This window comes from Streptomyces sp. NPDC101234, from assembly GCF_044767525.1.
GTDB lineage: Bacteria > Actinomycetota > Actinomycetes > Streptomycetales > Streptomycetaceae > Streptomyces > Streptomyces sasae.
Map to the genome: position 1 here is coordinate 1 of NZ_JBIWOA010000032.1, position 56,579 is coordinate 56,579.

At 68.4% G+C, this 56,579-nt stretch carries 51 protein-coding genes and 5 pseudogenes (1 of these 56 running past the window's edge); 25 read left to right on the forward strand and 31 right to left on the reverse strand.

The window, feature by feature from the left end; genetic code table 11:
* Together ACIRR9_RS41440 and ACIRR9_RS41445 are read right to left on the reverse strand one after the other, a co-directional pair.
* Positions 1–119, reverse strand: a 119-nt coding sequence (locus ACIRR9_RS41440; RefSeq protein WP_403763722.1) for a putative Ig domain-containing protein, incomplete at its 3' end; no start/stop codon positions are given.
* 7 nt (positions 120–126) lie between these two features.
* Positions 127–705 (reverse strand): transposase family protein, encoded by a 579-nt coding sequence (locus ACIRR9_RS41445; RefSeq protein WP_403763725.1) that lies wholly within the window; start codon positions 703–705, stop codon positions 127–129.
* A gap of 480 nt (positions 706–1,185) precedes the next feature.
* Here ACIRR9_RS41445 and ACIRR9_RS41450 point away from each other — a divergent pair, with 480 nt between their 5' ends.
* The 4 genes from ACIRR9_RS41450 (at position 1,186) to ACIRR9_RS41465 (ending at position 6,964) form a co-directional block, all read left to right on the forward strand.
* On the forward strand, positions 1,186–2,970 hold the full coding sequence (locus ACIRR9_RS41450) for a peptide ABC transporter substrate-binding protein (RefSeq protein ID WP_403763459.1): 1,785 nt from the start codon (positions 1,186–1,188) through the stop codon (positions 2,968–2,970).
* Between the two features lie 10 nt (positions 2,971–2,980).
* On the forward strand, positions 2,981–3,934 hold the full coding sequence (locus ACIRR9_RS41455) for an ABC transporter permease (RefSeq protein ID WP_403763462.1): 954 nt from the start codon (positions 2,981–2,983) through the stop codon (positions 3,932–3,934).
* 61 nt (positions 3,935–3,995) lie between these two features.
* Positions 3,996–4,862 carry an ABC transporter permease gene (locus tag ACIRR9_RS41460; protein ID WP_403763465.1) on the forward strand — a complete coding sequence of 289 codons (867 nt, stop codon included), beginning with the start codon at positions 3,996–3,998 and terminating at the stop codon, positions 4,860–4,862.
* Positions 4,863–4,894: 32 nt separating this feature from the next.
* Positions 4,895–6,964 (forward strand): dipeptide ABC transporter ATP-binding protein, encoded by a 2,070-nt coding sequence (locus tag ACIRR9_RS41465; protein WP_403763468.1) that lies wholly within the window; start codon positions 4,895–4,897, stop codon positions 6,962–6,964.
* Between the two features lie 286 nt (positions 6,965–7,250).
* Here ACIRR9_RS41465 and ACIRR9_RS41470 read toward each other — a convergent pair.
* Together ACIRR9_RS41470 and ACIRR9_RS41475 are read right to left on the reverse strand one after the other, a co-directional pair.
* Positions 7,251–7,878, reverse strand: a pseudogene (locus tag ACIRR9_RS41470) (RNA-guided endonuclease InsQ/TnpB family protein); the annotation flags it as partial.
* An 87-nt stretch (positions 7,879–7,965) separates the two neighbouring features.
* Positions 7,966–8,316, reverse strand: coding sequence for a hypothetical protein (locus ACIRR9_RS41475; protein ID WP_403763471.1), 351 nt, complete (start codon positions 8,314–8,316; stop codon positions 7,966–7,968).
* A gap of 337 nt (positions 8,317–8,653) precedes the next feature.
* On the opposite strand from ACIRR9_RS41475, the gene ACIRR9_RS41480 reads away from it, so the two are divergent.
* Complete coding sequence (locus tag ACIRR9_RS41480) at positions 8,654–9,298, forward strand: hypothetical protein (protein ID WP_403763474.1); 645 nt, start codon at positions 8,654–8,656, stop codon at positions 9,296–9,298.
* Positions 9,299–9,694: 396 nt separating this feature from the next.
* Here ACIRR9_RS41480 and ACIRR9_RS41485 read toward each other — a convergent pair whose 3' ends face one another.
* The 9 genes from ACIRR9_RS41485 to ACIRR9_RS41525 all read right to left on the reverse strand — a co-directional run bounded on the left by ACIRR9_RS41485 (position 9,695) and on the right by ACIRR9_RS41525 (position 17,728).
* Positions 9,695–9,880: a hypothetical protein gene (locus ACIRR9_RS41485; protein ID WP_403763477.1), complete on the reverse strand. Its 186-nt coding sequence runs from the start codon at positions 9,878–9,880 to the stop codon at positions 9,695–9,697.
* Between the two features lie 210 nt (positions 9,881–10,090).
* A complete protein-coding gene (locus ACIRR9_RS41490) occupies positions 10,091–10,321 on the reverse strand; it encodes a DUF397 domain-containing protein (protein WP_403763480.1) in 231 nt (76 codons plus the stop codon).
* A gap of 137 nt (positions 10,322–10,458) precedes the next feature.
* Positions 10,459–10,767 carry a hypothetical protein gene (locus ACIRR9_RS41495; protein ID WP_403763482.1) on the reverse strand — a complete coding sequence of 103 codons (309 nt, stop codon included), beginning with the start codon at positions 10,765–10,767 and terminating at the stop codon, positions 10,459–10,461.
* A gap of 43 nt (positions 10,768–10,810) precedes the next feature.
* Entirely contained in the window at positions 10,811–11,383 is a 573-nt protein-coding gene (locus ACIRR9_RS41500; protein WP_403763484.1) for a hypothetical protein, read from the reverse strand.
* A complete protein-coding gene (locus tag ACIRR9_RS41505; RefSeq protein WP_403763487.1) occupies positions 11,383–13,854 on the reverse strand; it encodes a DnaB-like helicase C-terminal domain-containing protein in 2,472 nt (823 codons plus the stop codon). The genes ACIRR9_RS41500 and ACIRR9_RS41505 overlap by 1 nt, the downstream gene beginning before the upstream one ends.
* A 576-nt stretch (positions 13,855–14,430) precedes the next feature.
* On the reverse strand, positions 14,431–14,625 hold the full coding sequence (locus tag ACIRR9_RS41510) for a hypothetical protein (protein ID WP_403763490.1): 195 nt from the start codon (positions 14,623–14,625) through the stop codon (positions 14,431–14,433).
* 652 nt (positions 14,626–15,277) lie between these two features.
* Positions 15,278–16,048, reverse strand: a complete 771-nt coding sequence (locus ACIRR9_RS41515) for a helix-turn-helix transcriptional regulator (RefSeq protein WP_403763493.1) — start codon at positions 16,046–16,048, stop codon at positions 15,278–15,280.
* Positions 16,049–16,240: 192 nt separating this feature from the next.
* Positions 16,241–16,633, reverse strand: a complete 393-nt coding sequence (locus ACIRR9_RS41520) for a hypothetical protein (protein WP_403763495.1) — start codon at positions 16,631–16,633, stop codon at positions 16,241–16,243.
* 30 nt (positions 16,634–16,663) lie between these two features.
* On the reverse strand, positions 16,664–17,728 hold the full coding sequence (locus tag ACIRR9_RS41525; RefSeq protein ID WP_403763498.1) for a hypothetical protein: 1,065 nt from the start codon (positions 17,726–17,728) through the stop codon (positions 16,664–16,666).
* Between the two features lie 137 nt (positions 17,729–17,865).
* On the opposite strand from ACIRR9_RS41525, the gene ACIRR9_RS41530 reads away from it, so the two are divergent.
* Positions 17,866–18,129: a PadR family transcriptional regulator gene (locus ACIRR9_RS41530; protein WP_403763501.1), complete on the forward strand. Its 264-nt coding sequence runs from the start codon at positions 17,866–17,868 to the stop codon at positions 18,127–18,129.
* Between the two features lie 43 nt (positions 18,130–18,172).
* Positions 18,173–18,517: a hypothetical protein gene (locus tag ACIRR9_RS41535; RefSeq protein ID WP_403763504.1), complete on the forward strand. Its 345-nt coding sequence runs from the start codon at positions 18,173–18,175 to the stop codon at positions 18,515–18,517.
* A 281-nt stretch (positions 18,518–18,798) separates the two neighbouring features.
* On the opposite strand, the gene ACIRR9_RS41540 is transcribed toward ACIRR9_RS41535, so the two are convergent.
* On the reverse strand, positions 18,799–19,365 hold the full coding sequence (locus ACIRR9_RS41540; RefSeq protein WP_403763507.1) for a hypothetical protein: 567 nt from the start codon (positions 19,363–19,365) through the stop codon (positions 18,799–18,801).
* A gap of 453 nt (positions 19,366–19,818) precedes the next feature.
* Positions 19,819–20,022 carry a hypothetical protein gene (locus ACIRR9_RS41545; protein ID WP_358997928.1) on the reverse strand — a complete coding sequence of 68 codons (204 nt, stop codon included), beginning with the start codon at positions 20,020–20,022 and terminating at the stop codon, positions 19,819–19,821.
* A 115-nt stretch (positions 20,023–20,137) separates the two neighbouring features.
* Here ACIRR9_RS41545 and cpt point away from each other — a divergent pair, with 115 nt between their 5' ends.
* Positions 20,138–20,668, forward strand: coding sequence for a chloramphenicol phosphotransferase CPT (cpt, locus tag ACIRR9_RS41550; protein ID WP_403763728.1), 531 nt, complete (start codon positions 20,138–20,140; stop codon positions 20,666–20,668).
* 46 nt (positions 20,669–20,714) lie between these two features.
* Here cpt and ACIRR9_RS41555 read toward each other — a convergent pair.
* Positions 20,715–21,026, reverse strand: a pseudogene (locus ACIRR9_RS41555) (transposase); the annotation flags it as partial.
* A 25-nt stretch (positions 21,027–21,051) separates the two neighbouring features.
* Here ACIRR9_RS41555 and ACIRR9_RS41560 point away from each other — a divergent pair.
* On the forward strand, positions 21,052–21,342 hold the full coding sequence (locus tag ACIRR9_RS41560; protein ID WP_403763510.1) for an IS3 family transposase: 291 nt from the start codon (positions 21,052–21,054) through the stop codon (positions 21,340–21,342).
* Positions 21,343–22,026: 684 nt separating this feature from the next.
* Here ACIRR9_RS41560 and ACIRR9_RS41565 read toward each other — a convergent pair.
* Positions 22,027–22,332: a hypothetical protein gene (locus tag ACIRR9_RS41565; RefSeq protein ID WP_403763513.1), complete on the reverse strand. Its 306-nt coding sequence runs from the start codon at positions 22,330–22,332 to the stop codon at positions 22,027–22,029.
* A gap of 231 nt (positions 22,333–22,563) precedes the next feature.
* Between ACIRR9_RS41565 and ACIRR9_RS41570 the strand changes: the two genes are divergently transcribed.
* On the forward strand, positions 22,564–24,180 hold the full coding sequence (locus ACIRR9_RS41570) for a hypothetical protein (protein ID WP_403763516.1): 1,617 nt from the start codon (positions 22,564–22,566) through the stop codon (positions 24,178–24,180).
* Between the two features lie 357 nt (positions 24,181–24,537).
* Here the strand turns inward: ACIRR9_RS41570 and ACIRR9_RS41575 are convergent.
* A pseudogene (locus ACIRR9_RS41575) lies at positions 24,538–24,693 on the reverse strand (helix-turn-helix domain-containing protein); the annotation flags it as partial.
* 50 nt (positions 24,694–24,743) lie between these two features.
* On the opposite strand from ACIRR9_RS41575, the gene tnpA reads away from it, so the two are divergent.
* The gene (tnpA, locus tag ACIRR9_RS41580) at positions 24,744–25,172 is read left to right on the forward strand and encodes an IS200/IS605 family transposase (RefSeq protein WP_403763519.1); all 429 of its coding nucleotides are present in this window, start codon (positions 24,744–24,746) and stop codon (positions 25,170–25,172) included.
* Positions 25,173–25,482: 310 nt separating this feature from the next.
* The gene (locus ACIRR9_RS41585; RefSeq protein WP_403763522.1) at positions 25,483–26,088 is read left to right on the forward strand and encodes a hypothetical protein; all 606 of its coding nucleotides are present in this window, start codon (positions 25,483–25,485) and stop codon (positions 26,086–26,088) included.
* A 1,308-nt stretch (positions 26,089–27,396) separates the two neighbouring features.
* Here the strand turns inward: ACIRR9_RS41585 and ACIRR9_RS41590 are convergent.
* A pseudogene (locus ACIRR9_RS41590) lies at positions 27,397–27,579 on the reverse strand (IS5/IS1182 family transposase); the annotation flags it as partial.
* On the opposite strand from ACIRR9_RS41590, the gene ACIRR9_RS41595 reads away from it, so the two are divergent.
* The 3 genes from ACIRR9_RS41595 (at position 27,502) to ACIRR9_RS41605 (ending at position 29,038) form a co-directional block, all read left to right on the forward strand.
* Positions 27,502–27,885 (forward strand): hypothetical protein, encoded by a 384-nt coding sequence (locus tag ACIRR9_RS41595; protein ID WP_403763755.1) that lies wholly within the window; start codon positions 27,502–27,504, stop codon positions 27,883–27,885. The pseudogene ACIRR9_RS41590 and the gene ACIRR9_RS41595 sit on opposite strands and share 78 nt — an antisense overlap.
* Before the next feature lie 65 nt (positions 27,886–27,950).
* On the forward strand, positions 27,951–28,427 hold the full coding sequence (locus tag ACIRR9_RS41600) for a nuclear transport factor 2 family protein (RefSeq protein WP_403763524.1): 477 nt from the start codon (positions 27,951–27,953) through the stop codon (positions 28,425–28,427).
* A 194-nt stretch (positions 28,428–28,621) separates the two neighbouring features.
* The gene (locus tag ACIRR9_RS41605) at positions 28,622–29,038 is read left to right on the forward strand and encodes a hypothetical protein (RefSeq protein ID WP_403763526.1); all 417 of its coding nucleotides are present in this window, start codon (positions 28,622–28,624) and stop codon (positions 29,036–29,038) included.
* On the opposite strand, the gene ACIRR9_RS41610 is transcribed toward ACIRR9_RS41605, so the two are convergent.
* The 4 genes from ACIRR9_RS41610 to ACIRR9_RS41625 form a co-directional block, all read right to left on the reverse strand.
* A complete protein-coding gene (locus tag ACIRR9_RS41610) occupies positions 29,002–30,420 on the reverse strand; it encodes a PLP-dependent aminotransferase family protein (protein WP_403763529.1) in 1,419 nt (472 codons plus the stop codon). The genes ACIRR9_RS41605 and ACIRR9_RS41610 overlap by 37 nt on opposite strands.
* A gap of 8 nt (positions 30,421–30,428) precedes the next feature.
* On the reverse strand, positions 30,429–30,809 hold the full coding sequence (locus ACIRR9_RS41615; protein ID WP_403763532.1) for an MmcQ/YjbR family DNA-binding protein: 381 nt from the start codon (positions 30,807–30,809) through the stop codon (positions 30,429–30,431).
* 1,184 nt (positions 30,810–31,993) lie between these two features.
* Positions 31,994–32,665 carry a TetR/AcrR family transcriptional regulator gene (locus ACIRR9_RS41620; protein ID WP_403763535.1) on the reverse strand — a complete coding sequence of 224 codons (672 nt, stop codon included), beginning with the start codon at positions 32,663–32,665 and terminating at the stop codon, positions 31,994–31,996.
* A 401-nt stretch (positions 32,666–33,066) separates the two neighbouring features.
* A complete protein-coding gene (locus ACIRR9_RS41625) occupies positions 33,067–33,684 on the reverse strand; it encodes a TetR/AcrR family transcriptional regulator (RefSeq protein WP_403763538.1) in 618 nt (205 codons plus the stop codon).
* Positions 33,685–34,609: 925 nt separating this feature from the next.
* Between ACIRR9_RS41625 and ACIRR9_RS41630 the strand changes: the two genes are divergently transcribed.
* The 5 genes from ACIRR9_RS41630 to ACIRR9_RS41650 all read left to right on the forward strand — a co-directional run bounded on the left by ACIRR9_RS41630 (position 34,610) and on the right by ACIRR9_RS41650 (position 39,677).
* Complete coding sequence (locus ACIRR9_RS41630; protein WP_403763541.1) at positions 34,610–35,164, forward strand: carboxymuconolactone decarboxylase family protein; 555 nt, start codon at positions 34,610–34,612, stop codon at positions 35,162–35,164.
* Between the two features lie 306 nt (positions 35,165–35,470).
* The gene (locus tag ACIRR9_RS41635) at positions 35,471–36,265 is read left to right on the forward strand and encodes an isocitrate lyase/phosphoenolpyruvate mutase family protein (RefSeq protein WP_403763544.1); all 795 of its coding nucleotides are present in this window, start codon (positions 35,471–35,473) and stop codon (positions 36,263–36,265) included.
* A gap of 58 nt (positions 36,266–36,323) precedes the next feature.
* A complete protein-coding gene (locus ACIRR9_RS41640; protein ID WP_403763547.1) occupies positions 36,324–36,971 on the forward strand; it encodes a nitroreductase family protein in 648 nt (215 codons plus the stop codon).
* A 394-nt stretch (positions 36,972–37,365) separates the two neighbouring features.
* On the forward strand, positions 37,366–38,265 hold the full coding sequence (locus ACIRR9_RS41645; RefSeq protein ID WP_403763550.1) for an NADP-dependent oxidoreductase: 900 nt from the start codon (positions 37,366–37,368) through the stop codon (positions 38,263–38,265).
* A 470-nt stretch (positions 38,266–38,735) separates the two neighbouring features.
* On the forward strand, positions 38,736–39,677 hold the full coding sequence (locus tag ACIRR9_RS41650; protein ID WP_403763553.1) for an NADP-dependent oxidoreductase: 942 nt from the start codon (positions 38,736–38,738) through the stop codon (positions 39,675–39,677).
* Positions 39,678–39,866: 189 nt separating this feature from the next.
* Here ACIRR9_RS41650 and ACIRR9_RS41655 read toward each other — a convergent pair whose 3' ends face one another.
* Positions 39,867–40,052, reverse strand: coding sequence for a hypothetical protein (locus tag ACIRR9_RS41655; RefSeq protein WP_403763556.1), 186 nt, complete (start codon positions 40,050–40,052; stop codon positions 39,867–39,869).
* 373 nt (positions 40,053–40,425) lie between these two features.
* On the opposite strand from ACIRR9_RS41655, the gene ACIRR9_RS41660 reads away from it, so the two are divergent.
* Positions 40,426–41,307, forward strand: a complete 882-nt coding sequence (locus tag ACIRR9_RS41660) for an SDR family oxidoreductase (protein WP_403763559.1) — start codon at positions 40,426–40,428, stop codon at positions 41,305–41,307.
* 473 nt (positions 41,308–41,780) lie between these two features.
* Positions 41,781–42,065, forward strand: a pseudogene (locus ACIRR9_RS41665) (PAS domain-containing protein); the annotation flags it as partial.
* A 1,146-nt stretch (positions 42,066–43,211) separates the two neighbouring features.
* Here the strand turns inward: ACIRR9_RS41665 and ACIRR9_RS41670 are convergent.
* On the reverse strand, positions 43,212–44,528 hold the full coding sequence (locus tag ACIRR9_RS41670; protein WP_403763562.1) for an MFS transporter: 1,317 nt from the start codon (positions 44,526–44,528) through the stop codon (positions 43,212–43,214).
* A 203-nt stretch (positions 44,529–44,731) separates the two neighbouring features.
* Between ACIRR9_RS41670 and ACIRR9_RS41675 the strand changes: the two genes are divergently transcribed.
* The gene (locus ACIRR9_RS41675; RefSeq protein WP_403763565.1) at positions 44,732–45,730 is read left to right on the forward strand and encodes a LacI family DNA-binding transcriptional regulator; all 999 of its coding nucleotides are present in this window, start codon (positions 44,732–44,734) and stop codon (positions 45,728–45,730) included.
* Between the two features lie 46 nt (positions 45,731–45,776).
* Here ACIRR9_RS41675 and ACIRR9_RS41680 read toward each other — a convergent pair whose 3' ends face one another.
* From ACIRR9_RS41680 to ACIRR9_RS41700, 5 genes are all read right to left on the reverse strand, one after another.
* Positions 45,777–46,616, reverse strand: coding sequence for an ABC transporter ATP-binding protein (locus ACIRR9_RS41680; RefSeq protein WP_403763568.1), 840 nt, complete (start codon positions 46,614–46,616; stop codon positions 45,777–45,779).
* Positions 46,613–48,397 carry a dipeptide/oligopeptide/nickel ABC transporter permease/ATP-binding protein gene (locus ACIRR9_RS41685; RefSeq protein WP_403763571.1) on the reverse strand — a complete coding sequence of 595 codons (1,785 nt, stop codon included), beginning with the start codon at positions 48,395–48,397 and terminating at the stop codon, positions 46,613–46,615. Before ACIRR9_RS41685 ends, ACIRR9_RS41680 begins: the two co-directional genes overlap by 4 nt.
* Positions 48,394–49,335, reverse strand: coding sequence for an ABC transporter permease (locus tag ACIRR9_RS41690; RefSeq protein ID WP_403763574.1), 942 nt, complete (start codon positions 49,333–49,335; stop codon positions 48,394–48,396). The genes ACIRR9_RS41685 and ACIRR9_RS41690 overlap by 4 nt, the downstream gene beginning before the upstream one ends.
* 9 nt (positions 49,336–49,344) lie before the next feature.
* On the reverse strand, positions 49,345–50,898 hold the full coding sequence (locus ACIRR9_RS41695) for an ABC transporter substrate-binding protein (RefSeq protein ID WP_403763577.1): 1,554 nt from the start codon (positions 50,896–50,898) through the stop codon (positions 49,345–49,347).
* 459 nt (positions 50,899–51,357) lie between these two features.
* Positions 51,358–52,362, reverse strand: coding sequence for a LacI family DNA-binding transcriptional regulator (locus ACIRR9_RS41700; RefSeq protein WP_403763580.1), 1,005 nt, complete (start codon positions 52,360–52,362; stop codon positions 51,358–51,360).
* A 279-nt stretch (positions 52,363–52,641) separates the two neighbouring features.
* Between ACIRR9_RS41700 and ACIRR9_RS41705 the strand changes: the two genes are divergently transcribed.
* Both ACIRR9_RS41705 and ACIRR9_RS41710 read left to right on the forward strand, forming a co-directional pair.
* The gene (locus ACIRR9_RS41705; protein ID WP_403763583.1) at positions 52,642–53,382 is read left to right on the forward strand and encodes an alpha/beta hydrolase; all 741 of its coding nucleotides are present in this window, start codon (positions 52,642–52,644) and stop codon (positions 53,380–53,382) included.
* A 127-nt stretch (positions 53,383–53,509) separates the two neighbouring features.
* A complete protein-coding gene (locus tag ACIRR9_RS41710; RefSeq protein ID WP_403763586.1) occupies positions 53,510–55,786 on the forward strand; it encodes a glycoside hydrolase family 3 C-terminal domain-containing protein in 2,277 nt (758 codons plus the stop codon).
* A 205-nt stretch (positions 55,787–55,991) separates the two neighbouring features.
* Here the strand turns inward: ACIRR9_RS41710 and ACIRR9_RS41715 are convergent, their stop codons facing one another.
* Positions 55,992–56,579: the end of a glycoside hydrolase family 43 protein gene (locus tag ACIRR9_RS41715; RefSeq protein WP_403763589.1), read on the reverse strand. The gene runs 927 nt beyond the window's last position; the window shows 588 of its 1,515 coding nt (coding positions 928–1,515); its start codon lies off the right edge, out of view — the gene reads right to left on this strand; it ends in the stop codon at positions 55,992–55,994.

Here is a 56,579-nt window from a genome sequence, read left to right on the forward strand (position 1 = left end):
GCGCCCGTGTCGTCGGTGACCGTGACGGTGACGTCGCTGGTCCCGAGCGTGGTCGGAGTGCCGGAGATCAGGCCCGTGTCACTGATCGTCAGCCCGTCCGGCAGTCCGGTCCCCCACACCCCATTTTCACGGCTGTGCCGACGTCCGGTATGCCGGATACAGAGACTCGTTGGTCTTGGAACCGACCTCGCGTTGGGCGGTGACCAGGCCGGTGCCGGTCATCGCGGCGAGCAGGTGCACTTGGGTGCCGTCGGTGCGGCGGGCACCACGGACCGTCTTGCCGTCCACGGCCAGTGAGCGGCGGGGCAGCTGGTTCGCGTCCTGGCCGACGGGCGTGGGGCCGGGGTCGCGGGCTGCGAGCCAAGCGCCGACTGCCGCATCGAGAGCGTCGCCGTCGGTGTGCTGCAGGACTCGGCGCAGGGTGGCTTCTGCCGGAGTGCTGGGGCCGGTGGGTTCGCGGTTCGGACCGCCGAGCGCGCTGAGCACGCTGGTCGGTGCGTCGGCCGCCCATTCAGCGATCGCGGTCAGCGATTTCGCGCCGGCCAGAACCGCGCACGCGGCGAGCGCAAGGATGAAGGAGAGGGGATGGCGACGGCCCTCGGCCCGGCGCGGATCAGGCACCGCCGCAAGGCAGTCCAGCAGATGCGGGTGTTCCCCGAGCCGAGGTGGGCGGGCGCCGGTGAGTTGGCTCAGGCCGGCAGGGATGCAACTGCGTGCCCGAACTCAAGGGTGGTCACCTCGGGAGACTCTCTTCGTTCCCAGGTTTCAGCAGGTTCGATCACCTCCGATCGGACACATGCTGACTCTCTGCCGACTTTTCTGATGTGTCGTCAGGTTCGTCCGAGGCGGCTCGTGAACGCCGTCAGCCCAGGGGTGCCGCCGTTCGTGTCGGTGCCCGGTGCCGTGGCGCGCTTCGCCGCGGCTGTCGCCGTTGTTGCCGAGGACGTCACCCCGCACGCGCCACCGACACCACTGGGTCGGCCGAGGTTATCGGATCGCATGTGAACAGGATGTTGCTCCGGGCATGGATCGCACCGGCCACGGGTAAGTCCCTCGCGATGTTGACATGATCATGCTGTTCATGTGGACCCGATTCGGGCGTTGCGTCACCGCAGCAGAGAGGCGAGGACACGCATGCGAGCCAAACGTCGACTGAAAGCGGCTGTGGGCGCGTTAGCCCTGGCGATGACTGCCGTCGCATGCAGCGGGGGCGGCAACGGGGCAATCGCCAACGGTGCGAGCGCCGCCCCCACGAAGGGCCCGGTGAAGCAGGGCGGGACGGTCACCGTCGCGGAGCTCGGCGCGATACCCGACTTCATCTTTCCGCTGCCTCCGGCAACGAACCAGAACGGCTACAACGCCAACCTCACCCAGGCCATGTGGCCGTACCTGGTGTACTCGGGTGACGGCGGGAAGTCGGTGGTGAACAAGAAGAAGAGCCTGTTCTCCTCCCTCGACTACGCCAACGGCAACAAGCGGCTCACCATCCACCTGAAGCACTGGAACTGGTCGGACGGCCGGCCGATCACCAGCCGGGACTTCACGTTCGTCTACAACCTGCTGAAGGCGAACTACTCCAACTGGAACGCGCATCTCGTCGGACTGTTCCCGGAGGACGTCGCGAAGGTGTCCACACCGGACGCCCACACGGTGGTGCTGGATCTCACCACGGCGTACAACGCGGACTTCTACACCGACGACGTCCTCAGCACCATTCCGCTGCTGCCTCAACACGCCTGGGACAAGACCTCCGCGACGGGCGCGGTCGGAGACCACGACACGACCACCGCGGGCGCGAAGGCGGTGTACGCCTACCTGCAGAAGGAAGGCGCGAAGACGACCGCCTTCGCCACGAACCCGCTGTGGAAGGTCGTCGACGGGCCATGGAAGCTGGCCGAGTTCCGCAGCAACGGCTACTACAGCTACGTACCCAACACCGCTTACTCCGGCTCCGCCAAGCCGATCCTCGGCAAAGTCGTCATGTCGCCCTTCACCACGGACACTCCCGAGATCAACGCCCTGCGTTCGGGCAGCTCCCTCGACGTCGCCTCGCTGCCGCTGAACGACATCAAGCAGGCCGAGGCCCTCAAGTCGAGCGGGTACTCGATCGCGAGCGTGCCCATCCCGGGTGTGGCCAGCATCATGCCCAACCTGCACAACTCCGCGGTCGGGCCGGTGCTCAGCCAGCTGTACGTGCGCCAGGCATTCGAGTACCTGATCAACCGCACGCAGATCGTCTCGAAGGTCTACAACGGCTACGCGGATCCCGGCAACGGACCGGTACCGGTCAAGGCCGCCGGGCCGTGGGTCTCGGCGCTGGAGAGATCCGGCGGGCCCTACCCCTATTCCCCCGCCAAGGCGAGGGCGCTGCTGCAGACGCACGGCTGGAAGGTGGTGCCGGGCGGGAGGACGACGTGTGAGAGGCCCGGAACCGGCGCTTCGCAGTGCGGAGCCGGCATCGCCGCGGGACAGGCACTGACGTTCAATCTCGTCTACTCCTCGGGCCGGGTCACCACGGACGAGCAGAACGCCGCCATCAAGTCCTCCGAGACCCAGGCGGGGATCACCGTCAACCTCAGGTCGGAGCCGTTCAACACGCTGATCAGCACGATCGGCACGTGCACGGCACGGTCCCATCCCTCGTCCACCTGCGGCTGGCAGCTGGCGGAGTTCGGCTACGACCCCTATCCGCTCTACCCCAACGGCACCGGGTTCTTTGACGCGGGCGGATACAACAACTACGGCGGTTACTCCGACGCCAGGATGGACCAACTGATCAAGGCAACCGAATACGGTTCCTCCTCCCAGGCGTTCACCACGTACGAGGACTACGCTGCCCGTCAACTGCCCTGGATGTGGCTGCCGTTGCGCGAAGGCCTGCTGGTCTACCGGACGAAGCTGCAAGGCGTCGTCCCGCTCAACCCCTTCTCCAGCGCCAACACCTTCGAAGACTGGGGCTACACCAAGTGACGGGCGTGTCGTGACTGGTTACCTCATCCGCCGGACCGGTCAGGCGATCGTGGTGGTGTTCGGAGTCATGGTCCTGACGTTCGTCCTGATCCATCTGGTGCCGGGCAGCGCCGCCCGGGCCACGCTCGGAACGCGGGCGACTGCCGAGCGGATCGCCGTCTTCAACGCTGCCAACGGCCTGGACCGGCCGTTGGCGGCGCAGTTCGTGACGTTCGTGAAGCAGGCCGCCCAAGGCGACTTCGGCACGTCGTACTCCCTCCACCAGCCGGTGTCCACGCTGATCGCGCAGCGGCTGCCGCGCGACGCTGTGCTGCTGGGGCTGTCCACCCTGCTCGCGCTCGCGGTCGCCCTGCCGCTGGGGATCTTCCAGGCGGTTCGGCGGGGCCGCGTCGCAGACCACGTCTTCACCGTCGTCTCCTTCGTGCTGTACTCGATGCCGGACTTCTTCTTCGCGCTGCTGCTGGTCGCGGTCTTCTCCGTACAGTTCCACCTACTGCCGCCCCAGGCCCCACAGGCCGAGTCCGTCGGCGGCATCCTGGCAGACCCGCGCGCCCTGGTCCTGCCGGTGGTCACCCTGACCCTGGTCAGCGTGGCCGGTTTCAGCCGTTACATGCGGTCCTCGGCCATCAACACCCTGGCGCAGGAGTACGTACAGGTCGCCCGCTCCAAGGGGCTGCCGGAACGGCTGGTCCTGCGCCGGCACGTCCTGCGCAACTCCCTGCTGCCGGTCATCACCGTCCTTGGGCTGGCCGCTCCGAGCATCGTCGCCGGCGCGGTGATCGCGGAGTCGGTGTTCAACTACCCGGGCATGGGACTGCTGTTCTACCAGGCCGCCACCAGCAAGGACTATCCCATCCTGCTCGGGTCGACCCTGGTGGTCGGTGTCGCCACTGTCATCGGCAGTCTGCTCGCGGACATCGCCTACAGCCTCCTCGACCCCCGGATCCGCTATGTCGACGCCTGAACCCGTGGACACGCCCGAATCGCCGGGCTCGTCCGACGCCGCACCCACGTCACTTGAACCCGTGTCTCCCCTCACCGTGCCGCGCGGCTCCGGGCGGCTGCTGGCGGCGGCGTTCGTGCGCAACCGACGGGCGCTGGTCGGACTGGGCATGGTCGCGGTGATCGCTGCGTTCTGCTTCGTCGGGCCGCTGCTGTACCGGACCGACCAGTCCACGGTCCAGCTCGGACTCACCGACCTCGCCCCCGGCGGCGGGCATCCGCTGGGCACGGACGCCTCCGGATACGACGTGCTGGGACGGCTGATGACGGGCGGGCAGTCGTCCCTCGAACTCGGCTTCGCGGTAGCCCTCGCCACGACCGTGATCGGAACGCTGTACGGTGCCGTGGCGGGCTATGCCGGCGGTATCGTCGACGCGGTCATGATGCGGGTCATCGACACGTTCCTGGCCGTCCCGGGCATCGTCCTGCTGCTGATCATGGTCAGCCTGTTCACACCCAGCCTCTGGCTGATCATCGTCCTGCTGTCGCTGCTGTCCTGGCTCGGAGCAGCGCGCCTCGTCAGGGGTGAGGTCCTCAACCTGCGGACCCGGGAATTCGTCCAGGCGGCACGGATGATGGGCGGCGCCGGCGGACGCATCGTGGTCCGCCATCTCGTGCCGAACGCCGTCGGCGTCATCATCGTCAGCGGTACCTTCACCGTCGCCGACTCGATCCTCACCCTTTCGGCATTGAGCTTCCTCGGGCTCGGGCTGCCCCCGCCGCATGCCGACTGGGGCGCCATGCTCTCCGCCGGCCTCAGCTCCCTGTACGACGGCTACTGGTGGCTGGTGTACCCGCCCGCGGCGATCCTGATCACCACCGTGGTGGCGTTCAACCTGATCGGCGACGCCGTCCATGATGCCCTGGACGTTCGCCTGCAACGCCCGTGACCGATGTAACGGCGGATGTGAGGACCAGCCGCATGCCATCCCTCCTCGAGGTCAGGAACCTCACCACGCACATCAGGACCCGTCGTGGCGTTGTGCGCGCCGTGGACGACGTGTCCTTCACCCTGGAAGCCGGTGAAACCCTCGGCCTGGTCGGCGAGTCAGGTTGCGGCAAGTCCATGACCGGCCTGTCCCTCATGGGTCTGCTGCCGCCCGGCGGTCGGCTGGTCGGCGGTTCCTCCGTCGTGCTGGACGGGCGAGAGCTGGTCGGACTGCCCGAACACGAACGGCGTCGGGTGCGCGGCAACGAGATCGCGATGGTCTTCCAGGACCCGATGACGGCCCTGGACCCCACCAAGACCATCGGCCACCAGGTCGCCGAGCCCGTTCTGCTGCACCGCGGCCGCACCCGCGCCCAGGCAGCCGAGCGGGCCGCCGAGGTCCTTGGCCTGGTCGGCCTGCCGCACCCCCGTGAGCGCCTGAAAGATTACCCCCACCAGTTGTCCGGCGGCATGCGCCAGCGGGTGCTCATCGCCATGGCCTTGGTCAACGAGCCCCGGGTGCTGATCGCCGACGAGCCCACCACCGCCCTGGACGTCACCATCCAGGCGCAGATCCTCAACCTGTTGGCCGACCTGCGCACCCGGCTCAGGATGGCGATGATCCTCATCACCCACGACATGGGCGTCACCGCAGGCCACGCCGACCGGATCAACGTCATGTACGCCGGCCGCATTGTCGAGAGCACCGGGACCGACGCGCTGTTTCGCGGCATGCGCCACCCGTACACCCAGCGCCTGCTGTCCTCCGTGCCACGGCTCGATCAGGACCCGGCCAGACGACTCCCCACCATCCCGGGCCTGCCCCCGGACCTCACGGCCCCGCCGGGCGGGTGCCGGTTCGCCGACCGCTGCTCGTACGCCACCGAGCGGTGCCGTGACGAGGAGCCGGAGCTCACCGGCCCGTACGGCCCCGAGGGCCACCGGTACGCCTGCTGGCATCCCACCGGCGGCCCCCTGCCACTGGCCGCCGGCGCTGCCGGACCCCGCCCCGCCGCGAGACCGGCGGCTGCTCCGACCCAGCCGCTGCTCGAAGCCCGCGACCTGGTCCGGCAGTTCCCGGTAGGTGGTAAACGGCTGCCCGGCCGCGGCAGGCGCGTCGTGCACGCCGTCTCCGGCGTCTCACTCGCGCTCGGTGCCGGCGAGACGTTCGGCCTGGTCGGCGAGTCGGGCTGCGGCAAGACCACACTCGGCCGTCTGCTGGTCGGCCTGGACCGACCGGACGCGGGCACGGTCACCCTGGACGGCACCGACCTCCGCCACCTGCGCGGCCGTGAGCTGCGCCGGCGCCGCCGCGACCTGCAGATGATGTTCCAGGACCCGTTCTCCTCCCTCGACCCCCGCATGCGGGTCGGCAGCATCCTGCGTGAACCCCTGCGGATCCAGGGCATCGGCACCGCCCGCCAGCAGAAGGCCCGCATCGCCGAGCTGCTCGCCGAGGTCGGCCTGCCCGAGCAGGGCCTGGAGCGGTACCCGCACGAGTTCTCCGGCGGCCAGCGCCAGCGCATCGGTCTCGCCCGCGCGCTCGCGCTCACTCCGAAGGTGATCGTCGCCGACGAGCCGGTATCAGCGCTCGACGTATCCGTACGGGCGCAGGTGCTCAACCTGATGAAGCGGCTACAGGCGTCGCACGGCCTGTCGTACCTCGTCATCTCGCACGACTTCGCGGTGGTCCGCTACCTCGCCGACCGGATCGGTGTGATGTACCTGGGCCGTATGGTCGAGGTCGGAAGCGCCGACGACATCCATCTGCGCGCTGCCCACCCCTACACCGCCGGCCTGCTCAAAGCCGTTCCGGTGCCGGACCCGGAAGTGGAACGGGCCAAGCGCGGCATCGGGATCAGCGGCGAACTGCCCAGCCCCGTCGCCCCGCCCTCGGGATGCCGCTTCCGCACCCGCTGCCCGCTGGCCCGAGAGCGGTGCGCGCGCGAAGAGCCCGCCTTGCGCCCCTTCGGCACCGGCCACACCGCGGCCTGCCACTTCCCCCTGCGCCCGGCACTCACCGACACCCCGGCAACCACGACGGACACACCGCCCAGTCGGTAGACCCCAGGCGGATCCCTCGTGGAACGGGTTCGCCGACACCAGGGGGCCCACGGTCTCGCGGGGTGTCCAACGGCACAACAGCGGTTGCAGGGAGAAGATCCTCGCCCCGGACTACACCGGCACCACGCTGCGCGAGAACCTGGGAGTCGAGCTGCCGGCCCGCGAAGCCGCACCTGTCTGCGTCTGACCCGGGCCGAGAGTCTGACTGGGTGTCGACGGCGTCCGGGACCGGCCAGGTCCCGGACGCGTATTGCAGGTTCTTGACATCCTCCCCCAGCTGAAGCAAGGGGATTCCTGGCTCAGGTGGCCTCCGGGAGCGGCGCTCCCAGAGGACTTCTGCCATCAGCACCAGCCGGGTTGAGACCAACCCGGACGAGCATCACGCGGGCGGAGTTCTTGTCCCTGGGGGACACGGCTCCGCACGCGGTGCACGCGTAGGTTCGTTCAGAGAGGGGAAGCGCGTGCTTGGTTCTCGCTCCGCACTCGGAACAGTCCATTGTGGTGTGGGCCGGGTGCACGAGGTGCACGATGCGGCCGTGTTTGCGGGCCGTCTCGGTCAGCGCGGTCCTGGTCGCCCCGATCGCGGCGTCGGCGGCCTTGCGGGCCATCGTCGACTTCGCGAGGAACTTCGGCTTGAAGTCCTCGACGGCGAGCTGGTCGAAGTCGCGCACGACCGTCTTGGCCCACTTGCGGGCGGTGTCCTGGCGCTGCCGGGCGACCTTCTTGTGGACCTTGGCCGCCGCGCGGGATGCTGTCCGGTAGCCCTTCGACGCGGCCGTGCCGCGCGCAGGTTTCCGCCTCGCCATCTGCTTCTGGTACCGGGCGAGTTTCTGTGCGGCCGTCTTCCCGTGCCGGGCATGCGGCAGGTCGTGGGCGTCGGAGGTGGTGGTGGCGGTCTCCTTGACACCCCAGGAGTAGGCGGCGGCGTCAAGCTGTGCGTTCGGCATGGCGTGAGTATCCAGGGCCGCACTGACACCGGATACCCAGGACCAACGCGAGGATCACTCCACCAACTTGGCAATTGCTGTGGTGCGGCGGTTGGAGCCGCAGGCCGCCAGACAGGTGTGGGCGCGCGGGGTGAGCCGGTGAAGATCAGATCCGCGAGGTCGCCAGCGCTGCCGAAACTGACAGCGGCACACGGTGATGACGGCGTCGTAGCCGACGATCAGCGTGGTCAGGGCCAGCGCGACGAGAGTGTCGCTGTGGTGCAGGTGGTGGGAGTCGAGGATGCGCAGCCACGCCTCCGTGCTGGTGATGCTGGCGCGGTACACGGTCACGTCCCACGGCCCGGTGGTGAACCCGCAGGTATCGGCGCGCGCGATCACGGTGTCCGAGGCGTCGGCCGTGGACATGTGCGGGACGGTGCCGTCGTAGACGAGCCGGATCCCATCCCGGGTGAGGTCTCGTTGCCGTGGGGCCTGAGACAGGAGGTCCTGCAGGTCCCGGATCTTCAGCTGAGCTTGACTCTGAAGCTTCCCGACTCTCCGCTGCCAACCACGTGCGCATCCAAGGACGTGAGGGGGCCGGAGAAAGGACGGTTGCCGTGCGGAACAATCTTCCCGTCCGTCCGTACTATTTCTACGCCAAGCCCTGCGCCATGGCACAGTCCGTGTCGTTGCACCGCGCACGGGGCCAGGCCCCGGCCGTCACAGACCCCCTGCGGCTGTGACACAAGGAAAGGCCAGCATCATGTCCAAGAACACGACCGCCTCCACGGAATTGACCTCGCAATACGCCGCCCAGGTAACCAGCGACCTCGAGCACAACCTCAAGGAACAGGATCGGGTCAGCGGGGAAATCACTGCACTGCAGCAGCAGTTGGCCACCTTGCAGCACGACCACACCGTGTTGGTGACCATGCAGAAGGCACTCGGCATCACTCCCCTACCTGTCGAGCCCGCGGCACCTGAGCAGGCCACCGTGCCGGCCCCCCGTAAGAAGGCCGCCTCGCGCACGAGCACCACCGCGCGGGACAAGAAGACCACCACTGCGCCCAGCCGCGAACGAGCCCGCAAGCCGGCCAAGAAGACCGGGGACGCGCCCTCAACAGCGGCAGAGCCCTCGCTGATCGAACTGGTCCGCCAACATCTCGCTGACCAGAGCGAACCACGCTCCACCGTCGAGATCACCGCCGCTCTCGACCAGGCCCACCCCGAACGTGGCGTCAAGAACACCGTCGTACGCACCACCGTCGAAAACCTCGTCGCCAAGGGCCAGGCCCAGCGCACCAAGCAGGGGCGCTCCGTGTACTACACCTCCCCCGACGCACCCCAGCCCACGCCATCCGCCCCCGCCGAGTCACAGCAGGAGGCACAACCCGCGCAAGTCCAGTAGCCTTTCAGGCCCCTCACCACGGCGCAACAGCACCCGCGCCCGAACCGCGCTCGGCTCGTGCTCCCGACCTGCTCTTGCTCCCCACCCTGTGACGTGGCTGCTGTCAGCAAGGCTGGTTGGCGTTATCGGTGCCGCTGGCCCCATCGAAATCGGTCCGGCACGCACCCGCGCACGTGTTCAGTTCCGGCTTGAAGCGGCCCCACACGAAGCCGTTGATCCTGTTCAGCGGTGGGTCCATCCCTGACTGGAAGCAGCTGCACCCGGTTTGCCCCTGGAGCCGGGGCAGGCCGGAAGGGGCCATCTGCATCGATAAGGCCAGCGGTCCTCGCAAGATCGAGGAGCCCCGGTTGCGGTTGGTGAAGGGGAGCGCTCCGTGAATCGAGGTGAACTCCGCGATCAGCTCCGCCTCGGCCTGGCCGGCGGGGGCTCGGCCACGGTGCGCCAGGCGACCAGGAGCGTGTCGGAGTCGGCAAGCTGCCAGATGTACACGCCGCCGCTGTGCCCGGCAATGCGCCCGTGGCCCTGGCGGCGGTAGGCGTTCAGCCGTTTGCTCAGCCCTTGACGGCCAGCGGCCTTGCCCACGTACACCACTGTGATGCCGGGCGCCCAGACGCTGTTCAGCGTGGTGGGGCCGTGAGCGTGCCGGATGGCGGCGGGATCCGGCCTGAAACGTGGGCTTCACCTGCACTGTTGCCCAGATCTACGACGATGACGAAGGCGGCCGACCCCACTAACGCTGGGGTCGGCCGCCGTCTTTCGGCTGCGGCCCTCTCGGGTACGGCCGCTGTCGGCTCAGGCCAGGTGGTCGAAGGCGCCGGCCTTCGCTCCAGCGAGGAGAGCCCCGATCTCCTCCCGCCTGTAGACGAGCGGCGTCTGCTCGGGCCGCTTCGAGTCCCGCATGGCGACCAGGCCGCCGATCACGCCGAACTCCACGCAGTTGTCGTTGCCCCCGCTGAACGGGCTCTTCTCCCAGGTGACGCCAGAGAAGTCCAGTTCGGCGGGATCGGGCTTGGTGGTGCTCACTCACAACTCCTTGAGCATTTTCTTGATACGGCTGCGGGTCTCGGGCGGGCTGAGGGCCCCCACTCTGTCGACGGGCGTGGGCACGGAACGCGGAGTCTCGCTCGGCGCGGGCGACGGTGTCTCAAGGGCGGCGGCTCTCACTCGGGCCTGGCGGACGGTGCGGTCGGCAATGCGGGGAGCCTGCCGCCGATCGCCTCGACCGCGCGAAGCCAGCCTTGGCGGACCTGGTCGCTGCTGCCGGGCGGGGCCTGCGTGTCCAGCTCGATAACTTCGCCATGAGCGCCTTGCACGGCGCCGGCCTGGATGGCCGCGATGAGGGTGTGTGCCTCAGCCGGGCTCGCGCCCGCAGCATCGAGAAGCTCGGTCACCCGCTGCTCGGCGTTCGCGGCCGTCTCTCCGTGCACGGCGATCAGCGGTAACTTCCGCTGTTCCGGGTGGTGGCCCATGATGTGAATTCCTCTGCTGCGGCGTGCTGTTCGACTGGTGCTACTACCTGAGTTCGACGGAGTACAAGGCGCCGGGGAATTCCCATCCGTCGGTGCCTTCGCCGATGTCCTCGACGATGACGTCGTCGATGAAGTGGTCCTCGAACTCGTCGTCGGTGAGTTCGCCGGCCACCCACGACCGTTCGATATCGTCCCAGCGGCCGTAGCGGCCGTCGATCCGCAGCGGCGCGGCGTCGCGGGTGCCGCGGTCGCGTTCGTCGTCGCCGGTCCTGACGGTGCCACTGATCTCGTACTGGCCCTGCTTGATGTGGTCGGGGAGCGGGTCGGCGGGGACGATCGCGGCGTTCTCGTACGCGGTGTGGATGATGTCGCGGTAGCTGCGGCGGATGTTGTACTCGGGGTCCGACAGCCAGTTGATCAGGGTCTGTGTCGTCACGCCGAGGCCGGCGTCCTCCAGTGCCTGATGGCCGCGGCGGGTGCCGGTCAGCTGGGAGAGCTGGGCGTGCCAGTGCCGGGCGGTGTAGGTGGACAGCCGGTGGCGTGGGGTGACCTGGGAGCGCAGGAGGTCGCCCAGTGCGGCGCCCAGGGAGTTGCCGCAGCCCGTGGGCCCTGCCATCAGTCGTCGCCTTCGAGGATGATCTCGCCGGAGTTGATGAACTTGCGCTTGACTTCACCGAAGCCGGTGCCGATCCGGTAGGTGGACGGCGGCTCCTCGGGCGGAGTCCAAAAGATGGCCTGGTCGACGTTGCGCAGCGCGACGAGCGTGTGGCCTTCGAGGACGGCCTTGAAGGCGACCGCCCAGTGCCGAACGGAGGCCTCGGCGACCATGCTCATGCGCCAGTCCGGGCGCCAGAACGGCGACTTCTGCTCGGGGCGCTTGGGCCATAGCAGGCGCAGCGCGATGGACAGCCGCGTCTTGTACGCCTTGTACGGGGCGCCGCCTGCGTCGACGAGCTCGGTGCGTACCTTCTGGGTCGCCTGGTAGAAGGGCTTGAAGAGGCTCTCGTTGGCCTTGCCGGTCCAGGAGTCGCGGATGGGTGGTGCGGCGCCGAGGTGGCCGTCCCGTACGAGCTTCTCGAGCTGCTTGATGTGCGGGGTGGTCACCCATACGCGGCCCTGCGCATCGGCGTCGTCGACGAGCCGCCCGAGCGGGTGCGGCATGTCGGTGCGCGTCCACGCGGGGATGTCGATGAGGTAGATGCCGGCCTGGCTCTTGTCGAACGCGTCCAGCGGGCCCGTGTGCAGCAGCTTGTTCGGGGCGAGCGGGACGGCCGAACACGCGGAGGGATAGGACCCGTTGCGGTCGATCAGGCACAGCACGCCCTCGCCGAAGGAGTCGGGTACGTCGATCTGGTCGCGGCGGACCCGCTTGCCGTTCTCTCTGATGTACGGGACGCGGGTGATGGTGATGTCCGGGTGGGCCCAGCGGGGCTCGCCGTCCATGTGCTCGCTGAACAGGGGCCACGGATCGTTGTCGCGGTCCTCGGTGCGGATGACGGGGATCGGGTGCATCTTCGAGCGGCCGACCGCGTCCTTGAGGATCCGCAGGGCGGGGAAGACGGCGTCCTTGGGCTCGTCGTCCTCGTCTCCGGGCTTCAGGATGTCCCGCTCGTCCTCCTCGTCGTCGGATTCGTCGGCCGGGCCGGGCCCATCCTGTCGGCCGGCGCCGCCTTCAGTGGTGATCTCCGCGTTCTGGTCGCTGGTTTCAGGCCGGAGTTCTCCGTCCTTCGTGAAGACCGCGCCGTCTGTCACCTCATTGGCCGGCTGGCAGAAGGCGCGAAGGGCTTCGGCCAGGCGGCGGCCCGGGCCGGTGTCCGGCAGGGAAACGGGCGCGGCTTCGTCGGTCAGGGCCGTCCTGAGTTCGGCCAACGTCTCATGGTCGTAGGCCAGCACGGCAGTGCGCAGCGCGTCCAGGGTGTGCGTGAGGGAGGCGGGCAGCCCCCGCTCGGCGCCCGAGGTGTAGGCAAGCGCGGCGTCCGCGAGTTCCACAGCCGCGCGATCGGGCCCTTGGTTACCGGGGATGTCAGTGAACCGGGCATGGAGAAGGTCGGGTTGAAGGTAGACGACACCGAGGGTCCCGAAGTCCCGCTCGGCGATGGTGACCTGGACCCGGGAAGGGTCATCGGTCGGTGTGAGTGTCATCAGGACATCGGCGTCCAGCAGGCCGAGCAGGCTGGGATCGCTGCTGTCCACGACGGCCAGGACCGGGACGTGGAGCGTGCGGGCCAGTGTCGCCAGGACCTGGGAGGCATCCGGCAGGCGGTCTCCGGACAGCGGCAGCCGGGGGCTGTGGGCGGCCTGGAGGCGGTCCACGACCACGAGGGCCAGGCCGTCGACGTACGGGGCGGTCTCCGCGATCGCCTCGGCCGTCAAGTTACTGCCTTCGTCGATCATCAGTGGCGCCTGCCGCAGCTGCTGGGCGACCTCCTGCTCGTGCGGAGTCAGCCGGCCCTGCTTCAGACGCGGGTACTCCCCACCGGTCTCGGCGGACAGGATCCGGCGGAAGATGTCGTCGGCGCTCGGTCCCGACGCGGCGTACAGCACACGGTGCCGGTCGACCAGGGCCGTGTGCCGTGTGGCAGCAAGTCCCAGCAGACTTCCTCCGACACTGGGGTCGGCGGCCACCAGGGTCAGCCGGCCGGCCTGGAGCCGTCCGGCCACGCTGTCCAGTGCGGGCAGCCCGAACGCCGGGCCGCTCGCTGGGGCGGAGTTCAGGGCGGTGCCGATGGCGTCGCCGAGCGTGGCGAGCCGGCGGGGCATGCTGTCGCGACTCGAAGGGCTCACGGCGCCTCCTGCGGTCACCGCACCGGCGGCCGCGGCCGGATCGGATGACGGAGCACGGGGAATCGGGCCGTCGGGCAGCAGGACCGCGACCGGCGTGGAGCCGCGCAGGAGCACCTGCGGCTGTCCCAGGGCCGCCCGGTTGACGAGGTCGCCGAATTCCTTCTGGGCGGCGCTGAGGGTGCAGGACGGGAAGTCCTCGGAGTTCCGGGCGGCGGGAAACCGGTTCAGCGGTGCCAGCACCACGCTCACTACGGTGCCCTTGTCGCGTTTCTGGATCCGCGTGGTCTGCCCGCTGGCGGCCAAGGCGTACAGATTGTTCCGGGCTGCCGTCGCACTCAGGGGTGCCTGTTCCGGTGTACTCACCCTCCCTGGACCTGCAACTCACTCAATTCTATCAGCCATTCACTCATGTACTCGATGGCAGTCACACGAATGATGTGCACTTTTCACTCTCTCTGATGGGAGGGCATTCTGTGTGGTGGCCCGCCGGTCTGCGCGGCCTATTCCGCAATGTCCAGGTCGTCGGGCTCGGCCCGGTCCATACAGGCCTCCGTATCGGCGTTTTCACTCGCTTCCGGGAGGACGTGTGCGCACAGGCAGAGCCGAAGCCACCGCGCGGAGTGCCAAAGCCTTGCCCTACTCTTTGCACACCGGCCACCTGGCCAGCAGAGGCCGCACACACCGGCAGCGCCCTTGGGGGGCAATCACCCTGCCTATCTGCACACTTCGGGCTGCCGTCGCGACGGCAGCCTTCTTCAGCTCCGTGATACTCACCGCTGGCCCTGCGGCCGCCGACACCAGCATGCCGATCGGCGCCGACAGCGTGCTCGACACCGTCGTCGAGGGGCGCCCACCAGACCTCTGCATCAGCAGCGGCAGCTACCGCCAGCCGACTCCGGTCAGGATGAGCAGCCACAGGCCGTAGCCATTGCGATCCTCGGTCGTCCCGAAGGGCGACCGCCAGCCGCGAGGGTGGCCGATGTTGGCCCGGTACTGGTTGATGTTGCGATCCTCGATTGCCCAGGAGGGCGACCGCCAGGAACCGGGGCTTCCGCCGGTTCCCTGCATCACCATGTCGCGATCCTCGGTCGTCCCGGAGGGTGACCGCTCAGTGCCGATCCCGGACAACGTCCTGCGGACGTAGACGCGTTGCGATCCTCGGTCGCTCCGAAGGGCAACCGCTGACCGCGATGACGTAGCCGCGCTCGCCGACGGTGATGGAGCTGCGATCCTCGGCCGCCCCGGCGGCTGCAACACGATGGGGCACGCCGCGCACATCTTCCGCATGAGGTTGTGATCCTCGGTCGCTTCGGAGGCAGCTGTCACGGTCTGAAGCTGTTTGAGCGCGTCCACTTCAATGTGGTTGTGATCCTCGGCCGCCCTGAGGGCGACCGTCACGCCAGGCAGCTCGACGCTGGCTCCCTCGGGCAGCCAGTAGTCGCGATCCTCGATCGCCTCAGAGGGCGCCGCCAGCGGGCCTCGGCCACGTGGGATCCTCGGTTGCCCCGGAAAGCGACCGCCGGCCGACGACGGCCCTCGTCGACTCGCCGACGTCGCGTTGTTGGGGCTGGCACGCGGCATAGCCCGACTTCACTGGATTTCTGCCTCGCCAACCGCAGCCTGCCGACGGCGGTGCGGGTACGAGTGGGCCCGTCGCGGCGGCGTACAGTTCCGGGCGTCCGGAGCCATCGCGAGTGGCTCCGGACGCCCAGCCTCTGGTGCTTCGTCAGGATGCGTTTTCGGGGGGCAGGACGAGCTGGAGGTAGGCCTCCAGCGTCTTGCCGTCCAGGCCGCTGTCCATCGTCAGCGCGTTGCTCAGGGAGCGGATGGTGACCTGCCGGGGCAGGTCGAGGCGCCGCTCGGCCTCACCGATGATGTCGTTGATCACGGTCTGTGCGGAGTACGGGAAGTGACGGACGTGCCAGCCGAGCATCCTGGACACCGGCCGTGTGATCCCGACGAACTGCCAGTCCTGGTTGTCCACGAGGTCCTCGTGCGAGTCGCCGCCGTTGGCGAGCTCGTCGAGCACGGCGTGGCGGATCGTGCTGCCCAGTTCCTCGGTCGGGATGATGCGGTCCAAGCTCGCGGCGACCTCCCAGGCCAGTTCGTCAGCCAGTTCACGGACTGCTTCCTCGTTGCGGTGGCGCAGGGTCCAGCGTTTACGGACGGCGGGCCGCTCCCACAGGGTGCGGGTGAAGTTCTCCGTGAAGCGCTGGCGTACGTCGGCGGCGCCGCGGGAGAGGGAGTCGTTGTCTCCGGAGGACATGGCGGCCTCCACGCCCTCGGAGGACTTGCTGCGGGCCTCGGCCCAGTCCTCCGCCACGGGGCGGGCCCACATGCTGCGCCCGCCGATCGTGGCCTGCGGCAGCGGGATGCTGTTCTCGCCCCGGGAGATATAGGCGCGCAGCGTGGAGGACGTGATGCCGGCCAGCTCGGCCATCTCCGGGATGCCGACCAGCTGGTCGCCGGTGAACTCCGGGGCCGTGAGGCGGACCACGCACTCCTGCAGAGGAAGGCCTTCGCCGCGTTCGGCGCGCGCCGCGGCCCACTTCGTCAGATGATCGGGCCACCCCTGCACGGCGGGGGCCGCCTTGTCGAAGTTGGCGACCTTCAGGATCTGTCCGCGGGCCGGGTCGGCGTGGTCGTCGATGAGGTCGGCGGCGTGGATGGTGGTGGCAGCGCGGACCGGTCAGCGTTCGTAGCGCTCGCTCGCGCCGTCCCAGACCTGCTGGGGCCGGTACCAGGTGGTGCCGTCCCACCAGTAGCCGCCGGAGCGGAACAGCAGCGGCAGCCCCCACCAGTATTCGTGCAGGGCGGCGGTGTCACGGTCGTCCAGGAGCAGGACGGTCATGCCGTGCTCGGGGTGGTAGCGCACGGACCAGCCCAGGTCCGTGCGCAGGGGGTCGGTGGTGAAGGCCAGCCAGCCGCCGTTGCGGTCGCGGTCGCAGCGGCCCCACATGCCTTCGGCGACGCCGGCAGCCGTCCCAGCAGAAGTAGTCGGGCACGATGATGCGTCGTCGGAGCTCACTTCGGTGCGGATACGGATGCGGATGCCGGGGCAGGAGGAGTCAGCGTTTCGCACCGAGGCTGAGGATTCGATGAGGAGCGGGCGTCAGTCGGAGCCGAGTGCGACGGCGACCACGAAGGTGAGCACGCCCGCGACAGCGGCGCCGGTGAGGACCAGTTCGGCGAGAGCCGGAACGGTGTTCGTCCGGCCGATCAGCGGACGAAGCGGTGCCCGCAGCGCTCCGGTGAGCGGGACGGCGAGAGCCGCCGCCGTGACCGCGTGGCGCGCGGCCCGCGCGGACCCTCGACGGCGGCCGTTCGCGCGTGGCACGGCGATCGACAGCGTCGCGTTGCAAAGCATCGCGAAGGCGAAGAACCCGCCCGCGTGGACCAACGCGGCGGTGAGCCAGAGCAGCGGGTCGGTCCAGCCCTCGCCGACGGCCTCCGCGGCGGCCAGCAGCGCGCCGCAGAGCCCGGCCGCCGCCCCGGCGAGGCCCACGACGTGCCGACGGGTGAACCGCACGGCGGAGGCGAAGCGCCGGTGTGTCACAGCCTGGTCCACTGCGCGCGTCAACGGCGCCGGGAGGTGCACGGCCAAGCCTCGGACTACGGGCGCCAGATCGTCGAGCCAGTCACCCGCCGCCGCACTCTCCCCTCGCCCGCGCGGGCCCGGTGGGAGGAGCCGGTGAGCTCGCAGGACGCGCGTGCCCGCCAGGGCGGCCGCGGCCGTGGGGAGCGCCAGGGATGCGACGAGCCAGGGTGTCATGCCGTTCCATTGACCTCGGTCGGCGCGCAGCGCCACGGCCGTCCAATCGGTGAGCGCGGTGGTGGCGATCAGCGCGGCGCACAGGCCCCAGGCGCGCAGGAGTTGACCGATCCGGAAGCGCGGCTGCGGCTCGTCCCGTCGCAGCAGGACGGCCCTGGCGGCGGCGAGCGCCGCCAGGGCCGGGACCAGGAACAGGGTGAACGAGACCACAGCGTCGTACGGGTCGTCCTGCCATGGGCTGCCCGCGCGCACCGCTCGGACGTGGGAGGTGACCTCGGCGAAGGCGGTGAAGAGCACGGCCGTGGCGAGGCCGTCCCGCGCGGCCCGGCGGACCGCGGTCCGGGCGGGGTGGTCGGCGGGGAGCGTCGCGTCGGCGGCCGCCGGCACGTCGGGACGGTTTGGCATGACAGAATGGTACACGCCGCGTACTACGCCGTGCGTAGTAATCTGGGTCCAGGCGAACGGAGAGAGGCGGTCGGCATGCAGTCCAACGACGCCCAGACGCTGGTGCCCTGGCCGACGGGCCGCTGCACGGGTATGCCGTGAACGCAGCCATCGAGCGGCTAGTCGGGGAGCGCCTCGGGCCCGGCAGCCTCTACGGTGCGCTCACCCAGCTGGAGGCCAAGGGGCTCGTCGAGCCGGTCGAGGAGTCGGGGCGGCAGCGCCCCGTGCAGCTGACCGCCGAGGGGCGGGCGGTGCTCGAACGGGAGCTGCGGTCCATGGCCAAGGTGGCCGCCGCCGGGCTGCGCAGCCTGGGGGTGAGCCCGGCATGGGACCCTCACCCCCAGGCGTGTCCTCGACGCTGACGGCCTCAACGACATGCACCGCCTCACGGGCGGGGACAAGTGCATGTACCCCCAGAGCAACTGGTTGAAGGACACGCTGCGTGAGCCCTTCCAACTCGTCGAGCCCAGCGACATCGCCCACCAGGACGCATGCTCCCGGTTCGAATTCCTCACCTCCATGATCGCCGTGGACAACGACGAGGACTTCCGCGCCGTCCCCTGGTCCGGAGAGTTCTTCCTCGACTCCATCTGGGGCTACGACGGCAACGGCCTCGCCGCCACCATCGAAGCTGAACTCACCGACACGTGGCCACTGCTCGGCGCTGGCGCGTTCGGCGGCGAACTCTCCCGCGCCCAGAAGTCCCTTGCCACGCTCACCGAGTGGAAGGCCAAGCGCCGAGGATGGTGATCCTCCGTGCCAGGCCGGGCAGCCCACGAAGGGCGACAGCCGCGTCCTGCCAGACTCGGCACCCACCACTCCGCTCGGTGACGAGGGGACGGCACTCCCCTCAGGGATCGCCACGCCCGGCTGCCCGACAGCGTCTTCCGCTCCCTGGATCCTGGCGGCCCTGATCCTTCGCCTGGGGTACCGGCCACCGTCGGTGAACCCGATCAAGATGAAGCCCCGGGTTACTCGGGCTTCATTTTGTGCTGGCTCCGGATCAGTTGCTCGTCTTGGAACACCGCTGGCTACAGGTGTGGGTAGGTGCAGACGCATCCGGCCTTCCAGTCGGCCAGCGACTGGGGGTGCCACTTGAAGGTCAGAGTCTCCCCGGCGAGCGGGAAGCGCGGGCAGAAGATGCCGTCCCACTGGTTCGTGAAGTGCCTCATGCCGACTTCCCTGTCGTAGAAGGCGGGTTGGCCACAGTGGGTGCACACGGAGACAGGGCCGGTGAACGTCTGGAACGCGCCCGGGTGGCTCAGGATCGGGTGCCTCCAGAAGCTGTCGAGCGTGCTCGGGTACCGCTCCCGGACCATGCGCAGAGAGTGGTCGTCCCAGTCCATGCGCAGCAGGCCGGCCGCGGCGGGGAATGCGGGGCAGAACACGGCGTCTTCCTGCTCGGTGAAGTGGCTGGCACCGTTGGTGCTGTCGTAGGCCGGCTGACCGCAGGCGGTGCAGATGCCGATCTCGCCCTCGTAGGTGCGGATGCTGGCGCCGGGCGCTTCCAGGGCTCGACGGCGAGCCTGTGTGAAGCGGATGTCGGAGTGGGCTGCGGCGGCGCGGGTGTCGAGTTTGCGACGGCGGTTGCGCGTCATCGTGAAGTCCTTGCTGGCACGCCCACGCCCGCGTCGAAGCGAGGAAAAGTCGATCATGGTGCGCGATTCGGAGAACCTTCTCCGCCTACGGGGCGTGGGTGCTGATCCGCGGGGAGCCTGGCGTGCGCGTCGCCTCGCCCGGGATTCCACCGCTTCGGTCACCCGGGCGGGCATCCAGATCAGGAGCGTGCGCTCGTGGCAGATCCCGGGTGAAGGCAGCGCGTCACGTCGACCGGGATTAGGACATAGCTGTAGAGGACGACCGGAACTAACAATTCTACAGATCACGAAGGCCCGGACCAGATGGTCCGGGCCTTCGCCGTACCCCGCCGTATCGGCCCTGTACTCCCGAAGCTGCCGCGAAGTGACAAGTAGCTCTCTGTAGCCGAACTGACGACTGGTTGTCGCGGCGTTCCGCGTTGCCCCTGGTCAGCTTTGTGGTGCTCTGCGGGGTTAGGAGTAGAAGCCCCGGCCGTAGTCCTCGCGTGACACCGTGAAGTCGTCAGGGCGATCCTGGCGGAGTTCTTCGTAGCGTTCGGCGAAGATGTCCAGTGCCTCGTGGAGGGTGCAGGCGCGTGCTTCACGGATCGCCTTGATGGCGAAGATGATCCGGTGGTTCACGATGTCGCGGTCGACACTCTCGGGCAGCTGTTCCATAAGCCCGACAGGCTAGTGCTCTGGCCGGGAGGGTTCACCGCGTTGTGGCAGGCGGTGCAGGGTTTGCGGAAATCCGTTTCGAGCGTTGCCTCGGTGCCTCTACTGTGGCGCGGTGATGACTCAGGTGATCGTTGTCAACGGTGGTTCCAGCTCGGGGAAGTCCGGGATCATTCGGTGTCTGCAGGCGGTCCTACCGGATCCGTGGCTGGCCCTCGGGACAGACACGTTCGTTGAGGCGATGCCGGCGTCCATGCAGATGTCCGATGGTGGGATCGAGTTCGCTGGGGACGGGGAGGTGATCATCGGTCCGGAATTCCGAACGCTGGAAGCAGCATGGATCGAGGGGGTCGCCGCGATGGCCCGTGCGGGCGCCCGGGTCATCGTCGATGAGGTCTTTCTCGGCGGGGCGTACTCACAGCAGCGATGGCAGAAAGCCTTGGGTGAACTGCGCGTTCTGTGGGTCGGAGTCAGGTGTGACAGTGCGGTTGCCGCAGGCCGTGAGGTTGCCCGAGGCGATCGGACCATCGGGATGGCCGCCTCGCAGGCGGATGTGGTTCACCAGGGGGTGACCTATGACCTGGAGGTGGACACCACGCATACCGAATCGATGGAGTGCGCACGGACCATCGCCGCACACGTCAAGTGATCGACAGACCGGCAGTCTGCCGCTGTGACCGCAGCACCAGGACAAGTCAGGCTGCGGTGGTGAGCGGGCGTCCGCCCCAACGGATCCCCTTCTCGCTTCGTATGCGGGCGCGTTCCTTGCGTTCGGCTGCCAGGACGTCGCGGTGGCGGGCGTTGACGTTGCGCCACCGCAGGTATGCGTGCAGAGCTCGGGTCTGCACGGTGTGGTTGGGGTGGTGGGAGTTGGCGAGGGTGAACTGTCTCAGCGGTCCGAAGTGCGCCTCGATCGGGTTCGCCCAGGAGGCGTAGGTCGGGGTGAAACACAGCTCGACCTTGTGCTTCTTGGCCCAGCGGCGGATGCCGCTGCCTTTGTGGGCGGAATCCATCAAGCTCACAACCCGGCTGATGCGAGCGGGAGTCGAGGCGTCCATGGGTTCCGTCGGGGACTCGTACGCCCTCGCGGAGAACCTCTGGATGCTCATCAAAACCGAATGCATCCGCGGCCGCACCTTCACCACGAGGGCCGAGGCCAACCTCGCGCTCTTCGAATACATCGACGGCTTCTATAACTCCCGCCGCGTCCAGGAACGGCTCGGCTTCCTCAGCCCGATCGAGTTCGAGGAGAAGCACTACGCCGAGCAGGCGACGGCCGTACCAACGAATCTGAACACCCATCAACCCCTGCTGACCAGCTGATCAGCACCTCCCGCATGACGGGGGAACCTCAGGCTGCCGTCCTGTTCGCGGCGGATCTCGAACCGAGGCAATGAACGGCTGTGCCGCTGGCTCCCAACGTTGCACACGAGCCCCGATACGGCCGTCGGTTACCTGCCTCGCGTGTCAGAAGCCTAATAGCTGAGCCGCTAAAGAGACCTGACAGCCCTGGAAAAATACCGTTACCGTTTTCCGGACGGCCGTGGGCTCATCTCCCAAATGGGCGCACCATGAAAGGCCAGCCAACCGGCTCGCAGGCGACCTAGTACTCCAGCAGCGCTTTGACGTTTTCCCTGTTCAGGGGCGGTTTCGGTGAGTGTAGTGGGCTGATGGTCGGCCCGTGTTCTCTTTCCCGGACCGCCCCTCGATCGTGTGCAGCCGCCGCTGATAGTGGCAGCGGCGAGCGACGGCTTGGCGTCGTCTGCGCCAGTGTGACCATCTCAGCGCGCGTGCGATGAGGTGTTGGTGAACGGCGACGGGTGAGTGGCCAGTTGCCAGGAGCCCCCATCTTCCGCTGTGCTTCGGCATGTCGAAGTCGACAGCTCGCTGCGGCTTCCTGATCTGATCGCGGGCTAGCGTCTGAGGCCGCCCGCACACAGCTGTACTGCACCGTCGCACTGCGGGCGAGGCGGCCCGGCGGGCCGCCGTAGCCCCTCGTCTCGCCTGCTATCTCAACGCCTGCGGAAGCGCGGGCGGCGGGAGCATCAGGCGGCGGCGTCGGCGCCACCATCGGCGCGACAGTCGCACGACGAGCCAGATCCCACCGGTGATCATTCCTGCGGCAACGGCCATGCCGCTCTGGTGCCGGTAGAACTGCCACAGTGCCACGGTGGCGGCAGCAGCCAGCAGCAACCACAGGCAGCAGAAGTAGAGCCAGAACGCGATCGACAAGATCACGTCGAAGCGGCGTATCCGAGCGAGCTGGGAACACACGTACCGCGTGCTCTCGTCATCAAGTACTACAGAGGGCATAACAACTCCCTGTTCAGCACGCTACGTGGAGCGCGGAACCGTCCGGACCGGGGTGCCGGAAGCCCCGACACGCGCCGCACCGTAGGAAGTTGCGGGCCCCTGTGTCTCTTTCGCCACCGATGCAGACACGGGGTCATGCCTTCCGGCCTGCGCAGCAGGCGTCAGGAGGCGGGGACAACTACGCTTTGTCCGCGGATAATCCCAACAGGTGCGCGGGTCGAGGGGGAGGGCTTGAGCGATCAGGCTCCCCGTCGGCTCGGCCGGCCTGCCGGGCCGCTGTCGAAGGCCCCTGATGCCAAGCCCCTTGTGGCCGCGTTCCTCCGCAAGCTACTGGACCAGGCCAACCTCACCCAGGCCACCCTGGCCACCGACCTCGGAATGAGCACGAGCGCGCTGTCCACCCGGTTCCGCGGCGAACGGCTGGACTGGCCGTTCGTGCAAAAGGTGATCGAGCTGTGTTCCAAGAACCGCGACCCGCGCACACGTGAGCACTGGCTCGAGCTGGCCAGGCGACTGTGGGAGGGTCGTGCGGCAGCCGCGCAGGGGCCGCCCAGCCGGTCACTCAACGGCAGGGACATCGTCATCGACAGTCTCCTGCACGTCGCCGAGGCCGAGACCGGCAGAGCCGAGGCTCTGCAGGAACTGTCCGACAAGCAGCGGCAGCTCGACCAGGCCGTGCGGGCACGCAGGCAAGCCGAAGCGGCAGTGCAGGCTGCCAGTTCACTGAACGCGGTACTCGCGGTCTGGGTCATCGTCATGGCCGACGAAGTGGAACGCGCCCAGGGTCACCGCAGCACCCTCGCCCGACGCACCCCCCTGGACCGCGACGAGCTCGTGCGCGTGGACACTCTTCTCAGCCTGGCCGTGCGCCACCACGAGCGCATCACATTCGACAGCACCAAAGCCGCTTCCGACCTCGACCGGGCCACCTCGGTGCTCGCAGGCCTGATCAGCTGCGGTCGCCGCCTGCAGGAGGACATCGCACGGCTGCACGCGGACAAGCCGTCGCCAGTCGACAACCGGGAGCCCGGCGGTAACCGCGTCCTGCCCATTCCCTTCGACGCTGCGCGGGAGTTCGCGGCCAACATCGACAGGGCGCTGGACCGCATTGAGGACTTCAGCAACACCATCGGCCAGGAGGTCCAGCAGACCGCCGGCGCCCTGGCCGCCCTCGACCCCGTGGGCGCGGACCATTCTCCACTGCCGGCCGCCCCCGCCGCCCACTCCACGGGATATCGGCCGGGCTCCTTCCTCGCCCTGCTGACACCGGAGGACCATGACACCCTTCTGCAGCTCGGAGACCAGCGCCGCACTCAGAACATCTTCCAGTTCTCGCTCATGGACGGCGTAGTCCTCATCAAGTCGGGCCTGCTGGTCCGCAAGATCAGAACCGGCGCGGGCGCGTTCAACGTGGGCGTATGCGGCGCTGGCGACATAGCGGGTGACACCCACGCTCTGACCCGCATGCCCACCAACGAGTTCGTCGAGTACCTGCGCAACGGCGACGTGGTGGTCATCCCGTCCCAGACATTCGCCGAACACCTGCGCGCGACACCATCGGTCAGGCAAGCACTCCTGACCTCAGAGGCGCGCGACAGCGCCCGCTCCAGCCGACAAGCCGGCAGAGGACCACGAGCGGCCCTCACCAGACTCCTCGTCAGGCTCGCCGAGTCCTACGGCGAAGCAATCCCCGACGGCATCGGCATCGCCCTTGACGCGCTCACACTGCGCAACCTCGTCTCCGACGCCGACGTGGCACTCGCCGAACTCACCCGCGAGGACCTCGCCTACGCCCATGGGAAGCACATCGTCATCCCGAGTCTTGACGCCCTGCGCGCCAGCCAGTAATCACCCGCACCAGCCGGATCCCTCGAGGGCAACGCCCGCGGTCACGACGAAAGTGCGCCCGCACACCGCGATGCCGGACTCGCAAAACCGCCGCATCAGTGCCGATGCAATCGAGGCAGCCTACAAAGGCACCCCCTCGGCCCACGACCGCCTGTCGCAGGCGAGTTGAGCGTGGGCACTGTCCGTGCAGCCGTCCCGGCTAGGGTGTCGGGCATGAAGTCGCGCACCGCGCAGACCGTGCGGTGGAGCATCCCGCAGCCGCAGCGCGGTGACACCATGTGCAGCTCACGGCACGAGGACCTGCACCCAGGACCTCGTCGCCGATGTCTTCCTGCGTGACGCGGGCAGCCCGCGCATCCCGTACTGGACGGTGGTCTTCGAGGCTTGCCGCCAGGCGTCGCGGCGTTCCTGCAACGCCCCGTTGTAGAGAGAGCAGTGATCCCGGAGCATCTCGGCCAGCGCCTGCTCCTGGCGGACGGTGAGCCGCATGAGGAACTTGTACGCACGGATCATCCAGCCCACCCCCTCCGGCCAAGTCCGGACAATCCTACTGCACTTGGTGCATGTCGCCGCGCTGGGAACCGGATCCCGACATCAGATGGGGAAACCATGTAGTTTTCAACCTCCACGCGCACTTGGTGTTTATCACGAAATGCCGGCGTGAGATCTTCAACGACGGCATGCTGACGCGCTGCGAAGCGATCATGCAGGACGAGTGCGAGAGCTTCGGCGCGAAGCTGCGGGAGTTCAACGGCGAAGGCGACCACGTGCATCTGCTCGTGCGCTACCCGCCGAAAGTCGTCCTGTCCAAACTCGTCAACTCCCTCAAGGGCGTCAGCTCCCGGTACCTGAGGGCGGAGTACACCGGCCGGATCAACCGGATCGGGGCGGGATCCGTGTTCTGGTCCCCGTCCTACTTCGCCGCGTCCTGCGGCGGCGCACCACTGAGCATCGTCAAGGACTACATCGACAACCAGAAGCGACCGGTCTGACCGTCACCCCGAAGACTCAGAGATCTCCGGCGCTGCACGTCTCCGGGCCGAGCATTCCCGCCCGGCCTGAAGGCCGGGATTCCCTGCGAAGAACAGGGGATGGCATCCGCGGCTGCCCCATCGATAAGGCTGTCACGCCGAGACGATATCCATCCGAGAACCCATGGCTCTGCGCACCGCACAACGGAAACAGGGCTTCCCACCCGTAATATCGCTGAGCCGGAGCATACTGCGGCCAGAGCGTCCTTCCCGATGCACCGCAACCAACCCACCGAGGCTTCGCCAAGGCCAAGACCCCGAGGAGCGAGCAATGTCCGAAAGCACCACCCACACCACCGAGTTGACTTCAAACTACGTCAGCCAGGTGACCAGCGACCTCGAACACAACACCAAGGAGCAGGAGCGCGTCACAACGGAACTCGCAGCGCTGCACGAGCAGTTGGCAACACTGCAGCGAGACCACACCGTCCTGCTCAACATGCAACAGGCACTTGGTGTCCCGGCCTCCCCGCCCAAGCCGACCAGCACCAGCGGCTCCACAGTGCCCTCCCCCGGGAAGAAGTCGGCGTCTGCGTCCGGCACACGCCCGTCGACGGCGAAGGCACCGTCGCAACGCTCCCAGGGCAAGACGGAGGCCTCGAAGACAGTGCAGCCCACTCTGGTCGACCTCATCCACCAGCATGTGACCGCGCAGAGCGAACCCCGCTCCGCGGCGGAAATCGCCGAGGTCCTCAGGCAGGCCCACACCAAGCGCACCATCGACACCAAGGTCGTGCGCACCACCCTCGAAAACCTGGTGGCCAAAAGCCGCATCCAGCGGACCAAGCAAGGCTCCTCGGTGTTCTACACCGCCGCCGGTACGCCGGAGCCGACGGCAGCGTCCAGGGGCGAGGTACAGCCCGAAACCGCCGCATGAGCCTGATCCGCAGCCGATCCTGCCGATGATGCCACGGCCTTGGTTCAGCGTCCCTGGCCACGGCGCTGGGCGGGACGCGCAGTGCGGCGCGGACGGCGGGGCCGATACACCTGGCCGTCGACGGGCTCAGCGGTGGGTGAGGAGAAGCCGCCGGGGACAGCAGGCCGTGCTGCAGGCGCCGGCACCTGCACCCTCGGCGCTTGCCCCTCCCGCCGCTGATTCGCGCGCGAAGACTGGGGAACGCGGGCCAGGACCCGGGCGTTGGGGATCAACGGGGCACAGGCCTCACAGACCTCTTCGAGCGTCCAGACGCGTCCTACGAGGGGATCGTGCTGGAGGACGAGTGCCACGCCGCCCGCGCAGTGGGTGGTCGTGTCGGGGTGGGCTGTGCACTGCGTGGAGCCGCAGTGGCACCAGGCGTTGGCGTGGACGGTGGCCACTCGCGCGTGGGCGGCGGCGTGCTGAGCGGCGAACGTCCGCAGCCCGGCCACATCTCTGGAACGGGGCGGCATCCGGCATGCCGCAGTGCTGCAGGTGACCGTTGCGGTCCGGTCGGCGTGCCCGGTCAGGCGGATCGTCCAGACACGGCCGGGGACAGGGTCGGTGGAGGGCTCGCTGGCAGCAGTCGTCACAGGTGTCCGTTCCTGAAGGGATCGATGGCGGTGAGGCAGTCCACTATGAGCTACCCGGCAACGGTGCGGCATCACCTTCGCGTCGGCGCGGCGGTGTGCAGTCAGCATCGTGGGGTTGCCAGGCAGTACTACGCAAGCCGAGGCCGACCGGGGTTTGGGAGCGTGAAGGCATGTCTGGCCCCGGCCGACAGGCCGGGGCCGGACATGCTGGTGGTCGTGAAGGGCGGTCGCCTACGCGGCGAAAGGCTCCATGAGGCTTCAGCCGAACGATCGTCCTCATGGGCAATAGGTGAGGCCCGGGGACACTGTCCCCTCCACAACCACACCCCCCACAACACGATCAGGCGGCGGAGCATTCCCGCTCCGGCAGGGTGCGCAGCGCCGGGAGGTGAACGAACGACGGGTGAAGGCCCGCTGCGGCTGTAGGCGTGTCCTGCCCCATCCTGCCGCCGTTGGGCGGTGTAGCGCAGACAGGGCCACCTCCGTGCATCCAGGTCCTACTCCCGCAACCCCACCCAGTCACGGTCCAGGATGGCGTAGACGACCGTAGGCCGCCCACTGCGGTAGACCCATTGAGCCGCGTGCATCGTGAAGTCGCAGGTTACGGGTCTGGTGTGCGCAGGGTTCTCGATACTTGTGCAAGTCGCGGGCGGATGACTTCGGTGAAGATCGTCGGTCAGCGGGAAACTTCGCGGTTCGTCAGGACCAGCAGGGCCCTCACCAGGGTGGTCGCCCACTTCGGGTCGGTGCGGACCTTGCCGAGGACCCGTCAGTTTCTGAGATGGGCGAAGCCGTGCTCAACCGGCGCCTGGACGGCGGCCAGCGCCTTGTTGGACAGTTTCTGCCCTCGGGTCAGGGGCGCAGGCGGCGAGCAAGCCGACGCCTCGCGCACCCAGCGGCCGGAGTGTCCACCGACTTCATCTACCGACATCCCGTCCTACGCCCGCAGGTCGAGGCGCTCTGCCGGGCACGAAGCTATTCCATCCCGGGCGACGCAGCTCACGCCCCCGGCGCCGAGGCTGCCGCCAGTACGCTGGTCCGCCGCCTCATCCAACAGCTGGCCGCCGACCGCCGCAAACACCGTGAAGAAGTTGCCCAACTGCGGGCCGCGCTCGCTGCGGCAAACGGCGAACTGCACGCCCTGCGCCAGCACTTGCAGGGGTGAGGCGGCCGCCCTGCGGGCCATCTCAACCGTCAGTAGCCTCTCAGGAATGACGACGTTACAAGATCTTGCCGCCTCGCCTGGACCGAGTCGAGACGGAATTCGCACTGCATCGGCTGGCCCACGACTACTGCGTGGGTGCCGACCACCGCGACCCAGTCCGCTGGGAGGCAATTTGGACAGCGGACGCCGCGTGGGAGACCAGCTCGGGCCAGATATTCACGGGGATCGAAGCCATCCGCGCGGCGGTCGAGCAGCAGTGGCAGGCATTCCCGATCATGCAGCATGCCACTGCCAACCACACGGTGGAAATCGACGGCGCTGCCGCGACCGGACGATCGGACGTCGTGGTCCTGGCCCAACTCCGCAACCACCGCTGGATTGTCGGTGGAGGTACCTACGAGGACGAATACCGGCGCGAGGGAGGGATCTGGCGCATAGCGCGGCGCCGGGTAGTACGTCCCTTCGACCTTGCGCCGTTGGCACCAAGCGATGGGCCCGTCGATGTCGATGCACCGGTTCGGGCCACTGAGCAGTGTGCGTAGTGAAGTCGCAGGTCACGGGTCTGGTGTGAGTGGCGATTCAGGTACTCGCACCGGTCGGCGGCCGATGACCACGGTGTAGGTCATCGGGCAGGTCCCATTCCGGTGGTCTGCTGGGTTCGGCTGCGCCCGCGACTAACCCGCGCTTACGATCCGTCGGCAGGTCGGCACGCCATGAGATCGAGGGGACTGCGGAATTGCAGGAGCGGCAGTGGATCACCACTCGCCGAGGCGAACTGGATGCCCTCGCCGAGCAGTTGACCAAACAGCTGCAGGAGGTCCAGGTCGAGCGGGACGAACTGGCGATCGCGGAACGAGTGTTGAACCGATTGGCCGAGCAGGCCCAGGCCGACGCCGAAGCTGTCGCTCCGGTGTCCGCGAAGGTGGCCTGGCGGGCGGTCTTGCTCATCCCGCACCGCAGCGACGCGGCCGACGAGGACGCGTTGCCCGGCGACTACCGCAAGATCCTGGCGATCGTGCGGGAGGCCGACGGCCCGGTGCAGGTCAGGTTCGTTGGTGGCCACGTCATGTTGTTGACGACCTGGTGCGACGGGGCGTGCCCGGCTGAGGGAGCGTGTCAGGAAAGGATCCGCGTGAGCGCGGAGAGCGCCTGAGGCCACACAGCGTCGGAGGGCGTCCCGTAGCCGACGACGAGGGCATCGGCCATGACGTGCTGGGATCGTTCATGGCGGTATCGGGACAGGCCGGCCACTCTGAGTCCCTGCCGGGTCGCCGACTGAACGACGCGCTGCTCGGTCCCGGGCAGCAGGCTGAGCAGGGTGTGCAGGCCGGCCGCTGTCCCTGTGACGCGCACCTCTGGGGCGTGCTGGGCCAGGGCTGTGACGAGAGAGTTCCGCCGATCGCGGTAGCGCCGACGGGCAGCGCGTACGTGGCGGTTGTAGGCGCCGGAGGTGATGAATTCCGCCATGGTCAGCTGGCTCGATACCTCGCATGAGTCGATCTGTCCCTTGGCTGCCGCAGCTTCCTCGGCGAGCGTGGCAGGCAGCACCATCCAGGCCAGCCGCAGGCCAGGAGCAAGTGTGTGGCTGGCGGTACCCAGGTAGACCACGCAGTCTGGAGCGAGTCCCTGGAGCGCCCCGACAGCCTGGTGGTCGAACCGGAACTCACCATCGTAGTCATTTTCCAGGACCAGCCCGCCTGTTCGTCTGGCCCAGTCCACGACGGCCGTGCGGCGATCGCGTTGGAGCGTCGTTCCCACAGGGAACTGGTGAGCCGGTGTGAGCAGGACTGCATCGGTGCCGTCAGGCGGGACGGGGTCGGTTCCGTGAGTGTCCAGGGGAAGCGGGAGGGTCTGCAGTCCGGCAGCAGCCAGCAGGTCGCGGTGCCTGCCTGGGCCGTAGGACTCGACGGCGACGCTCCTTGCCGCCCGACCGGCCAGGACTTCGCCCAGGATCTGCAGGCCGTGTGAGACGCCGGCGCAGATCAGTATGTGCTCCGGACTTGTGTAGACGCCCCGGGTTCGTATGAGAGTTTCTGCGAGTGCGGCTCTTAGCTCCGGCCGGCCGCGGGGGTCACCGTAGCCGAACGCGTCGTCGGGAGCCGTGGCCATTGCGCGACGTGTGGCCTTCAGCCACGCGGCACGGGGGAAAGTGGTCAGGTCGGGGTTTCCTGGGTGCAGGTCGTGGGGCGGTTCACCGGGAGGCTCGGCCGCCGGGGGGACCAAGACCGGTCGCCTGATCGTCCTGTCTGTGACGAGTGTGCCCGAGCCTCTGCGGGCGGTAAGCCATCCCTCGGCGACGAGGTCGCCGTAGGCGTCAGCCACGGTGTTGCGGGCAAGCCCGAGGTCGGCGGCGAGCTGGCGGGAGGAGGGCAGCCGTGTCCCGGGCGCCAGGCGGCCGCTGCGGACGGCTTCGCGGACGGCTGTGGCCAGCGCGCCGCGCCCGCCTCGTCCGGCGCAAATCACATCGCTGCCAAGGGCCTGCCGTAGTCGGGCTGGACCGGTCGTACCGCGGTCGCCGCGGGGTTCGACGTACATGACGATGGTCAGGCCCGTCCGTAGGTGTGCGGATCCACGGGCTGCTGGGCCTTGGGAAGTCCGCCGACCACAAGACGGTAGGAGTCGATCACGAGTTCCTTCACCAGTTTCTCGTCGACGGTGCCTCCGCCTTCCACCGTGATCCAGTGCCGCTTGTTCATGTGATAGCCGGGGGTGATGTCCGCGTGCCGCTCGCGTAGGGCTGCGGCGTCCTCCGGATCAGCTTTCAGAATCACCACAGGGTGCCCCGGCATATCGGTCATGAGCATGAAAACCTTGCCGCCCACCTTGTAGAGGTCCCAATCGGGGCCGAAACGATGCTCCACTTCGCCTCCAGGCAGCTCCACGGTGCAGTCGCCTGCGATCTTCTGCAGTTCCTGTCCGTCCATGGTGATCAACTCCACTGTCATCGAGTGCCCGACCGACCGGTCGAGGCTCCAAGGTGGTGTCTCCGAATCGCCGCGCGAACGGTGTTGCCCGCACGGCGGCAGCGGTGCAGGCAGCCGACGGCGAATCGGGACAGTTGCGCGGCCGGGGCGACGCGGTCGCCAAGTCCGCGCGGGTCATCTCTGGCGCGTATACGCCTGTCCGTGCGGACGAACCAGGCCTTCCGCCGCAGACTCGTTCGTCGGCCGTGAGGATGGCTGTAGCGGCGACCAGGCGCTTGGTCCCGCCCCCTCTCGCGGGCGACAGGGTCCGCCGGGGCGGCTTGGCGCTGAGGCGGACCGTGATGTGAGAGCGTCGGCGACGCGCCCGTCAGCCGGTCGGCGCTCTGCAGGAGAGGGAGCCGATCCCAGGGGCAGCGCTGGCGGAGGTCCCGGGTTCCCTCGACGGGCTGATGCCGTGGCACTGACGCTCTCGAGGTTCTGGGCCAACACAGTCGCGACGGATGCCAGGCCGTCGGCGCTAGGGTCCTCCCGTGTCGCCATTGCCTTTGTGCAGCTGTTCAGGTCCAGAGCGTCCCGTTGACTCAGCCGCGGACAGATTCCGTCGACCGGGCTGCGGGAGCTGTCACTGCATTGGCTCCGCGCTTGCCGGGGCCGGTCGGCGTCCGCCCAAACGTAGTCTGCGGCCGACCGCAGGGCGTCATCGCCCGGCACGTGTTCCGCCGGGTTCGAGGCGCTCACCGGTTCGCCTGACCTGAGCAACAACACTGACAGGACAACACGCTGCCGCGGCTGGCCGGCTCCGGCCTCGCCTCCCTGTTTGCGTAGCCGGACGGGACCGACCCCCGGGAACTGGACGTCCACGTGCATGGTGCATACCGCCCTGGAGATCCTTGTGAGGTTTGGCTGCTCAGCTGTCCGCAGGAGACCGCTCTCTCCAAACGTACCGCACGCCGGCCACTTTTCAGGACCAAATAGTCCTCTTAAGTAGGGAGGGCAACTGCTTCTGAAGGGAGGCTCGGGCTCCAGGGGGCACAGAATGAGGGGGTCGGGCGCCTCCCGCCACCGCGAAACCCTCGCCTGAGCCGCCTACGGCCATCGGGAGGCGGTAGCGGTCCGTGCCGGAGGCTGCGGCGCCAGCCGCCTGTGGTGCGGCATCCGTCCTGGTGCCGCCCTGTCGCGAAGGCTCAGTGGCCTGACGGGCTTCCCGCCGGCGGACTGGCGTCTTCAGCGGATGCGGCATAGGTCTTGATGTGCCCGATCGCCATGTCCAGGGCGATCCTCATGGGTTTGACGTCCTGGGCTGTCTGCGCAAGGAGGTAGCCGCCCTGCAGGGCAGCCATGAGGCCGGTGGCGAGCTCTCCGGGATCTGCATCGGAACGGAGGACTCCCGAGTCCTTCATTCGCTCGAGCCCTGTCCTGAGCAGTCCCTCCCAGCTGTCGAAGTGCCGGGCGAGCGCCTTGCGTGCCTCTTCGTCCTGATCGGCCAACTCGCTCGCAAGGGATCCGAGCGGGCAGCCGTAGGCGCCGTTTCGGAGGGCGTTGTGTTCGACCAGGACGTCCCGCCAGCGCTCCAGCCCGCGGAGAGAGTTGAGCCGCTGAAGTAGCTGGTGCTGGCGTTTGAGCAGTTCAGCAGCCTGCAATGCGACAACGTCCCGCACCAGTGCATCCTTGTCGGGGTAGTGACGGTAGAGCTGGGATTTGCTCGTTCCGCTGGCCGCCCTGACCTCGTCGAGGGTCGTGGAAGACACGCCCCTGACGTACATCATGTCGGCGGCAGCCCTCAAAATGCGCTCTCGAGTCGCCCGCCCGCGCTCGGTCAGCCGGGAATCGTTTCTGTCGCGCGCCTGTTCCGCCACGTAGGCCAGATTACCGCCGCGCAGGCTAGCAGGATTGAAAAGGGACCTCAAGGACCTTTTTCTGGAGTCTCCCGGTGGCCGGAGAGGGCCGACCGGAGTTGCACCTGACGGCGTGCGCTTGGGCTCTGTGCCGGTACTGCCAAGGACGATCAAGACCTTGAGGGTCGGCTTTGGATCCAGAACGGTCCGGCCGCCGTTCGCCCCCTGTCCGGCTGATCAGGGCCGGCGCAGGGGCATCGGCAACGCACCAACCCGCAAGGACGCCGGTGTCGCCGTCTCTCCGGCCGAGCGGATTGCCGGGAAGGCGATCATCGGCGGCGTCCGCCTGCGGCCCGTACGGGGCCGGCTGTTCCAGCCAGTCGTGGCAGAGGCGGACGAGTCTCTCGGGCTGCGAACGTGGCTCAACGGGGAGCGAAGCACGCGATGTGGTCCAGGGCCATGTCCAGTGCGACGCCCATCGGCTCGGAGCTGTGAGCATTCTGTGCCAGCACGTAACCTCCTTGCAGAGCGGCCAGCAGGCCAGTACCCAGGCGCTGTGGGTCCGCGTCCTCGGCGAGTACGCCGAGGGTACGTAGCCTGGTCAGTGTTTCGACGAGCATCCCTTGCCAGGCATCGAGAGATGCATTGAGGGCCTGGCGGGACTGCTCATCGTTGTCGGACAGCTCAATCGACATCGCGCCCAGCGCGCATCCGTACGAGCCATCCTGCAACGAATTGGCCTGTACCAGCGCGTCACGCCAGCGGCGGAGGCCAGCGAGGGTCTTCACGCCGCGCAGGCACTGTTCCTCGCGGGCGAGGACGAACTTCGACTGCGCGTCGATCACGGCATGGATCAGCGCGCGTTTGTCCTTGAAGTGGTTGTACAACTGCGACTTGCTCGTTCCGCTCACCAGCCGGACGTCATCGAGCGTGGTGGCGCTGACACCCCGGACGTAAAACAGCCTGGCCGCCGAATCAACGATCCGTGAACGGGTCTCCAGGCCGCGGGGTGTGCGGCGGATATCGCTGGTTGCGGACACGGTGTCTCCCTCGGGCACGTTACTCACTCGTGCAGCTCGGCCGTGGAGCGCTCCACAAGCGCGCTGGCCTCGACCTCCAGGCCGCATCAGTTATGGCGCCGATACGACCGTAAGGGCTGATCGGTGGGAGACGAGGATCTTGTGATTCTTCACGCAGGTGTCGATGGCGACGCGGCCGGTAAGCCCCGACCGGGCCAGGACGGCATCGCGCAGTCCTGCGGCCGTCCGCTGCGGCGCGCCGGTGTTGGGGATCTGCCGGACTTCCCCGGCGAGAACCTCCTCCAGGGTTCCCGTCCTGCCGGAGTCGCGGAGCAGTCTGCGCGATGGCGCCCGGGACCGCACCGCGGTAGGCGCCGAGGCGGCGCACCACCCTGGCGTCGATGGCCTGTGCCGGGACAGGCGTGTCACCCAGTACCTCCACGTGCAGGGACGTGAGAAGCAGATGCAGGCAGAGCCGGCAGGTCTTGGCGTCGATCCTGTCAAGCCGTATCTCAGCTTGGACTAAATAGTCCATTAAATCAATCGATCCGGATGGAGAGCGGCCGGTTCGACGTGGCTTGGCGCCCTGCGATCCGATCGGAACGACCGCTCACAACAGGGGCAATGCGAGCCTCTGAGCTGCAGATTTGATGGCTTGCCCCTGTCGCGACGCGTCACCAGGCGGCCTGGTGCACGCCACCCCTCCCGGGGGTTGCGCAGAATTTTCTGGTCTGTATAGTCCTTTCTATGTGGTGTCCGAGGTGGTGAAGAGTTCCAGAACTCGGCACCGACGGAGTCGCCCCTCTCCCCGCAGGCCGCTGCGCGCAACCGCACTCGACCGACAAGGTTGCGGCCGGCAAGGGAGGAGCCCGCGGCGCAGCTCCGAAACAGTGAGCCCGTCTGGGGCTCGACGACCATTCACACCCAGATCGGAGGTCGATTCGCCGTGTCACGACTGAACGTTCCCGCTCCAGAGGATGCGCCTGCCGGCGCACAGCAGATACTCGGCAACGTTGGTGCCCAGCTGGGCTTCGTCCCGAACATGTTCAAGACCCTCGCGTCGAACCCGGCCGTTCTTGAGGCCGTCACGACTATGCAGGGCACCCTGAGCCGGGTTCTCGACGGCAGAACACGGCACAGCATCGCGCTGGCCGTGTCACAGGCCAACGGCTGCGATTACTGCTTGGCGATGCACACCCACGTCGCGACCGAATTCGGCAGCATGTCGAGCGACGACATCGAACTCGGCCGCGTCGGGAGCTCGGTCGATCCCAGACGTGCGGCGGCCGCTCGTTTCGCGCAGCAGGTGGTCGAGAGCCGCGGCCGGGTCAGCGACGCCGACCTCGCGGATGTGCGGCACGCCGGATACACCGACGCTCAGATCCTGGGGATCGTCACGGTGGCGGTGCAGTTCCTGCTCACCAACTTCATCAACAACGTCAACCAGACCGACCTCGACCTCCCCGCAGTCGACTCGGTCGACACCACCGTGCCCCAGTGAACCCGCACCCCGATCCGCGGGGGCGCCCCACGCCGCACGCGACAGCGTGATCGAGCACGTGCTCCGCCCCTGGCGCGCAGTCGTGCCGACGAAGGACCAGGACGAGATCGTCCACAGCCCACATCAACTCATCCTCTGAGGCCCGGGCCGCTTCAAGGCTCCACGCGGCCGTCGACCACGCCCTAGTCGCGGTTGGTCCTCGGATCCCCTGAAGCGGTCCAGGCACGCAGTAGGCGGCGGACCCCTCACCTTGATGATCGTTCAGGAAGGCTCGACATGCCTGGCTCCGAACTCCATGAGAAATTCATGGCGCTGCACACCCGCGACGATGGCCTCGTCATGCCCAACGCCTGGGACGGCCTCTCGGCGCTGATGCTGGCCGATGCCGGCTTCGAGGCGATCGCGACATCGTCCGCGGCGATCGCCGCCACGCTCGGCCGTCTCGACGGCCGTCACCAGGTCACCCGCGAAGAGCACCTTGCGCATGCGCGGCTCCTCGGCCGCCTCACAGGGCTGCCCGTCAACGGAGACTTCGAGGACGGATACGGCGACATGCCCGAAGACGTCGCGGCGACCGTTGAGGCCGCCGTGGAGTCCGGCCTGGCCGGTATCGGCGTGGAGGACACCTCGGGCGATCCCGACCGGCCGATCCGCGACTTCGACGAAGCGGTCAATCGCGTACGGAGCGCCGTTGCCGCTTCAAAGGGACGCATCGTCGTCACCGGCCGCACCGACAACTTCATCCAGGGACGACCCGATCTCGACGACACCATTCGACGTCTGACCGCCTTCGCAGAGGTGGGCGCCGATGTGGTCTACGCGCCATTCCCACCCGACCTCGACGCACTCGTCGCGATCGTCACCGCCGTCGCCCCGACACCGGTCAACGTCCTGGTGTCCCCGGCGGACCAAGTCCTGACCGTCGCTGAACTGCAGCAGGCCGGCGTCAAGCGCATCAGCCTGGGCCCGCTGCTCTACACCCACGCGATGGGGGCGCTCGAAGAGGCCACGAAGGCAATCCTCGCAGGCGACCTCGCGTCGGCAACGGCGGGCATGAACGTCGCCCGCGTCAACGAACTGCTAGCCCGCCGCAACAACTAACCCGATCACGCAAATCACTGACTCTTCAGCACGTGATCACAAGAAAAGGTAGGACGACATGGATCTCGGCAAGCTCATGAACAAGCACCTCACCAGGTACTTCGACCCCAGCAAGACGATCCCGGAGGACACACTTCACCAACTGCTGGGGTTCCTGCGCTCGACGCCGTCATCGACGAACGTGCAGCCCAACCACTTCTACGTCCTTGCCACGACGGAGGGCAAGGAGAGGCTGGCCGCCAACCTCGGCGAGCGATTCCAGGACAACAGCGAGAAGATCCTGAACGCCTCACACACCGTCATCCTCACCACCAGGGCGGACCTGTCCGACGGCCACCTCCAGGCGGTGTTCGACAAGGAGCGGGCCGACGGCCGGTTCCCCGACCCGGCAAAGCAGGCGCGGTGGGAGTCGATGACCCGCGACTTCCTCAATCTCCGCAACTACGGCTACAAGGACCTGAACCACTGGATGGAGAAGCAGACCTACCTCGCCATGGGTCTGACCATGATGGCGGCTGCCGAGCTCGGCGTCGAAGCCATGCCGCTCGAAGGGTTCGACCCGACCAGCGTCGACAAGGCGTTCAAGATCCGCGAAACCGGACACACCACGACCGTGCTGCTGGCCCTCGGCTACCCCGACCCCGCGAAGGCGTACAGCAGCCCCATTTCGCGCTTCGAAACCGACCAGCTGTTCACGTTCATCTGACCAGCCACGGCACCGGGAAGGGCAGTGGCTCAAGTCCGGAGGCAGTGAAGGGAAAGCCGCCGTCGCGCCCCCGCCGGTCAGGTCGGGCGGTGGCTCCCGCCGCGCCTCGACAGCCACGACGTACCTCTCGTCGCCCGCTGCGGCCACCAGGTTCGGACTGGGGGCGGCCGGCCAGTGCGCCGGCGGCGCGGAACCTGCCGCCGGCGGCAACGCCGCTGCCCGAAGCTCGGGGGACATGGAACCAGCCGGTCGGACGGAGCGCGAGGACAAGGATCTACTGTGAAGGCGTGCGGAATGTCCCATTCGACACCCTCGCCGGATGCAGTTTCCAGCCCGTACCTCCGAGTCGGCCGGACCGAATGAGAGGAAGAAGATCACTATGAAGGCTTGCGGAGTGTCCAGGGCAGGGACGGAAGTCGCCCTGCTGGAACTGCCGGAACCGTCGTCTCCCGGGCCGGGCCAGATCCTGCTCGCGGTTGAAGCCGCGGGGGTCGGGCCGTGGGACGTACTGGAAATCGACGCCAGTTGGGACGTGGGGCTACGCCTCCCGGCGGCGCTGGGAGTGGAGGGCGCCGGCAAGGTGCTGGCCGTCGGTGCGGGTGTCACCCGGTTTGCCGTAGGCGACCGGGTGCTCGCGCACGAAGCCCCGCTGCCCGGAGGAAGCGGCTTCTGGGCCGAACGCGTTGTGATCAACGCGGATCACGCGGCGGCCTGTCCGTCAGGCTTGGACGCCGCACACGCAGCGGCACTGCCCGTCAACGGGCTCACGGCGCTGCAGGCCTTGGAAAAGCTGGACCTCAGCCGAGGACAGCGGCTCCTGATCACCAACGGGGGCGGGGGCACCGGAGCCCTGGCCATTCAACTCGCCGCGGCCCAGGGCATCGAGGTGACCGCGACCGCGTCCGCCAGTGCAGCAGAGCGTCTGCTCGGGCTGGGAGCGATGGAGGTCGTCGACTACCACGACCCGCAGTGGTCGACCAAGGTACGCGGCGAGTTCGACGCCGCCCTCACGATCGCCACCGGCACGGCGGCCCCGGCCCTGCCCCTGGTGCGGGACGGTGGCCGGCTGTGCTCCCTGACCTCGGACGCGCCCGCGGAGGAACGAGGCATCACGAGCTGGGACCTCTACATCGAACCCGACGCCGCGCAGCTTGCCCGGCTGGCGGAGCAGGCTGCGGACGGAAGCCTGAAGCTCGCCCCGGAACCCCTGCCGCTGAGCGAGGGACCGGCCGCGTTCACCCAGGTCGTCGCCGGACGGGCCGGTGGGAAGAAGCTCGTGCTCGTTCCGGCATGAACCGCCCGGGCACCGACGCTCCCGATGCGGGGCCACCGTACGCGCAGCGCAGGAGCGACAGGACTTCGCATCGGCGTGGCCACGCGGACAGGACATCGACGCGTTTCACCTGCCGACGGCGCTGACCGCAGGACAGCCGTCCCCACGCCCGCTGCTCACCGGCACCGGGCAGTAGTGGGCAGGGGCGGGCCGGAGCAACTACGCGCTCGATCGAGGCGGTGACGATACCTGCGAAGGCCATCACGAGATCGGACCAGCGATGCGTGAACGGCCCCCCGACCACTCCCCGCAGTGTCAGCCGGAGCTCTCCCGTCGACGGCGGCCTGCCCCGGGGGCCGCACGTCGGCCGTGCCGACCGGGACGGTACCCATCGGGCCGAACATGACGGCACACGGCGGCGCCCGGCACGCGCACCGGCCCCGTCCACGTCACGCGAGGACGGACAGAGCTTGCACAGAAAGAGGAAACACATGAAAGCGATCGTGGTCACGGACCCCGCCGCCGGAACCGCGGGGATGAGGCTGGATGAACGGCCCGATCCGGAAACGGCACGGCTCGCCAGTCTTGACGGCGCGAATTACGGTGACGTCGTCGTCGAAGTTCACGCGTCGGGATTCACCGGGGACGAACTGGAGTGGCCTTCGACCTGGGTCGACCGCCTCGGCCGGGATCGGACACCCTCGATCCCCGGACACGAGGTGGCGGGCGTGGTCACCTCGCTCAGCTACGGAACAGCAGGACTGTCGGTCGGGCAGCGCGTCTTCGGCCTCACGGACTGGACCCGCGACGGCACCCTCGCGCAGTACGTCGTCGTCGAGGCACGCAACCTTGCGCCGCTGCCCGGCGACATCGACTTCACGGTCGGCGCGAGCGCCGCGATGACAGGACTGACGGCCTGGCAGGGACTGTTCGAGCACGGGCACCTCTCGGTGGGGCAGAGCGTGCTCGTGCACGGTGCCGCCGGCGCGGTCGGATCGATGGCGGCTCAGCTCGCGCGAGAGGCCGGTGCGTACGTCATCGGCACCGGACGCGCCGCCCACCGCCAGAGCGCACTCGACTTCGGCGCACACGAATTCGTCGATCTCGACAGCGACACGCTAGAAGACGTCGGCGGAGTCGACTTCGTCTTCGACGTGTTCGGCGGCGACATCGCCGCTCGATCGGCCCGGCTGGTGCGAAGTGGAGGAACATTCGTGACCGTCACCGGCCCGCCGGAGGTCCGGCCGGCCGACGGCCTGGCGGTCGACTTCGTTGTCGTCTCCGACCGCACCCAGCTGGGCGAGATCGCCCGGCGGGTGCGGGAGGGACGCCTGCGGACGCATATCGGCCAGGTCGCGAGCCTCGACGACGCTGTCGCCGCCTTCAACCCGGCCCAGAAGGTCAGCGGAAAGACGATCATCCGCGTGCGCTGAAGCCGTGGACGACGTCTCACGCAAGACGAGGCGACCGCGGTGCCGTCGCGAGACGGCCCCGCCCGCACGGCAGGGTGGCAAGCCACCAGGCGTCTCGGGCCGCAGAGATGCCGTCCCGAAGCATCGCCAATGCGAACACGCCGACCCGCAGGCGGGCTGCGTCATGTGCTGCTGGTACGCAGGCCGCACTCACTGGGAACCACTACGCTTTTCGGCGGGTTCCCGCTGCGCAGCTTCGCCCTGCATCTGTACCCGCACGAACACGGCCTCGCGGATCAGGCGCCGGCGCGCTCTGCACTGATCCGACCGGACATAGTAATTGTGCACCTGCTCAAGGATTGCCAGATACCCGGAAAACGGCTTGAATTCGTTCATCTTATCCTTCCTGGGCGTGTAATCCGATTTCCTCTTCAAGACGGATTCTCGGTCCGCGGGAATGCGTACTGTGCGTCGACGTTGGTCGCCACCGGCCACTTTTCAATCTGAGTCCGCCCTTTCTCTCTGATCCACCTCGGAGTTCCCGAAGGGCTGTATGTCGGTGGCGGGCCTACGCTCATCGGAGCAGTGCCTGCACAATGGGCAATGCGGCGTGACGGAATGTGTACATTGTTAGAATATTGAGCGGGGCCGAGGAGATGCAGTCTCCTCGGCTTGGAATTCAAGAGGCGAACGTCGCCTGCCGGAGCGGCTTGGCCGTCGGTGCTTTCCCTGCGACGCAGCGTTCGCAGCAAGTCATCTGGAGACTTCCATGCGTGTGTTCGTCACCGGAGCCAGCGGCAGCATCGGCTCAGTTGTAGTTCCCGAACTCATCGCTGCAGGTCACGAGGTCCTCGGCCTCGTCCGTTCCGACGCCGCGGCCGCGGACGTCGCCGCCGCCGGCGGGACACCGCTCCGCGGCGACCTCACCGACCTGGACAGCCTCCGCGACGGCGCCACGCAGGCCGATGGCGTCATCAACCTCGCCTTCAGCAACGACTGGAACAACTTGGAGCAAGGCATCGACGAGGAAGGGCGCGCCGTACAGACTCTCGCGGCCGCGCTCGCAGGCAGTGGCAAGCCGTTCGTACATGCCGGCCTCACGCCGATGATGCCAGGCCACATCTCCACCGAGGAGGACCCCAACACCACAGCCGGTCCGGTCGGTGGCCGCGGCCGTACCGCCGACGCCGTGCTCGCCCTGGCCACCCAGGGCGTCCGGTCCTCCGTCGTGCGCCTGCCACGTTCCGTGCACCAGCGCGGGGCGCAGTACGGCTTCTGCTCGGTGCTCATTGCCGCCGCACAGAAAGCGGGCGTGTCGGCGTACGTCGGTGACGGCACGCAGCGATGGCCGGCAGTCAACCGGCTTGATGCCGCCGTGCTGTTCCGGATCGCACTCGAGGACGCCACGCCGGGCACGGTCCTGCACCCGGTAGCCGACGAAGGCGACACCATGAGGTCGCTGGCCGAGACCATCGGTGGTGTTCTCGCGGTGCCGGTCGAGTCGGTGCCACCTGAGAGCTTCGGCGTCATCGGCCGGGTGTTCGCCCTCGACATGCCGTCGTCGAGTGCACTGACCCGGGAACGGTTCGGCTGGCAGCCCACCCGTCCGAGCCTGATCGACGACCTCGCCGCCGGCGGCTATCCCGCATGATCCGCGACGACGTGGAACCCCCCGCCGCCCCACGAGACACGCGTAATCGACCACGCAGGCAGGAAGGTCACCGCCGCCGAGGTCTCCGTTGAAGGCCACTGCTACCGCGACAGAGAGCCCGTAGAGTTCTACCTTCCCGTCGGCCCCAACACGATCCCTGTGCCACCACGAGATCGCCGCCAGACTCCGGTAGGCCACGCCACCACCTCCTTCTGAGGACAGCATTCAGTCCGCCTGGTGGCACGGGCCCCGACCAGCCCGCCCCGCACACGCGCCGTGACCGGCGCACCCTGGCGCTCTCTCGAACCCGGTGGCACAGAACCCCCAGCCCAACCTTGCGCCCTGTCGTATGTCCCCTGCTGGTGGAGACGGCCTGCGCCGCACGCATATACCCTTATTCAAGGACAACAAGATCATATATCTCAAAGATGGGTAGTGAGGGGTGAATGGACGCCTCGGACGAAATTCTTCAGATGGCCACACCGTCGGCTCTTTTGACCCTGGACGGAGCCATCCGCCACCTCAACGCGCCGATGGCCAGGGTGCTGGGCAGGCCAGTGGAGCAGTGTGTGCGTCATAGGTTTGGTGATCTATTGCCCGCGAGTCAGTTGCCCGCGGCCGAGAGCCTCGTTTCTCACGCCGCCACGACAAAGACGGTTGCGATGCGGGTGCTGGAGTTCCCAGGGCCAGCTTCAGCATCCGTCGTCTGCCTTGTCGAGGCGCGACGAGTGAATGACCCGGTAGGCGGCGGGGCGCTGGTGTGGGTGCACTCTCTGAACGCAAGAAATGACCGGGACGGACTGTTGGTCCCGTTCCGGCTGGCGGCCAAGGCTGCCAACCTTGGTCTCTGCATGTATTCACCGCAGGAGCGCACGCTGGAGTGGCTGGGAGGCGCACCCGCCTTGGCGGCGCTGTTCCCGAAGGCCTCTATGCCTTTGTCCGAGGTGGTTCGGCGAGTCCACCCTGACGACCGCAGTGTTCTTCGGCGGCTCGTGCATTTGACGGCTGCCGGGTCCCCCTGGGTCAGGTTACGGTTCCTCACTGACGGGGATGGCTGGCATTTCCTGGTCTGCCGGGCTCGTCGGATCATTCTGGGGTCTGGCGGCCCCGAGCGGGTCTTCGGAGTAATCCGCGATGACACCACAAGGCAAGCGCGCCGGCGGAGAGCGTTGGTCGCGCTGATTGCTGAACGCCAGCGCGCCGACGAGATCGCGGCCTTCTCCTCCGCTGTGATGACCGCAGTCACGGAGCAAGAAATACAACAGGTCGTTCTACCCCGGCTCGCCGCGACTTTCGGTGGTACCGGCGCCGCGCTGGCTCTCATCAGCGAAGGCCGGCTACGCGTCTCCTCCGATGCCGGGATCCCGATACCAGTGGCCGCCCTGGACGACCTGGCGGCGAGCCGGACGCGTTCGGACCACAAGGTGGCGGCTGCGCCTGCCGGGACCGGTCCGGTGAGGTGGACCGTCTCACCCGGCAGCAGCGGGAAGGCTTCGTCGGTGCGTATGCCGAGAACATCCCGGATGGGCCCCGCTCCCGGCGCCGGAACCGCCTGGTACGTGGCGACTCGCCCCGACGCCGGGACCCTCGCCGCGCTCCTGACCCGTATCTGCGACGAGGCAGGCGTCGAACTGGTTCTTGCTGCCCCTCTGGGGGCCGGAATCTCAGGGGCGAACCTGCACGACAGCCAGGCGCTGATCCCACTTCCGGCGCACCGGGCCCGACGCCGACTATCTGTTCCTGATCGACCACGGCGGCAGCGGTGGGGACGTACCCGCCAACGGCGTCGAACTCCTCACCGGGAAGGACATCAGCGGTTCGGTCACCGTGCCCCCCGGGGGGAGCGGCGGTCGTGCGCGAGGCGCGCTGACGTCGCCTACGTTCGGTGCGGCTGGGCGTCACGGTCAGGTCGACAAGATCGACGGTTCGGTCAGCCCCTGGTCACTGAGCGCTCCACGACGGGCTTTCGCCACCGCCAGCTGTTCGGATGGCGGGGCCTGGGAGAGCCTGGGCACCCAGGCCAGGCCGATCACGGCAGCGACCAGCACGGCGGCGAATATCAGGCCGAAGAACAGCCGGGGGTGCCCCAGGGCGAAGGCGGGCGTACCCAGTGCGGCCAGTCCGGCCGCGCCCCGGGTGAAGGCCATGGTCACGCCGGTCGCGGTGGCGCGCAGCAGGGTGGGGAACAGTTCCTGGGTCCAGACTTTGTAGACGGACTCGCCTGCGAAGGCGTTGCCGAGTCCGGACAGGAGCATCACGGCGATCAACGTGACCTTGTTCGCTCCGAGCAGGGCCGGCAGCGCCCAGGCGACGACGATCAGCGCGGAACCGACGGCGAACCAGGCGTACCGCACGGGACGGTCGACCACCCTCATGAAGGCGAGACCGGCGAGGAAGCCGACCGGCAGCCCCAATACGGAGACTTGGGAGAACTGTGCCACGTCTCCCTTGGCCAGAGCGGTCCACAGGAAGGTGCCGAACTGGCCGAGGGTGTTCGCGCCGAGGTTCCAGGTGGCGTAGTACAGGCCTGTGGCGAGCAGGGCCTGGACCGTGGGCGGTCGGAGAAGTTCCCTGATGCCGCCGAAACGCAAGGGCATGGAATCCGCGGCCGACTGCCCAGTAGCGGCCCGGCGCGCGGCCGCCCATTCCGCCGACTCGCCGAGCCCGAGACGCAGGAACAGTACGACAAGGGCCACCAGGAGCAGGTGTGCCAGGAGGATGCGGCCGCCCAGCAGTCCCTGCACTCCGATGAAGGAGCTCAGCATCAGCACGGCGACGATGGCGGCCAGCCAGAGCATGCCGGAGAACACCACCATGACGCCCTTCTTGCCCGGTGGCGCCTCCTCGTTGATGAGGGCGAGCGACACGGGGAGGTCCGCGCCGATGGCCAGGCCGGTCGCGATGACACCCGCGTAGAGCAGGGCGGGTGTGGCCGCCACGAGGAGCAGCAGGATGCCCGCCGCATAAAGCACGAGGGAGAGGGTGAAGATCTTCCGGCGGCCGAAGCGGTCGCCCAGCCAGCCGCCGAACAGCGCGCCTGCCGCGAAGGCCAGGGTCTGAAGTCCCAGCAGGGCTCCGACGGTCCCAGGGCTGAGATGCAACGGAGCGGTGTAGTAGCCACCGATCACGATGCCCGAGGTCACCAGAGCCCCGGCGTCCAGGTAGGAGGCCATGCCGGCCAGAACCGTCGTCCTCCAGGGGCGTTTCACGAGGGTCTGCATGGCGGGCATGGTCCTCCGCGTCGATCACCGGGAAGGAAGAAGTTCGGCGACCCCGCCCATATCGTCCGGGCACGAAGGTGAGGGGGCTCAATGCAGTTACCTACTCGTTTCACTTACGCGAGCCAGTCAGGTAGCTTGGCCCGTAAGCTAACGGCGGCCATGGGGCTTTGACAAGAGTACGACCAGGGGCGGGAGTGACCGGAGTGTCCGACGGCAGACGGGTGACCAGCGCGGATGTGGCGCGGGAAGCCGGAGTCTCGCGCGCGACGGTGAGCTACGTCCTCAACGACACACCTCATCAGAAGATCCCCGAGACCACCCGGCAGCGAGTGTGGGACACCGCCGCCCGCCTCGGCTACGCCCCCTCGGCCGCCGCGCGGGCCCTGCGGATGGGACGTTCCGACATCGTCCTCGGCCTGTTGCCGGACTGGCCGATCGAACATGTTCTGGGCCGCCTCATCCAGCAGCTGACCAACGCCTTCGCCGAGCACGGGCTGACCTTCGTGGTGCACTCATCGGCCCATCCCGCCCGGCCCCTGCGGGAGCTGTGGAAATCCGTGACGCCGGCGGCCGTACTGGCCCTGCAGGAGCTCGCCGATACGGAGGCCCGGGCGATGCGGGCCGCCGGTATCGAGGTGGTCATGACGATGCACGGTTCGACCGGGGGCGAACCCCGGCCCGCCCTGGTGGCCGAGCAGCCGATCGGCGCGCTGCAGGCACGGCATCTCGCGGGATACCACCAGCGACTCGGCTACGCCTACCCCGACCTGCCGGGCCTCGATGTCCTGGCCCAGCCGAGGCTCGACGGCGTCCGCAAGGTCTGCGCCGAACTGGACCTGCCCGATCCCGACGTCCGGACCGTACCCCTCGACGCCCGGGGCGCCGCCGACGCGGTGGAGGCATGGCTCGCCGCCGACACCCCCGTGACGGGCGTCTGCGCTTTCAACGACGACATCGCTCTCGCGGTGCTCGCGGGCCTGAGCCGTCTCGGCCTGCGCGCCCCACAGGACCTGGCCGTGATCGGCTGCGACGACATCCCCAACGCGGCACTCGCCCAGCCGCCGCTCACCACCGTCTTCCGCGACACGAACACCATCGCCCGCAGCATGGCCCGCCGAGTCGTCGACACCCTCGCCGGCAAGCAGATTCCCGCCGAGCCCGTCCGCGACGAACTCGGCATCCGCATCCGGGAATCCACCTGACCCCACAGCGGTGAGGACAGCCCCTTCACCTCGGCTGCCACCCAGCTCATCGAGCGGTCGCCTCCGCCTCCGTCCGCTGTCTGCGGCGCGTGCGCTGCAGGACCGGGTCCGGGACGGGGGCGGCGGCCACCAGTCGACGGGTGTACTCGTGCCGGGGCTTGACGCACACGTCTGCGCTGAGGCCCTCCTCGACGATGCGGCCCTGTTGCAGCACCAGGGTGCGTGCCGCGAACTCCTTCACGACGGCGAGGTCGTGGGTGATGAACAGGTAGGCACAGCCCAGGGTCTGCTGGAGCTCGGCGAGGAGGTCGAGCGCGGCGGCCTGCGTGGTGACGTCGAGGGCGCTGGTCGGCTCGTCGCAGATGATGATCTTCGGTTCTCGGGCGACTGCCCGGGCGATGGCGATGCGCTGGCGCTGACCGCCGCTGAACTGGGCCGGGTAGCGGTCGGCCGCGTCCTCCGGCAGGCCTACCCTGCGCAGCAGACCTGTCACGTGCTCGCGGACCTCCTGGCGTGTCCGGCTCGATCCGGTCAGCAGAGGCTCTGCCAGCGTTCGGCCCACCGGCAGCGCGGGGTTCAGTGAACCGTAGGGATTCTGGAAAACGGCCTGGATGTCGGGGGCCAGCGAGCGGCGGGCGCGGCCGGTCAGACGGGTGATGTCCTGCCCGTCGAGCAGCACACGTCCGGCGCTGACCGGGGTGAGTCCCAGCACCGCCTTGCCGATGGTGGTCTTGCCGGAGCCGGACTCGCCCACGAGCGCGACCGTCTCGGCCTGTCCGACGTCGAAGGAGACGTCCTCGATGACGGTCGTCGGGGGCTTGCGCAGGCCGCGGGCCGGGTAGCGGACCGCAAGGCCGTCCAGCTGGAGTACGGGTGTACCGGTCACGCGATCCTGCCCTCGATGGGTGCGATGCTGGGGGTGCTCTGGATGAGCCGGGTCGTGTAGGGGTGTCGGGGCCGGTAGAAGATGTCCTCGACAGCGCCTTCCTCGACGATGCGGCCCTGTTCCATCACGATCGCGCGGTCGCAGGTGTCTGCCACGACCCCGAGGTCGTGCGTGATCAGGATGATCGCCGTCCCGCGTTCGTCGCGCAGTGACCGGAGCAGGTCCAGGATGCCCGCCTGGACCGTGACGTCCAGGGCGGTGGTGGGTTCGTCGGCGATCAGCACCTTCGGCGAACCGGCGAGCGCCATGGCGATGGCGATGCGCTGGAGCATGCCGCCGGACAGTTCGTGCGGGTGCCGACGAGCAACGTCGTCCGTTTCGCGCAGATGAACGCTGGTCAGCAGTTCATGTACCCGCTGCCGGACGGCTTCCTTCCCGCCGGACACGCCGCCGATCCGCCGGACGATCTCGCTCAACTGCGAGCCGATGGTGAAGTACGGGTCGAGGGCCATCATGGGCTCCTGGGACACCAGGGCGATCTCGCTGCCGCGGAGGTGCCGTAGTTCCTTCTCCGGCAGGCCGCTGATCCGCCGGCCGGCCAGCCAGGCCGAGCCGCCCGTCACCGCTCCGTTGGCAGGCAGCAGCCCGAGCAGCGACAAGCCCGTCACGGTCTTTCCGCTGCCGGACTCCCCCACCAGTCCGAAGATCTCGCCGGGACGCACGGTGAACCCGACGGAGTCGACGACGACACGTGTGCCCTGCGCGGTCGCGAAGGCGATCGAGTAGTCGCGCACGGCGAGCACGGCGTCGTCCGACTGCGAGTCCGGCGGGACGTCCGACGACTCGCCGGACGGGCCCTCCGGATCGGGTCCGGCCGGCACGCGCACGGGCCGCGGCGAGCCGCCGCCGGTCGCCCTGCGCCGGTCTTCCTCGAGGTCGCGAAGCCCGTCACCGAGCAGTCCGAAGGAGATGGTCATGACGCCGATGAGGCCTCCGGAGACGAGCAGCAGGTAGGGGTCCTGCTGCATGACCTGTGCCGCGTCCCCGACCATGCCGCCCCAACTGGGCGCGGGTGCCGGGGTGGCCAGTCCCAGGAACCCGAGGCCGGTCTGGATGGCGAGGGCGATACCGGCGAACAGGCACACCTGGACCAGCAACTGCCCCACCAGGCCTGGCAGGATGTGGCGGACCATGATGCGGGCCGGGCCGAGCCCGGACACCTTGGCCGCGTCCACGAACAGTTCCTCGCGCAGGGCGATGCACGAACTGCGGATGATCCGGGCGAGGTTGGCGGAGGCGAAGAAGCCGATGGTGAGCATGGCCGCGATGTTGCTCTGGTGGAAGATGGCCAGGACGGCGAGCGTGACGATGATCGCGGGGACCGAGAGCAGGACGTCGAGTATGGAGACGATGACCCGGTCGGTCCAGCCGCGTAGATAGCCGGCCACGACGCCGAGGGTCATGCCGACCACTGCGTAGACGAGGACGGCCAGGCCGACGCCGAGCAGGGCCGGGCGCCCTCCGTAGAGCAGCCGGCTCAGCACGTCGCGGCCGAGGCCGTCGGTGCCGAGGAGGTGGTGTCCGGACGGACCGGTCAGTGCACTGGTGAGGTCCTGTTCGAGCGGCGGATGCGGCGCCAGGAGCGGGGCGGCCAGCACGGCGAGGCAGACACCGGCGACCACGAGGGACGAGGCCGCGGTGACGGGACGGCGTCGGAGGCCTGCGAGGGGGTTGGCCCTCGCTCGTGATCGCGCCGTCGGAAGGAGGCGTACAGCGGTCATTGCGCACGCACCTTGGGGTTCAGGAAGCCGTACAGGACGTCGACGAGCAGGTTCACCACGATGACCATGGCCGTGAAGGTGAGGGCGACGCCCTGCACGACCGGCAGGTCGTGCTGGTTGGTCGCGTCCACGACCGTGGTGCCCAGGCCGGGCAGGGTGAAGACGTTCTCGATGAGGATCGTGCCGGGGATGAAGGCGATCATCGTCAGGCCGATCGTGGTCACCAGCGGTAGCCCGCATCCGCGCAGGGCGTGCTTCCAGATGATCGACGCGGGCCGCGCCCCGGACGCTCTGAGCGTTCTGATGTAGTCGAGGCCGAGGGTGGTCAGCATCGCGTCTCGGGTGACTTTGGCGATCATGGCGACACCGCCGATGGCGAGAGCGACCACGGGCAGGACGAGGCCGGCGCTCCACTGTCCGGGGGAATCGGCGAACGGCGTGTATCCGGTGGCGGGGAAGAGCCCGAACTTGACGGCGAACACGGCGACCAGCAGCAGCGCGATCCAGAAGTTGGGCAGTGCGCCGCCCAGCAGGGACACGATGTCGACCAGCCTGCGGCTGAGCCTGCCGCGCGTCGCGCTGTACACGCCGAGCAGGATGCCCACGGCGCTCGCGAGTCCGGTCGCCCCGATCACCAGTGACAGCGTGACCGGGAGCCGCTGTCCGATCAGCCCGAGCACGGGTTCGTCGGTGAACAGGGAGTTCCCGAAGTCACCGTGCAGGGCACCGCGCAGGTAGAGCCAGTACTGCGCCCCGACGGGGCGGTCGAGGTGCAGGGCGGCCCGCAGGGCGTCGTACTGCTCCTGTGTCGCGTTGAGTCCGAGCAGCGTCCGTGCCGGGTTGCCCGGCACGAACGACTCGAGAAGGAAGGTGATCGCCGATACGACCAGCAGCAGCGGGACGGACAGCGCCAGCCTGCGGAGAATGATCGGGAGCATGGGTCCGCATCACCCGGCTGTCCACGTGGTGACGGACGTCGGCAGGGCACTGCCCTTGGTGAATTCCACGCCGCGGAGCTTCTTGTCGTACATGACGATCAGGTCGGCGCCGGAGACCGGCAGCGCGAGCGCCTGGCGTGTGATCACGTCGGTGAGGGTCTTCGACGCCGCGTCCCTGGACCGGGTGTCCGCCGTGGCGAGCCGGGTGTAGGCCGCGTCGACCTGAGGGTCGTCCACGCCGAAGACGTTCATGATGCCCGTCTTGGTGAACCCGGCCTGCTGTGCGTAGAAGTTCGAGTCGCCGCCCTGGCCGGGTGAGAGCACGGTGGCTCCGAACTTCTTGGTCAGAAGGTCGTTGATCCAGCCGCCGAAGTTGGTGGCCGCGGTCAGCTTCAAGGTGACGCCCACCTTGGCGAGTTGCCCCTGTACGGCCTGCACGAGCTTGCTGGTCGTGGGGTCGAACGAGCCGTAGTTCACCGGGATGGTCAGCCCGCTCGCATAACCCGCCTTTGCCAGCAGGTCCTTGGCCTTGGCCGGGTCGTAGGGGTACAGCTTGGCGACGTCGGGGCTGTAGCCGTCGTAACCCGGCATCGCCGGCTGGTCGACCGGGGTCCCGTAGTCGCCGTACACCGCCTTCGTGATCGCGTCGCGGTCGACCGCGTAGTTCAGCGCCTGCCGGACCCGCACGTCCGACAGCCCCTTGACGACGGTGCCGGCACGGTCGAGGAGGAACAGCCCGGCCCAGGTGGTGGGCTTCTTGATCGTGTCGAGTGAACTGCTGCCGGCGATCGTCGGCGCCGTGTCCGGGGTGCCGAACATGAAGTTGATCTGTCCGGACTTCAGTGCCTGGACCTGCGAGTTGACGTTCGGCATCACCCGTACGGTGATCTTCTTGAAGTGGATCGCCGACTGGTCGTAGTAGTTCTTGTTCGGTACGAAGACGTAGTGGTCGCCGGAGACCGACTGCGCCGCGCTGTAGACGTACGGCCCGGCGCCAAAGGTGGCGGAGGCGAGCTTCTTCGGCTCCGTCAGTCCTGCCGGGCTGATGACTGCGCCGCCCAGGAACTGGGGTGTGACCAGTGCGCCCATGTCCGGGTTGGGTGTCGGGCTCTTGATGAGGACCGTCGAGCTGTCCTTCGCGGAGAAGGTCAGAGGGCGGAAGTAGGAGGCGTTGGGCCCGCTGCCCTTCGCGAAGTACTTGAACGAGTTGACGACGTCGGCAGCGGTGATCGGCGTGCCGTCGGCGAACTTCACCCCGTTGCGCAGCCGGAGTTGGAACGTGGTGTTCCCACTGCCGACATAGCCCCACTTGTCGGCCAGCCCGGCCGCGAGGGTACCGTCGGCGTTGCGGGTCAGCAGGGTCGCGTAGGCCGGATCGACGTAGTTCAGGAAGGGCCCGGTGGCCACCTGGGCCGGGTCCAGGCTGTTGGGCGCCGAGGACATGCCGAGGGTCACGTTGTCGAGGGCGGCGCCGCCGCTGTCGGATTTTCCGCCGCCGCAGGCAGCGAGTGCGAGTGCCGCGACCACGCCGATCGAGGCTTGGAGGACGGTGCTTCTCTTCATCGAGGTCTCCGTTGGAGGGAGGGCGGGCCGGGAGCGTGACGTGCGTGGCGGAGGGCCATCGTGGTGGCGGGGTCCGGGGCGGGGCGCGAGTCCGCGGAGTCGCTTCACCAAGCGTTACCGTCGAGTAGCTGGCACGTTTCGCTTACACGTTTAAGCCAGTGCCCGGTAACGTAACCGTGTCGCCCGCATTGCGCAAGGGGTTGGGAGACGGCGGTTTTCGCGGACTTCGGGGACGACGACGGCGACGAGCGTGACGGCCACCGACCCCGGCTGCCCCGCGACAGCGCACGACCTGCTACGACGCGGGCCTTGGACTCACGCCCGCGGTGCATGTCGGACGGCACGCTCCGGCGGGCCGGAAGCGGGCCCCTTCCGTGCGGCCACAGCCGGGCGCCGAGTGAACAGCCGTCGCATCAGGGCCCCTTCGACGCCGGTCGCACTTCCGGTCACTCGCCCCGTTCAGGCCGACGCCCGCAACCGCAACCGGAGCGGGTCCCGGAGAGGACCGGACGGGGCCGGCTTTCCGTCGAGGCTGTCGACGACACGGCGTACCAGCCCCCGCGCGACAACCTCGGTGTCGCGGGCGACCGAGGTGAGCGGGGGCTGGGCCAGCGCCGCCGCCGAGGTGTCGTCGACGCCGATCACGGCCAGGTCCTGCGGGGCGCGCAGCCCCAGGGACCGCAGGGCGACCAGTACCGCCAAGGCGACGTCGTCGTTGAACGCGCAGACGCCCGTGACGGGTGGGCCGGCGGCGCGCCAGGCCCGCACCGCCGCCAGCGCGCCGTCATGTTCGAAGGACACGACCCGGACGTCCGGTTCCGGCAGGCCGAGTTCGACGCACACCTTGCGGACACCGTCCAGCCGCGGCCGGGCCAGGGCGTCGAGTCCCGGCAGGTCCGGGTAGGCATAGCCGAGTCTGCCGTGCGAACGCACGAGATGACGGGCCTGCGTCACGCCGATCGGCTCCTCCGACACGAGCGGGGCCCGTCGTCGGCCCCGCTCCGAGCCGTGCAGAGCCATGACGACCTCGATCCCCGCCGCCCGCAGGGCACCGGCCTCCGGCTCGGCGAACTCGCCCAGCGCCAGCAACGCCACGGGGGTCAGGGCCTTCCAGACCTCCCCCAGGGGGCGGGCCGGGTGACCTGTCGAATGTACGAGGAAGGTGAGCCCGTGTTCGGCGAAGGCGCGGGTCAACTGCTGGACGAGCCGACCCATGACGTGCTCGATCGGCCAGTCCGGCAGCAGGCCGAGCACGATGTCCGAGCGACCCGTGCGGAGCGAGCGAGCAGCGGCCGACGGGGCATAACCGAGCCTAGCCGCCGCCTCCCGGACCCGTCGACGCGTGGCTTCGGGGATCTTCTGATGAGGGGTCTCGTTCAGGACGTAGCTCACCGTCGCCCGGGAGACTCCGGCCTCGCGAGCGACATCGCCACTGGTGACACGTCTGCGGCCGGGTCCGGTCATACATCCCCCTCTGAGGGACCTCTTGTCAAAGCCCGCGGCCTGGGGCTAACTTACCGGCTCAGCATACATACACGTTTAAGTGGCGCGTTTAAGCGCAGCATCCCGTAGCCGGCAGTCGACACACCACGCTGTGCGGTTTCCGCTCGACGCCGGGACCATCGAATCGGTGGAGGCTCGCGTACATCGCCCACCCCGAACCCGCCCAGCCGAGCACCCCTACCCCGAAGCGACCGGAAGGGCCACCCTGTGATCTGCCATCACGACTTCCACCACCACGGCTTGACCCTGCGCTCAACCGTGCATGTCCCGGAGGGCCCGCCGGGAACCCGGTGGCCGACCGCGGTGTTCGTGCACGGCTTCACCTCCAACCGGCTGGAGTTGCCGTCCTTCGTCGGCATGTCCAGACTGCTGGAGGCGGCGGGCATCGCCTCGGTCCGGTTCGATCTGTCGGGCCACGGCGAGAGCGACGGCGACTTCTTCGACGTGACCATCACCGGCGAGATCGCCGAGACCCGCGCGGTACTGCGGGCGGTGCGCAACCTGGACTTCGTCGCCCCGGACAGGCTGGCCCTGGTCGGCATGAGCATGGGCAGCGTGGTCGCCGGCATCGCGGCGGCCGAGGAGCCGCGGATCAGCGCGCTGTGCCTGTGGTCGCCGGCCGCCGTCGCGCCGTTCGAGATCGGCAGCGGCTATCTCAAGGGCCGCAGCCTCGCGGCGCAGATCGAACAGAAGGGGTACTTCGACGCCGACGGATACCGGATGAGTCCCGCGCTCGTCGCGGACATCGCCGGTCTCGACGTCTACGGGCGGTCCGGCCCGTACACCGGCCCGGTTCACATCCTGCACGGCGACAAGGACGAGATCGCGCCCCTCGAATACGCGCGCCGCTACCTGAACCACTACGACGGCAACGCCGAACTCGAAGTCGTCGAAGGGGCGGACCACGCCTGGGGCAGCGTCCCACACCGCACCAGACTGCATCAGTCCACCCTGCGATTCCTGCGAACGCACCTCCAGTGATGGCTACGCCGGGCTTCGAGACACCCCGGACGGCCGACACCACGACGTCGGCCACCGGGCTTGGCGCCGGGGACAACGGCCTGATGCTTCGCTCCTTCTCATAGCCTCTCCCCCAAGGAATCCCTACATGGCGACCGCCCAGGACCACAGCGCCGCCGAGCGACATCTCGGCGACAAGACCGCACTGCTCTCGGGCCAGGATTTCTGGACCACCAAATCGTGCGAACGAGAGGGGATCGGCTCGCTCGTCCTGAGCGACGGTCCGCACGGTGTCCGCCGCCAGCGCCAGGACGCCGACCACCTCGGACTGTACGACAGCGAGCCCGCGACCTGCTTCCCGCCCGCCGTCGCTCTCGCCGCCGGCTGGGACCCCGACCTCGTCACCCGCGTGGCAGCGGCACTCGGCCGCGAGGCGCGCGCACTGGGCGTGAACATCCTGCTCGGCCCCGGCGTCAACATCAAACGCTCGCCACTGTGCGGCCGCAACTTCGAGTACTTCTCGGAGGATCCGCTCCTCACCGGTGTCCTGGGTACGGCACATGTCATGGGTGTGCAGAGCCAAGGTGTGGGCTCCTCGGTCAAGCACTTCGCGGCCAACAACCAGGAGACGGACCGGATGCGGATCAGCGCCGACGCCGACGAGCGGACCCTGCGGGAGATCTACTTCCCCGCGTTCGAACGCATCGTGGCACAGGCACACCCGGCTACTGTCATGTGCTCCTACAACAAGGTCAACGGCACTTTCGCGGCCGAGAACCAGTGGTTGCTCACTCAGGTACTGCGCGAGGAATGGGGATTCGACGGCCTGGTCGTCTCCGACTGGGGGGCCGTCGGCGACCGGGTGGCCGCGCTGTTGGCCGGCACCGACCTGGAGATGCCCGGGAGCCGGCGGGGCACCGATGCCGAGGTCGCCGCCGCCGTCCGGTCCGGAGCGCTGGACGAAGCCGTCGTGGACACCGTCGTCGCACGACTGCGTGGCCTGGCCGCACGGACCCGTGCCGAGGCTGAACCACCGGTAGTGGACTTCGAGGCCCATCACCGGCTGGCCCGTGAAGCCGCCGCCGACTGTCTCGTACTGCTCAAGAACGACGACCGGACGTTGCCGCTGACGGGAACCGAACGGATCGCCGTCATCGGGGAGTTCGCGACGGCTCCGCGCTACCAGGGCGGTGGCAGCTCCCATGTCAACTCCGCACGGGTCGACAGCCCGGTGGACGAACTGCGCGACCTGCTCCCTGCCGCCAGGATCAGCTTCGCCCAGGGGTACAGCCGTACAGAAAGGGCCGACGCCCGGCGGCTGCGCGAGGAAGCCGTCGCACTGGCCGCGAGTGCCGACACAGCTGTCCTGTTCGTCGGACTCCACGAGGCCGACGAGTCCGAGGGGTTCGACAGGGAACATCTCCTCCTGCCGCTGGAGCAGATCAAGCTGGTCCGCGCCGTGGCCCGCGTCGCCCACCGCACCGTGGTGGTGCTGCTCAACGGCGGAGTGGTCTCCCTGGAGGGCTGGTACGAAGACATAGACGCCGTGATCGAGGCATGGCTTCCCGGCCAGGCCGCGGGCGGCGCGATCGCCGACGTGATCACCGGCAAGGTCAACCCCTCCGGCCGGCTGGCCGAGACCATCCCGTTCCGACTGGCCGACACCCCGTCGTACCTCAACTTCCCGGGCGAGCAGGGGCATGTCCGCTACGGCGAGGGAGTCATGGTCGGTTACCGGTACTACGAGACGGCCGACGTCGCCGTCCGCCACCCGTTCGGACACGGCCTGAGCTACACCACGTTCGACACGACCGGCTTCCACGTCACCGCCGACAGCACGGACATCGTCACGGTCACCGTGACCGTCACCAACACCGGCGACCGGTTCGGCAAGCACGTCGTGCAGATCTACGTGGCCCCGCCCCCGTGTCCGGTCAACAGACCGGTCCGGGAACTGCGCGGCTTCGCCAAGGTTGCGCTCGCGCCCGGCGAGAGCACCGACGTGGAGATCGTCCTGGACCGGCGCGCCTTCGCCTACTGGGACATCACCCGCGTCGGCTGGACCGTGGCGCCCGGCCGGTATCTGGTCCAACTCGCCGACAACGCCCACGACGTGATCACCACCGCCGAGATCCGACTGCCCGGAGACACCGTGGTGGGGGCACCGCTCACCCTTGACTCGTCCATCGGCGAGTGGTTCGGTCATCCCACCGTCGGACCGGCTCTGACCGCAGCGATGACCACGGGAATGACCGAGCAGGAGGCCTCCGCCGCCGCGCAGGGCCACGCCGACGCGCTGCGTCTGCTGTCATCCATGGCAATCCGTCAGTTCCTCGCGTTCCTAACTCAGGAGCTGCCGTCCGGTCTGCTGGAAGAGCTCATGGCCATGAGCGAGGCACCCGCCGGCCCGGCCGAGGCCCGATAACCGGGACGGCTCCCGGTACCACCGACCGCGGCCCGCCGTGCCCTGACACACGGCGGGCCGCTCCCACCACCGTCGTGCCGCGGACTGGCTGGCCCTGCCCTGCCGTGCAGGCACTCGCTTGGGTGTTGACAGAGCGCCCACGCGGGGCCGGTCCCGTACAAGCGCGCGGCCGACCCAGGACTGTTCAGGACGCGGCAAGCCGGCATCAGTCCTCCAGTGGCACGTAGTCGAACCAGTCGAAGTGGACCGTTCCCGCCGCGGCGTACATGCCGATCACGCGGCCCGTGAAGCCGCCGGCCACCTCGGTGGACAGGTAGCGGCCGTCGAGCGCGGCGAGTTCGACGAACACGCCCTCCGGGTCCTGCACGCCGAAGGCGAGGGTGTCTGGTCCCTGGCGGGCGTCGGTGACCTGCCGGGTGACGGCCGCCTCGATCGCGAGTACCACCGGGGCGGCGCCGGTCACCGGGTGGGAGGCCACCACCGTGCGCAGCGGGCCGATGCGGGCGATCACCCGAACCTCGCTCGCTGTCGCCTCGATCTCGTAGTGGTGTTGTTCGTCGAGGCGTACGGCCAGACCGCCGCGTCCTTCCGCCGGGTCGACCGAGGTCCTCGCACGGAAGGACAGGTGCTGCTGCCGACGGCCGACGAAGATCGCCTCGGGGTCGTCGAGGGATGCCCCCCGGGCGCGCAGACTCAACCAGCCGGACCGTTCCTTGGTGCTGTAGTGCTCCACGGGCCGGGAACGGAGCGATATCCAGACGGGGGCGAGTTCGCTGAGCTCGAAGTCGTCCCG

Coding starts and splice junctions, on each gene's coding strand:
- ACIRR9_RS41700 (WP_403763580.1), bottom strand. CDS start 52,362: ATGACCGGACCCGGCCGCAGACGTGTCACCAGTGGCGATGTCGCTCGC.
- ACIRR9_RS41595 (WP_403763755.1), top strand. CDS start 27,502: ATGGGCGAAGCCGTGCTCAACCGGCGCCTGGACGGCGGCCAGCGCCTT.
- ACIRR9_RS41480 (WP_403763474.1), top strand. CDS start 8,654: ATGTCCAAGAACACGACCGCCTCCACGGAATTGACCTCGCAATACGCC.
- ACIRR9_RS41655 (WP_403763556.1), bottom strand. CDS start 40,052: ATGAACGAATTCAAGCCGTTTTCCGGGTATCTGGCAATCCTTGAGCAG.
- ACIRR9_RS41540 (WP_403763507.1), bottom strand. CDS start 19,365: ATGACGCGCAACCGCCGTCGCAAACTCGACACCCGCGCCGCCGCAGCC.
- ACIRR9_RS41585 (WP_403763522.1), top strand. CDS start 25,483: ATGTCCGAAAGCACCACCCACACCACCGAGTTGACTTCAAACTACGTC.
- ACIRR9_RS41465 (WP_403763468.1), top strand. CDS start 4,895: ATGCCATCCCTCCTCGAGGTCAGGAACCTCACCACGCACATCAGGACC.
- ACIRR9_RS41640 (WP_403763547.1), top strand. CDS start 36,324: ATGGATCTCGGCAAGCTCATGAACAAGCACCTCACCAGGTACTTCGAC.
- ACIRR9_RS41535 (WP_403763504.1), top strand. CDS start 18,173: ATGTACCCCCAGAGCAACTGGTTGAAGGACACGCTGCGTGAGCCCTTC.
- ACIRR9_RS41510 (WP_403763490.1), bottom strand. CDS start 14,625: ATGGTGATGCAGGGAACCGGCGGAAGCCCCGGTTCCTGGCGGTCGCCC.
- ACIRR9_RS41495 (WP_403763482.1), bottom strand. CDS start 10,767: ATGGGCCACCACCCGGAACAGCGGAAGTTACCGCTGATCGCCGTGCAC.
- cpt (WP_403763728.1), top strand. CDS start 20,138: ATGACTCAGGTGATCGTTGTCAACGGTGGTTCCAGCTCGGGGAAGTCC.
- ACIRR9_RS41500 (WP_403763484.1), bottom strand. CDS start 11,383: ATGGCAGGGCCCACGGGCTGCGGCAACTCCCTGGGCGCCGCACTGGGC.
- ACIRR9_RS41660 (WP_403763559.1), top strand. CDS start 40,426: ATGCGTGTGTTCGTCACCGGAGCCAGCGGCAGCATCGGCTCAGTTGTA.
- ACIRR9_RS41615 (WP_403763532.1), bottom strand. CDS start 30,809: ATGGACGGACAGGAACTGCAGAAGATCGCAGGCGACTGCACCGTGGAG.
- ACIRR9_RS41525 (WP_403763498.1), bottom strand. CDS start 17,728: ATGCCAAACCGTCCCGACGTGCCGGCGGCCGCCGACGCGACGCTCCCC.
- ACIRR9_RS41685 (WP_403763571.1), bottom strand. CDS start 48,397: ATGACCGCTGTACGCCTCCTTCCGACGGCGCGATCACGAGCGAGGGCC.
- ACIRR9_RS41475 (WP_403763471.1), bottom strand. CDS start 8,316: ATGTCCACGGCCGACGCCTCGGACACCGTGATCGCGCGCGCCGATACC.
- ACIRR9_RS41695 (WP_403763577.1), bottom strand. CDS start 50,898: ATGAAGAGAAGCACCGTCCTCCAAGCCTCGATCGGCGTGGTCGCGGCA.
- ACIRR9_RS41710 (WP_403763586.1), top strand. CDS start 53,510: ATGGCGACCGCCCAGGACCACAGCGCCGCCGAGCGACATCTCGGCGAC.
- ACIRR9_RS41610 (WP_403763529.1), bottom strand. CDS start 30,420: ATGTACGTCGAACCCCGCGGCGACCGCGGTACGACCGGTCCAGCCCGA.
- ACIRR9_RS41560 (WP_403763510.1), top strand. CDS start 21,052: ATGCGAGCGGGAGTCGAGGCGTCCATGGGTTCCGTCGGGGACTCGTAC.
- ACIRR9_RS41545 (WP_358997928.1), bottom strand. CDS start 20,022: ATGGAACAGCTGCCCGAGAGTGTCGACCGCGACATCGTGAACCACCGG.
- tnpA (WP_403763519.1), top strand. CDS start 24,744: ATGTCGCCGCGCTGGGAACCGGATCCCGACATCAGATGGGGAAACCAT.
- ACIRR9_RS41690 (WP_403763574.1), bottom strand. CDS start 49,335: ATGCTCCCGATCATTCTCCGCAGGCTGGCGCTGTCCGTCCCGCTGCTG.
- ACIRR9_RS41450 (WP_403763459.1), top strand. CDS start 1,186: ATGACTGCCGTCGCATGCAGCGGGGGCGGCAACGGGGCAATCGCCAAC.
- ACIRR9_RS41635 (WP_403763544.1), top strand. CDS start 35,471: ATGGCGCTGCACACCCGCGACGATGGCCTCGTCATGCCCAACGCCTGG.
- ACIRR9_RS41670 (WP_403763562.1), bottom strand. CDS start 44,528: ATGCAGACCCTCGTGAAACGCCCCTGGAGGACGACGGTTCTGGCCGGC.
- ACIRR9_RS41650 (WP_403763553.1), top strand. CDS start 38,736: ATGAAAGCGATCGTGGTCACGGACCCCGCCGCCGGAACCGCGGGGATG.
- ACIRR9_RS41565 (WP_403763513.1), bottom strand. CDS start 22,332: ATGCCCTCTGTAGTACTTGATGACGAGAGCACGCGGTACGTGTGTTCC.